Source organism: Paenibacillus sp. GCM10027629, assembly GCF_042676425.1.
In the GTDB taxonomy this organism is placed as follows: Bacteria; Bacillota; Bacilli; order Paenibacillales; family Paenibacillaceae; genus Paenibacillus_K; species Paenibacillus_K terrigena.
Window position 1 is genome coordinate 239,246 of record NZ_JBHTGZ010000012.1, and the last position, 57,671, is coordinate 296,916.

48 protein-coding genes, 1 pseudogene and 1 other annotated feature (2 of these 50 running past the window's edge) are annotated in these 57,671 nt (G+C 46.4%); of the genes and pseudogenes, 15 read left to right on the top strand and 34 right to left on the bottom strand.

Annotated elements, in window-relative coordinates:
* Window positions 1-994, top strand: partial view of an endo-beta-N-acetylglucosaminidase gene (locus ACFQZR_RS21755; RefSeq protein ID WP_379349826.1) — the end only. It extends 1,883 nt beyond the left edge of the window; 994 of the gene's 2,877 nt are visible here — the last part of the coding sequence; its start codon lies beyond the left edge, outside the window; the stop codon is at window positions 992-994.
* Window positions 995-1,073: 79 nt separating this feature from the next.
* Here ACFQZR_RS21755 and ACFQZR_RS21760 read toward each other — a convergent pair.
* Window positions 1,074-1,278: pseudogene (locus ACFQZR_RS21760) on the bottom strand (transposase); the annotation flags it as partial.
* Between the two features lie 492 nt (window positions 1,279-1,770).
* On the opposite strand from ACFQZR_RS21760, the gene ACFQZR_RS21765 reads away from it, so the two are divergent.
* Complete coding sequence (locus tag ACFQZR_RS21765; protein ID WP_379349828.1) at window positions 1,771-5,757, top strand: endo-beta-N-acetylglucosaminidase; 3,987 nt, start codon at window positions 1,771-1,773, stop codon at window positions 5,755-5,757.
* Window positions 5,758-5,884: 127 nt separating this feature from the next.
* On the opposite strand, the gene ACFQZR_RS21770 is transcribed toward ACFQZR_RS21765, so the two are convergent.
* The 8 genes from ACFQZR_RS21770 to ACFQZR_RS21805 form a co-directional block, all read right to left on the bottom strand.
* On the bottom strand, window positions 5,885-6,148 hold the full coding sequence (locus ACFQZR_RS21770; protein ID WP_379349830.1) for a YqkE family protein: 264 nt from the start codon (window positions 6,146-6,148) through the stop codon (window positions 5,885-5,887).
* A gap of 84 nt (window positions 6,149-6,232) precedes the next feature.
* Window positions 6,233-6,886 carry a helix-turn-helix transcriptional regulator gene (locus tag ACFQZR_RS21775; protein ID WP_379349832.1) on the bottom strand — a complete coding sequence of 218 codons (654 nt, stop codon included), beginning with the start codon at window positions 6,884-6,886 and terminating at the stop codon, window positions 6,233-6,235.
* Window positions 6,887-6,983: 97 nt separating this feature from the next.
* Window positions 6,984-7,418, bottom strand: a complete 435-nt coding sequence (locus ACFQZR_RS21780; RefSeq protein WP_018755862.1) for a DUF86 domain-containing protein — start codon at window positions 7,416-7,418, stop codon at window positions 6,984-6,986.
* Between the two features lie 159 nt (window positions 7,419-7,577).
* Window positions 7,578-7,865: a Dabb family protein gene (locus tag ACFQZR_RS21785; RefSeq protein WP_379349835.1), complete on the bottom strand. Its 288-nt coding sequence runs from the start codon at window positions 7,863-7,865 to the stop codon at window positions 7,578-7,580.
* A gap of 195 nt (window positions 7,866-8,060) precedes the next feature.
* The gene (locus ACFQZR_RS21790) at window positions 8,061-8,453 is read right to left on the bottom strand and encodes a phage holin family protein (protein WP_018755865.1); all 393 of its coding nucleotides are present in this window, start codon (window positions 8,451-8,453) and stop codon (window positions 8,061-8,063) included.
* Window positions 8,454-8,667: 214 nt separating this feature from the next.
* Window positions 8,668-9,993 (bottom strand): 6-phospho-beta-glucosidase, encoded by a 1,326-nt coding sequence (locus ACFQZR_RS21795; RefSeq protein ID WP_379349837.1) that lies wholly within the window; start codon window positions 9,991-9,993, stop codon window positions 8,668-8,670.
* Between the two features lie 36 nt (window positions 9,994-10,029).
* Window positions 10,030-11,001 (bottom strand): N-acetylglucosamine kinase, encoded by a 972-nt coding sequence (locus ACFQZR_RS21800; RefSeq protein WP_379349839.1) that lies wholly within the window; start codon window positions 10,999-11,001, stop codon window positions 10,030-10,032.
* Window positions 11,002-11,164: 163 nt separating this feature from the next.
* Window positions 11,165-12,022, bottom strand: a complete 858-nt coding sequence (locus ACFQZR_RS21805) for a helix-turn-helix domain-containing protein (protein ID WP_379349841.1) — start codon at window positions 12,020-12,022, stop codon at window positions 11,165-11,167.
* 217 nt (window positions 12,023-12,239) lie between these two features.
* Between ACFQZR_RS21805 and ACFQZR_RS21810 the strand changes: the two genes are divergently transcribed.
* Complete coding sequence (locus ACFQZR_RS21810) at window positions 12,240-12,848, top strand: acetate uptake transporter (RefSeq protein WP_379349843.1); 609 nt, start codon at window positions 12,240-12,242, stop codon at window positions 12,846-12,848.
* 82 nt (window positions 12,849-12,930) lie between these two features.
* Here the strand turns inward: ACFQZR_RS21810 and ACFQZR_RS21815 are convergent, their stop codons facing one another.
* The 6 genes from ACFQZR_RS21815 to ACFQZR_RS21840 form a co-directional block, all read right to left on the bottom strand.
* Window positions 12,931-13,323 (bottom strand): hypothetical protein, encoded by a 393-nt coding sequence (locus ACFQZR_RS21815; protein ID WP_018755870.1) that lies wholly within the window; start codon window positions 13,321-13,323, stop codon window positions 12,931-12,933.
* 41 nt (window positions 13,324-13,364) lie between these two features.
* A complete protein-coding gene (locus ACFQZR_RS21820) occupies window positions 13,365-13,808 on the bottom strand; it encodes a helix-turn-helix domain-containing protein (protein WP_379349845.1) in 444 nt (147 codons plus the stop codon).
* A 288-nt stretch (window positions 13,809-14,096) separates the two neighbouring features.
* Window positions 14,097-15,566 carry an ATP-binding protein gene (locus ACFQZR_RS21825; protein ID WP_379349848.1) on the bottom strand — a complete coding sequence of 490 codons (1,470 nt, stop codon included), beginning with the start codon at window positions 15,564-15,566 and terminating at the stop codon, window positions 14,097-14,099.
* A gap of 62 nt (window positions 15,567-15,628) precedes the next feature.
* Window positions 15,629-15,961, bottom strand: a complete 333-nt coding sequence (locus ACFQZR_RS21830; RefSeq protein WP_379349850.1) for a hypothetical protein — start codon at window positions 15,959-15,961, stop codon at window positions 15,629-15,631.
* Window positions 15,962-15,983: 22 nt separating this feature from the next.
* A complete protein-coding gene (locus ACFQZR_RS21835; protein ID WP_018755874.1) occupies window positions 15,984-16,133 on the bottom strand; it encodes a hypothetical protein in 150 nt (49 codons plus the stop codon).
* A 171-nt stretch (window positions 16,134-16,304) separates the two neighbouring features.
* Window positions 16,305-18,914, bottom strand: a complete 2,610-nt coding sequence (locus ACFQZR_RS21840) for a GH116 family glycosyl-hydrolase (protein ID WP_379349853.1) — start codon at window positions 18,912-18,914, stop codon at window positions 16,305-16,307.
* A gap of 227 nt (window positions 18,915-19,141) precedes the next feature.
* Here ACFQZR_RS21840 and ACFQZR_RS21845 point away from each other — a divergent pair, with 227 nt between their 5' ends.
* Entirely contained in the window at window positions 19,142-20,131 is a 990-nt protein-coding gene (locus ACFQZR_RS21845) for a LacI family DNA-binding transcriptional regulator (RefSeq protein ID WP_379349855.1), read from the top strand.
* 64 nt (window positions 20,132-20,195) lie between these two features.
* Here ACFQZR_RS21845 and ACFQZR_RS21850 read toward each other — a convergent pair whose 3' ends face one another.
* Window positions 20,196-20,684, bottom strand: a complete 489-nt coding sequence (locus tag ACFQZR_RS21850) for a DinB family protein (protein WP_379349857.1) — start codon at window positions 20,682-20,684, stop codon at window positions 20,196-20,198.
* Between the two features lie 143 nt (window positions 20,685-20,827).
* On the opposite strand from ACFQZR_RS21850, the gene ACFQZR_RS21855 reads away from it, so the two are divergent.
* Window positions 20,828-21,391: a CGNR zinc finger domain-containing protein gene (locus ACFQZR_RS21855; protein ID WP_379349859.1), complete on the top strand. Its 564-nt coding sequence runs from the start codon at window positions 20,828-20,830 to the stop codon at window positions 21,389-21,391.
* Window positions 21,392-21,449: 58 nt separating this feature from the next.
* Here the strand turns inward: ACFQZR_RS21855 and ACFQZR_RS21860 are convergent, their stop codons facing one another.
* From ACFQZR_RS21860 to ACFQZR_RS21885, 6 genes are all read right to left on the bottom strand, one after another.
* Entirely contained in the window at window positions 21,450-22,730 is a 1,281-nt protein-coding gene (locus ACFQZR_RS21860) for a Gfo/Idh/MocA family protein (RefSeq protein ID WP_379349861.1), read from the bottom strand.
* 108 nt (window positions 22,731-22,838) lie between these two features.
* Window positions 22,839-24,509, bottom strand: coding sequence for a response regulator (locus ACFQZR_RS21865; RefSeq protein WP_379349863.1), 1,671 nt, complete (start codon window positions 24,507-24,509; stop codon window positions 22,839-22,841).
* A 13-nt stretch (window positions 24,510-24,522) separates the two neighbouring features.
* Window positions 24,523-26,256 (bottom strand): sensor histidine kinase, encoded by a 1,734-nt coding sequence (locus ACFQZR_RS21870; protein WP_379350943.1) that lies wholly within the window; start codon window positions 26,254-26,256, stop codon window positions 24,523-24,525.
* Between the two features lie 48 nt (window positions 26,257-26,304).
* A complete protein-coding gene (locus tag ACFQZR_RS21875) occupies window positions 26,305-27,189 on the bottom strand; it encodes a carbohydrate ABC transporter permease (protein WP_379349865.1) in 885 nt (294 codons plus the stop codon).
* A gap of 37 nt (window positions 27,190-27,226) precedes the next feature.
* Window positions 27,227-28,132, bottom strand: coding sequence for an ABC transporter permease (locus ACFQZR_RS21880; protein WP_379349868.1), 906 nt, complete (start codon window positions 28,130-28,132; stop codon window positions 27,227-27,229).
* 63 nt (window positions 28,133-28,195) lie between these two features.
* Window positions 28,196-29,869: an extracellular solute-binding protein gene (locus ACFQZR_RS21885; protein WP_379349870.1), complete on the bottom strand. Its 1,674-nt coding sequence runs from the start codon at window positions 29,867-29,869 to the stop codon at window positions 28,196-28,198.
* A 526-nt stretch (window positions 29,870-30,395) separates the two neighbouring features.
* On the opposite strand from ACFQZR_RS21885, the gene ACFQZR_RS21890 reads away from it, so the two are divergent.
* Complete coding sequence (locus ACFQZR_RS21890) at window positions 30,396-31,241, top strand: chitosanase (protein ID WP_379349872.1); 846 nt, start codon at window positions 30,396-30,398, stop codon at window positions 31,239-31,241.
* Here ACFQZR_RS21890 and ACFQZR_RS21895 read toward each other — a convergent pair.
* Window positions 31,198-31,974, bottom strand: coding sequence for a glycosyltransferase family 2 protein (locus ACFQZR_RS21895; protein WP_379349874.1), 777 nt, complete (start codon window positions 31,972-31,974; stop codon window positions 31,198-31,200). The two genes, ACFQZR_RS21890 and ACFQZR_RS21895, sit on opposite strands and share 44 nt — an antisense overlap.
* Before the next feature lie 160 nt (window positions 31,975-32,134).
* Between ACFQZR_RS21895 and ACFQZR_RS21900 the strand changes: the two genes are divergently transcribed.
* Complete coding sequence (locus ACFQZR_RS21900) at window positions 32,135-32,818, top strand: polysaccharide deacetylase family protein (RefSeq protein WP_379349876.1); 684 nt, start codon at window positions 32,135-32,137, stop codon at window positions 32,816-32,818.
* 72 nt (window positions 32,819-32,890) lie between these two features.
* Here the strand turns inward: ACFQZR_RS21900 and ACFQZR_RS21905 are convergent, their stop codons facing one another.
* From ACFQZR_RS21905 to ACFQZR_RS21915, 3 genes are all read right to left on the bottom strand, one after another.
* Window positions 32,891-33,769 carry a pirin family protein gene (locus ACFQZR_RS21905; protein ID WP_379349878.1) on the bottom strand — a complete coding sequence of 293 codons (879 nt, stop codon included), beginning with the start codon at window positions 33,767-33,769 and terminating at the stop codon, window positions 32,891-32,893.
* An 85-nt stretch (window positions 33,770-33,854) separates the two neighbouring features.
* Window positions 33,855-34,304 (bottom strand): MarR family winged helix-turn-helix transcriptional regulator, encoded by a 450-nt coding sequence (locus ACFQZR_RS21910; RefSeq protein ID WP_379349880.1) that lies wholly within the window; start codon window positions 34,302-34,304, stop codon window positions 33,855-33,857.
* A 163-nt stretch (window positions 34,305-34,467) separates the two neighbouring features.
* Window positions 34,468-35,532 carry an LLM class flavin-dependent oxidoreductase gene (locus ACFQZR_RS21915; RefSeq protein WP_379349882.1) on the bottom strand — a complete coding sequence of 355 codons (1,065 nt, stop codon included), beginning with the start codon at window positions 35,530-35,532 and terminating at the stop codon, window positions 34,468-34,470.
* Window positions 35,533-36,089: 557 nt separating this feature from the next.
* Here ACFQZR_RS21915 and ACFQZR_RS21920 point away from each other — a divergent pair.
* Window positions 36,090-36,734, top strand: coding sequence for a transcriptional regulator (locus ACFQZR_RS21920; RefSeq protein ID WP_379349884.1), 645 nt, complete (start codon window positions 36,090-36,092; stop codon window positions 36,732-36,734).
* A gap of 491 nt (window positions 36,735-37,225) precedes the next feature.
* On the opposite strand, the gene ACFQZR_RS21925 is transcribed toward ACFQZR_RS21920, so the two are convergent.
* From ACFQZR_RS21925 to ACFQZR_RS21935, 3 genes are all read right to left on the bottom strand, one after another.
* The gene (locus tag ACFQZR_RS21925; RefSeq protein ID WP_379349886.1) at window positions 37,226-38,908 is read right to left on the bottom strand and encodes an ABC transporter substrate-binding protein; all 1,683 of its coding nucleotides are present in this window, start codon (window positions 38,906-38,908) and stop codon (window positions 37,226-37,228) included.
* 86 nt (window positions 38,909-38,994) lie between these two features.
* Window positions 38,995-40,623, bottom strand: a complete 1,629-nt coding sequence (locus tag ACFQZR_RS21930) for a response regulator transcription factor (RefSeq protein WP_379349888.1) — start codon at window positions 40,621-40,623, stop codon at window positions 38,995-38,997.
* Between the two features lies 1 nt (window position 40,624).
* Complete coding sequence (locus ACFQZR_RS21935; protein WP_379349890.1) at window positions 40,625-42,454, bottom strand: sensor histidine kinase; 1,830 nt, start codon at window positions 42,452-42,454, stop codon at window positions 40,625-40,627.
* Between the two features lie 161 nt (window positions 42,455-42,615).
* On the opposite strand from ACFQZR_RS21935, the gene ACFQZR_RS21940 reads away from it, so the two are divergent.
* The 3 genes from ACFQZR_RS21940 (at window position 42,616) to ACFQZR_RS21950 (ending at window position 45,163) form a co-directional block, all read left to right on the top strand.
* A complete protein-coding gene (locus tag ACFQZR_RS21940) occupies window positions 42,616-43,566 on the top strand; it encodes an ABC transporter permease (protein WP_379349892.1) in 951 nt (316 codons plus the stop codon).
* Window positions 43,567-43,581: 15 nt separating this feature from the next.
* Window positions 43,582-44,454 carry a carbohydrate ABC transporter permease gene (locus ACFQZR_RS21945; protein WP_379349894.1) on the top strand — a complete coding sequence of 291 codons (873 nt, stop codon included), beginning with the start codon at window positions 43,582-43,584 and terminating at the stop codon, window positions 44,452-44,454.
* A gap of 139 nt (window positions 44,455-44,593) precedes the next feature.
* Window positions 44,594-45,163 carry a superoxide dismutase family protein gene (locus ACFQZR_RS21950; RefSeq protein ID WP_018755897.1) on the top strand — a complete coding sequence of 190 codons (570 nt, stop codon included), beginning with the start codon at window positions 44,594-44,596 and terminating at the stop codon, window positions 45,161-45,163.
* 37 nt (window positions 45,164-45,200) lie between these two features.
* Here the strand turns inward: ACFQZR_RS21950 and ACFQZR_RS21955 are convergent, their stop codons facing one another.
* The 4 genes from ACFQZR_RS21955 to ACFQZR_RS21970 all read right to left on the bottom strand — a co-directional run bounded on the left by ACFQZR_RS21955 (window position 45,201) and on the right by ACFQZR_RS21970 (window position 52,708).
* The gene (locus tag ACFQZR_RS21955) at window positions 45,201-46,394 is read right to left on the bottom strand and encodes an MFS transporter (protein ID WP_379349897.1); all 1,194 of its coding nucleotides are present in this window, start codon (window positions 46,392-46,394) and stop codon (window positions 45,201-45,203) included.
* A gap of 36 nt (window positions 46,395-46,430) precedes the next feature.
* Window positions 46,431-48,458 (bottom strand): DUF5107 domain-containing protein, encoded by a 2,028-nt coding sequence (locus ACFQZR_RS21960; RefSeq protein ID WP_379349899.1) that lies wholly within the window; start codon window positions 48,456-48,458, stop codon window positions 46,431-46,433.
* A 33-nt stretch (window positions 48,459-48,491) separates the two neighbouring features.
* Entirely contained in the window at window positions 48,492-50,846 is a 2,355-nt protein-coding gene (locus ACFQZR_RS21965; protein ID WP_379349901.1) for a glycoside hydrolase family 95 protein, read from the bottom strand.
* Window positions 50,847-51,220: 374 nt separating this feature from the next.
* Window positions 51,221-52,708 carry a sulfatase family protein gene (locus tag ACFQZR_RS21970; RefSeq protein ID WP_379350945.1) on the bottom strand — a complete coding sequence of 496 codons (1,488 nt, stop codon included), beginning with the start codon at window positions 52,706-52,708 and terminating at the stop codon, window positions 51,221-51,223.
* A 135-nt stretch (window positions 52,709-52,843) separates the two neighbouring features.
* On the opposite strand from ACFQZR_RS21970, the gene ACFQZR_RS21975 reads away from it, so the two are divergent.
* Window positions 52,844-53,701, top strand: coding sequence for a helix-turn-helix domain-containing protein (locus ACFQZR_RS21975; protein WP_379349903.1), 858 nt, complete (start codon window positions 52,844-52,846; stop codon window positions 53,699-53,701).
* A gap of 64 nt (window positions 53,702-53,765) precedes the next feature.
* Here the strand turns inward: ACFQZR_RS21975 and ACFQZR_RS21980 are convergent, their stop codons facing one another.
* On the bottom strand, window positions 53,766-55,298 hold the full coding sequence (locus ACFQZR_RS21980; protein ID WP_379349905.1) for a 2-isopropylmalate synthase: 1,533 nt from the start codon (window positions 55,296-55,298) through the stop codon (window positions 53,766-53,768).
* Window positions 55,299-55,409: 111 nt separating this feature from the next.
* Window positions 55,410-55,643: a binding site (T-box leader), on the bottom strand.
* 203 nt (window positions 55,644-55,846) lie between these two features.
* On the opposite strand from ACFQZR_RS21980, the gene ACFQZR_RS21985 reads away from it, so the two are divergent.
* The 3 genes from ACFQZR_RS21985 to ACFQZR_RS21995 form a co-directional block, all read left to right on the top strand.
* Window positions 55,847-56,497, top strand: coding sequence for a cupin domain-containing protein (locus tag ACFQZR_RS21985; RefSeq protein WP_379349907.1), 651 nt, complete (start codon window positions 55,847-55,849; stop codon window positions 56,495-56,497).
* Between the two features lie 170 nt (window positions 56,498-56,667).
* Entirely contained in the window at window positions 56,668-57,036 is a 369-nt protein-coding gene (locus tag ACFQZR_RS21990) for a GntR family transcriptional regulator (RefSeq protein WP_379349909.1), read from the top strand.
* Window positions 57,033-57,671, top strand: the 5' portion of a protein-coding gene (locus tag ACFQZR_RS21995) for an ABC transporter ATP-binding protein (protein ID WP_379349911.1). The gene runs 63 nt beyond the window's last position; the window shows 639 of its 702 coding nt (coding positions 1-639); its start codon is at window positions 57,033-57,035; its stop codon lies off the right edge, out of view. Before ACFQZR_RS21990 ends, ACFQZR_RS21995 begins: the two co-directional genes overlap by 4 nt.

Below are 57,671 nucleotides of genomic sequence, written 5' to 3' on the forward strand. Positions count from 1 at the left end.
TAACAAAACGACAAAAGGATGGGATCAGAAAAATCTGGATCTATCCAACTATGCAGGTAAAACATTAGCCTCTTTCGGACTAGCTATCACTCCTGAGCAAGGAACGATTGAAAATTATCAATTCAATGTTGGTGAAATTAAGATTACGGATGGTACCATCGCTAAAGCTAGTGCGCCAACCGGATTAAAAATTGATAAGTCCTTTGACACGTCTGAAATGTATATTTCATGGAATTTAGATGATTACAGTAAAGTAGAGCGATACAATGTGTATGCAGAATATGAGAATGGCACAGAAATCTTCTTAGGCGGGACTTATGATGACAGATATTATATTAAGTCTTTGTATGACCCGCAAGGTACGGTGAACATCAAAGTTACAGCCGTTGGTGCGGATGGAAGAGAAAGCAAGGCAGCAATTGTTAAGAAAGATTTCTCCAAAACGGTGAAAAATATCAATACAACTGAAAATGTTGGATCGATCGCTGTCACTTGGGAAACGCCAGCAGTTCAATATGCTAACGTAAAACTAGATGTAACCTTGAACTATTCCAATAAAGAAGGATATTCAACGAAAGTAGCACAAGGAACAAATGACGCGAAGATTGAAATTCCAATTACAGATGGAAGCGCATATACCGTTAGAATTTCATTGTTGGATGCTAAGGGTAATGTGGTTAGTTATGCAGATCATACAGGTGTACTAAAAGATGATCATGCAGATGTATATGAAGGCGTTGCAACCTTGAAAGGAACGAAAGTGAAACTATCAGGTCCAACATCCGATGACTGGTGGCATTTATATGTCTCGCAAGATGGCAAGCAGATTCCATTCAAAGATGGAAGAGCGTATGCGATTCGAGGTATTGATGATTTAACATCCATTCCAGTGAAGGGAACTTCAGGTGTTATTGAGGTCGTATTAGAAGACTTTAACGGCAATAAGTCTGAGCCTGTACAAGTTCCATTTGGAACAGCTCTTACCAATGAATAATTAAAGGTTTTATTTAAAGTGATAAAAACTCGCTTCCTTTTTATGATTATATAAACTGGAAAGCGAGTTTTTATTATGGTAGAAATGGCTTTGCTTTCACTAAGCCTTGATCGATGCATTGGCGAACGACATGCATCAGAACGTCATCAAACTGGCTTGCACCTAATCGATGATTTCGAAACCGAGACAGCTGTGAAGCGTCAGGCACCGTGTCTTCGGGATTGATCCCAATATACCCACTTGTAGGCCAGGTTTACCTGCGTTTCTTGTACGATCCGTTCGTCATAACGCATGGATCTCTGCTTGCTTTACCTTCAGATTTACGCCGTTTAATGCCTTTACGCCGCTATTCTAGACCTTAATGGTACGGAGCTGCTCCGCCTTTAGAATCTCAGTAAGCGTCAAACCCAGCCTTTGACATGCCCATTTCTGAAAAACTCTTGAAAACGGAAGTTTGTACTTCGACCATTCCGAACTGCCGATATAGATCAAATCTTAGTGATCTTCTCCGGTATTATCGAATATTCTATAATAAAAGAATACCAACGATGACCCGCCAGTCAGTTACCTTGTTCAGAAGAACTCCTCCCAGAATAGAATCGATGATCGGCACTCAAACACCTCACTTGTGGTTGCAGACAGATCGCCCTAGAAGACGCAAAAATAATGCCGTATTCCCCTTCCCAATTTAAATTTTGTAAGCGTTTCATCGTATTCCTTGCTATAGAAGCGTCTATCGCTTTTATATAAAACAATCAAAAAAGGAGCAAGCGATTATGAATGGGAAACTGAAGAAACGTTTTGTGGTTTTTTTAGCATCCGTACTAACTATTGGTACGATGCTAAATGCTACGATCGTACAAGCCGGCGGCGATACGCTGCCACCGCGTCCTGGTGAACAAGGTTTCAAGGGGAAAAACCAACCTGTCTACCATGGACATCGCAAACAAAATATTGTGGATTGGACACCTGAAAACGATGAATATTATGACTTTATGCGAGCGAAAGTGCCACTTCAGAATCGTAATGAACCTTTTAAACCAACGCAGGCTAATCCTATGTTGGATCAGGAAGTTCAAAGTCTCCTCTTAACAGGTGATTATGGCAACGAATTTTTCAACCCAACGATCTATAATGATCAATTTGCGCTATATTTATTTAACTTCTGGCAGTACGTAGATTATACGGCATCCTGGCATGGTGTAGTGACAAACCCCACACCGGATTCATTATTTAATCCTGAAGCAGATTGGTGGCAGCGTGAATATGAGTTTGGTGTGTTGAATATTCCAAATCCAGCGTATACCAATGCGGCTCACAAAAACGGTGTTAAATCAATTGGATGTATTTTCTTCCCAAGAAACGAACATACCGATGACTTTATTTATAAAGATAAGAATGGAAGATTCCCTGTCGCGGACAAACTCGTTGAAATTGCGAAGTATTACGGATTTGACGGGTACTTCGTGAATGCGGAAGAAGCTCTGCCAGCCAGCTTTATGCCCGTGTATGAAGATTTTATCCGCTCCATGACATCCCAGGGGATTTATATTCAAGTCTACGCTTCCAACCGGTATGGGCAGAATAATCAAAGTTCATGGGGTAGTATTGACTATTACAATAAAGATGCATCCGTGTTCAGCAACTGGATCAAAGATCCAACAGATCAGACCGTTGCCGCTCACTCCTTGTATATGAATCCAGACCCAAGCAAGGCAAATGTAGACGGATCTGTGGCATCGATGAAAGCATTAGGCTTAGATCCAAGAAATACAGTATTTAATACGCTTGAAGCGGGTCAAACCGGATTTAGCGGAACTCGCGGAGCATTATACAACACGTATGATGAAAATTTAGTTCCAAGAACAGGCATCGCCTCGCTAGGGGCTTCAACGGTATTTGATCACCTGGATGAACAGCTCTTTGGCCATTCGGGACCGAATAAGTACACGGAAAATCGACGCGGAAACCCAGAATATTATAAATATATCGCGCAAAGAGAAAGAACATGGTTCTCAGGTGCTGCCAATGCTCCTACGTATAACGGGGGCAAAGGAACGCTTGCTTCAGCAGGGATGACACAAAATCAATTGGCACAAGCTGTATTAACTGCGACACCAGATCCTGTAAAAACAGCCAATGACCCTAATCGCGGAAAACCAAACCAAGGTCAACAATATAAGACATGGCCAGGTCTAGCCGCATATATTTCTGAAAGATCTGTCATCGATGGTTCCAACTTCTATACATACTTTAATACCGGACATGGAATGGAATACTATATTGATGGTAAAGTTTCGAATCCCAATGAATGGGCGAACATCAACATTCAAGATATTCTTCCAACATGGCAGTGGTGGATTGATACAGACGGCACTCGATTAAAAGTAGATTTCGACTATGGAAAGAAATATAGCTCAGGATATAATTATACGCAGCTTGGCGGATATCAAGGCGGCAGTTCTTTAGTGATTTACGGCGATCTGGATGCAACGAACTTTGTTCGTTTATACAAAACGAAATTAGATATTAAAGATTCTTCGAAGTTAAACATTACTTATAACAAGCCTTCTGCAACGGATGCGAGCAGTGTGAAAGTTGGTTTGATTTTTGAAGACGATCCATCCAAAGTAGAGTACATTGACATTCCTAGCGGTGCTAACAAAACAACTAAAGGATGGGATCAGAAAAATCTTGATCTATCTCCGTTTGCAGGTAGAACATTAGCCTCTTTCGGTCTAGCTTTCACGCCTGAGCAAGGAACGATTGAAAATTATCAATTTAACGTAGGCGAAATTAAAATTACAGATGGTACAGTTGCTAAGTCTGCTGCGCCAACAGGATTAAAGATTGATAAGTCCTTTGACACGTCTGAAATGTATATTTCATGGAATTTAGATGATTACAGCAAAGTAGAGCGATACAATGTGTATGCAGAATATGAGAATGGCACAGAAATCTTCTTAGGCGGAACTTATGATGACAGATTTTATATCAAGTCTTTGTATAACCCGCAAGGTCTTATTAAAATCAAAGTAACAGCCGTTGGTGTGGATGGAAGAGAAAGCAAAGCAGCCGTTGTCGAGAATGATTTCTCTAAAACAGTGAAAAATATCAATACAACTGAAAATGTTGGGTCAATTGATGTCACTTGGGAAACGCCAGCCATTCAGTATGCAAAGGTAAAAGTAGATGTAACTTTCAACTATTCCAATAAAGAAGGGTATTCTACGACACTAGAACAAGGAACTAATGAAGCGAAGATTCAAATTCCTGTTACAGACGGAAGTGCATATACTGTTAGAATTTCTTTATTGAACGCTGACGGTCTTGTGATTAGTTATGCAGATCATACGGGTGTGCTTAAAGATGATCATGCCGATGTGTATGAAGGCGTTGCAATATTGAAAGGAACGAGAGTAAAACTATCCGCTCCAACATCTTATGACTGGTGGCATTTATATGCTTGGCAAAACGGCAAACAGATTACATTCAAAGATGGAAGAGCCTATGCTATTCGTGGTGTTGACGATTTGACATCCATTCCAGTATCGGGAACTTCAGGATTTATTGAGGTCGTATTGGAGGACTTTAACGGTAATAAGTCTAAGCCTGTACAAGTTCCATACGGAGTTATTAAACTAGTTAAGATGACAGCTCCAGCAAACATCACAGGCGTAACGAACGGCACGGCCAAGACGGCCGTAGCCCTAGGGTTGCCATCGACAGTAGAACTCGTTACGGATGCAGGCCCTATGAATGCCCTTGTGGCCTGGAAAGTTGAGACTTCTAACTATAATCCAGGCCAAAAGGCAGAACAGACTTTCACGGTAGATGGAACCGTCACCTTGCCGGAAGGGGTCGGGAATCCGAACAATGTCGTCTTAACGACAAGCATAAGTGTCACAGTAAATGCAGCTACTGCGGCGGATTCAATGCAGGCAGTATTGCTTAGCAATGACACGGTTCGAGCCGGTGCTTCTTTTGATTTGACTTACGGATTGCAGCAGGTGAAAGGTGCTATTTACGCGCAAGACCTGACGATTACCTATGATCCGACGAAAGTAGAATTCGTATCTGCGGATTCCATGAAGGAAGGATTCACGATTGTGGATCAAGATCGTAAGTCAGGTCAAGTACATTTGGTTGCAGTAAGTTTAGGCGAAGGAAAAGGTGTGACATCGGATGATAAGCTGCTAAAGCTGAACTGGCAAGCGAAATCCTTGTCACAGAACGATTCAGCAACGATTACGTTCTCTAAAATGACTGTCGCTGACAATGAGGGAGCAGAAACCCAATTAGCTGATGCATCTCACAGAATCCAGATCATTGCCGCAGTGATGAAGGATGAGCTGAAGGCTTTGGTTGATGAAGCGCAACGTACGCATGACGGTGCAGTAGAAGGCACGAAGCCGGGGCAATATCCGATCGGCACGAGAGCGGTTCTGCAAGCTGCGATCGATAAGGCTAAAGCGGTTGTGGACAATGAGAATGCGACGCAGCAGCAGATTGATCAAGCGTTGATTGACTTAAGTACATCACTGCAAACATTCAAAGACTCGGTTGTGAAGCGGATGCTTGAAGATATCAATGGAGACGGGAAGATTTCTATAGGCGATTTAGCCATCGTGGCTCAATATTACGGCAGAACTTCGGCAGATCCAAATTGGAATCAAGTGAAGCATGCGGACATCAACGGGGATGGTAAGATTGATATCACCGATCTGTCTATGGTAGCTAGAAGAATTCTAGAATCTATTTAATACGGCGTAAAATTGGGAGGATGGCAGAATGCTGTCCTCCTTCTTAACAACGCTTAAAACGCGATCCCCCGGACCGAGGGAATTTCCCCCGTACTCCGAAGAATCGCGTTTTGTGCGAGTACCGAAATTATTTATACTGCTTCCAATCTTGCTTCGTATTATTCAATAAATATTCGAAGTCGTTCTCTTTGCGCTTCTGTTCTGCTTTCCGCGCTTCCTCTTCCTGTTTCCGTTTCGCAGCCTTCCGGTCCTCTTCTTCCTGCTTAAGATCATTGGCCTGCGCTTTCAGCTTCTCGAGTACCTTCGGATCGAGGAGATCCTTCAAGGTAGCTGGCTTATCTTGAGCTGCCGCTGCTTGAGCTGGCCGCGTCTGTCTCGATTTCTTCGCCATCCTTTATCACCTCATCTTGAACATTTCATCGTACTATTATAACAGATTCCATGAAAAAAGAGGCCTCGTGGAGACCTCCTTGCATTAATTAGAAGAATGAATTCGATAAGTGCATCGTAGTCCGCCTTTGGCGAGACATTCGGTTCGTTCTACTTCGGTGCCGAGCAGTTCCTTGAATAAGGCCAGCTCACATTGACAAGCTTGCTGATAGACTTGGGCGACTTGGGTGATCGGACAATTATGCTCATGCAGCAAATATTCACCTTGCTCGCCTTGCATGAGCTCTGCCATATATCCGTTCGTGCTCTGAATCTCGGTGAGCTCAGCCAACCGTTCGTTCAGATCCTTGCCCTCCATTCGCGGGGCATATTTGCGAAGCAGCTTCGCCTTACGCCCTTCGAACAATCGATTCACCATCGCTTGTCCAGCCTCCGGATCCTCGGCATGATTCTCTTCCAGCTCCTGCAGCAGCTCCAGCAATAAATTCTGATAGTTCTTCGGAAAATGATTGTCCGCCAGCTCCGTTAACTCATACACCAAGCTTGGACGACCTATCGATTGCCGAACAAGCGTGCTTCGTACAAGCCCGTCTCGTTCTAATGTATTTAAATGGCGTCTCACTGCCATCTCCGTGATCTGCAGCGACTTCGCTAGCTCACTAACGAGGAGTCCGCCCCTCGTCTTCAACAATGTAAGAACAACACGCCGTGTTGATGTCTCTTGCTCCGCTCTTAACATACGTACCACCTCAGGCGTATTGTAACGTATTTTAGTACATAAGTAAATTAGTAAACATTTATGTATCAAAAATACGAGTTCGCAGTATCCTGCACATTTACGATTGGAACGCCCCTAATTCCCGCTCGACATATTGCCGCACGGATGACGCGAAGGTCTCCAGTACATCAGGCAGTACCGCTAGAAAGGGATGTAGCTCCAAGCTAGGCCACGCATAATATTCTTGCACTAACGGTTTGCGCAGACGTACAAGCTCTATTAGCACGGGTGTCAACTCGCGTGGGAATACTTGTTCTTCTGCATTAATCTCAATAATATCCTCATAACTGCTCGCATCGCGCATAATAAATCCATCGATCAGATAGCTTCCAACATCTGTGACGGTCTCAATGGCGAGATGCAGTGCTCGTTCTTGCGCAAGGCCTTGAACCTTGCTGCCATCCCAGCTGACTCCAATCTCACGCATCGCTTCCGCGATCGAAGGAATACATTGCAGCCGTAATTCAAGTTGCTCACGATTCACATAGTACACGGCAAGTGCCTCCCATTCTCTGGCTTAGGATTGCTTCTTCCGCTTGCCTTTCCATTTCAACCAGAAGAAGATTACGAGGAAACCAACGACAATCTCAAGAACAACTGCAAAGGCTTCCATAACATCTTTCAAATCACTCATGCTGCTTTCCCTACTTTCCTATACTTCATAATCCAAGCTGATGGAGCTCTCGCGTGCTTCAGCCATATGCGCGATAACCTTCTGGTGTTCTGGATGAACGTTATATGCTGCAAGTGCTTCAAGGGAATCAAAAGTCGTCACCAGGGCGATATCGTAAGACCGATCGGAATGCATCACATCTTTCCCCACTTCAATGCTCTTGAGTTCTGGGATCTGACCTTCCATGGCTCTTAGTACACTCGCAGTACGCTCCACGCTCTCTTGTGAACGGTCTTTTAATTTAAACAATACAATATGTCGAATCATAACCAATCGCTCCTTTACCTGTTGCAAACTGTGGAATATTACCTATTATACACCAATCATTTTCCAGAAACACGCACAAAATGACCCCACAAAGTGGGGACTGACTTCGAGGTCGATTCAGGTACTTGGTGGGGGACCCCGGAAACAAAAGAATGACCGCTCGATCAAGGATCAAGCAGCCCTATTGCTTACGTGTCATTTGTCCTTCTGCTTCAAAATCTGAATCATGTCGCGAATCTTCTGAGGCAGCGGAAGCCCTAATCGTCCATAATTTTCTGTAATCGAGATCAACTCGTTCGCTAAGTAGAAATATATCGCACCCGACATAATGATATCGGTCTCTAGCAATAGATCCATCTGGTGCCCTAACATAATAATGAAGAGCATGAATACTTTGCGCGCGATCCCCCAGAACCCCGTATTACTGTTCAAACCTTGTCCCTCACGAAGCGATGCTGCAACGCCGGTGATGTAATCTACGGTAATGGCGACTAGAAAAAATGTGAGCAATTGACTCCACCCCCCAAAAGCAAAAGTCACGACGGAACCAACAATGCCGGTAATCGTATTCAGAGCGATTTGGTTCAATCGAATCGTCCCCTTTACTCTGGTGTGCTACGATATCATATGTTCATCTCTATCAAAATGAAACTGATAGTATCCAGTGTCTATCTGCACATTTCCTACTCACCCCACAAAGTGAGGCTATGGCTGCGGAGTAGATTCAGGTACTTTGCGGAGACCCCGAAAAAAATAAAGTCTCTGCACGAGGCAGAGACTTACTAGTAAAGATAGATGAAGTTTAGGCCTTCGCCTCTTCCTTGAAGAAATTCGGCAAATACTTGCGGTTCGCTTCGAGCATTTCGTTCAACATGTCATTCGCAACCGATACGGAAGGAACAAGCGGGTGGTGTACAAGAGCTTGAAGCGCCAGACCGCGGTCCCCTGTAATCGCTGCTTCAATGGTTACCTCCTCATACGTCTTCACCGCTTTGAGCAGTCCCTTGATATGACTTGGCACACGCTGCGGCGGTAGAGGAATCGGGCCGTGTCCCGTGATTACGCAGTTCACTTCAATACTCGCATCCGCTGGCAAGAAATCATAGATATTGCCATTCTGCACGTTCACCGTCTGAATATCCTGTACGTTATTATGCAAAGAATACATGAGGTTCACCGCTGCCTCCGAATAGTATGCGCCGCCGCGCTGTTCCAGCTGCTTCGGCTTTTCTTGCAAGTTCTCATCCTTGTACAGCTCAAACAATTCCGCTTCGACGCGGCTGACAACCTCTGCGCGCGTACCATTTTTCTCAAGCGATTCCTTCATATCTGCGAACATTTCGTTCATCATGTAGAAATAACGAAGATAGTAAGTCGGGATCGCGCGTAAGGAGCTCAGGAAATCATAATCCCAATCCATAGCGGTCACGTTCGAAGCTGTATATTCCTTGCCGCCGTCAATGAGCTCATCCAGCTTATCTTCACCGTTGACGTAAGCAGCTGTTACCCAGTGCAAATGGTTGATCCCTACGAACTCAGGCATCGTCTCATCTTGCTTCACACCGTATTGCTTCGCAAGGAACTTCTGGAAGTTAATCGGCGAGTTGCATAGTCCAATGGATTTGACCTTCGAATACTTCGCTACCGCTTCGGTTACAATCCCTGCCGGATTCGTGAAATTGAGCATCCATGCATTCGGTGCCAGCTCTTCGATATCACGGCAAATGTCTAGAATGACAGGTACGGTACGTAGCGCCTTCATCATGCCCCCGGGACCCGTTGTCTCTTGCCCAATCACGCCGTATTTGATCGGAATATGCTCATCGCGCTTCCGCGCTTCCAGCAGACCTACGCGAATTTGGGTCGTGACGAAATCGGCATCTTTGATCGCTTCACGCCGATCTAGCGTCAGATGCACTTCCGTTGGAATCCCTGCTTTTTTCACCATCCGCTTCGCTAGCTCACCTACGATTTCAAGCTTATGCTTGCCTTCCTCAATATCAACGAGCCATAGTTCCCGAATCGGCATCTCATTGTACTTCTGGATAAATCCCTCGACGATCTCCGGTGTATACGAAGAACCTCCACCAATGACTGCAACTTTTAAGCCTTCTTTTGGATTACTCATGAAAAACATCCTCCTTCGCGCATCCGCTTGATTCTATTATAGAAATTTAATTTGATGTAGTTGGTTATAGACAGCATCATTGATGTGATGACTCGCGCAATCCATTGCACTCATGACTGCACCTACGACGGGGTCCATCTCAACGCGAACGAAATTCGTATGTGGAGCAACCCGCTTCACTTCACGTTCAATCGCATCAATCATATGCCGACTTGTGCTCTTCGAGAATACGCTACCGCCGAGAACGACATCGAATACATCCTCTTGCATGTTCATTCTTCGAATGAGCGCATTCGCCGCATTACCGAACTCTGTGCCTTCTTGCTCTAGAATACGGATACTTAAGGCATCGCCCGCTGCCGCAGCTTCAAAGACAAGCTTCCCTAAGTCCAGCGGCAGTGACTTGCGTCCGTAGAGAATATCTTCGAATATCTCCTCAACGCTCATGCTGCTGGTATGTTTCAAGACCAGTTCTGTTAGCATGGTAGCAGGTCCGCGTTCATCCCAAGCCCGTACCACAGCGCGAAAAGCATGAATCGCTAGATCTGTGCCTGAGCCGTGACCATCGCCGAACATATATCCGAAGCCGCCATAATCGAGCTCAGCGCCATCTTTATTGCGAGCCGCACAATTGGAACCCGTTCCGCTAATGATGACGACGCCCGACGCATCTCTTGTACCAGCGCGCATAGCGATCATCGTATCACACACAATCTTATAGCGCTTAAACTTTAGGGCAGCAATCATTGGATTTAGAATTTCAAAGTCCGGTGCCCGATCCGCACCTGCAAGTCCGAAGAACGCAAAATCAATATCTTCTCTCTGAAGACATGCAGTGACTAATGCTTGTTCACAAGCGGAACGAATATTATCCTCCGCTTCTTGCTTGCCGGTCTGATGATTCCCATTCCCGAACACGATACCTTGCCCGAGCACTTGCCCTTGCCCATCGACGATGAGCGCATGGACCTTGGTCCCTCCCGCATCTACGCCTAGAAATCTTCTCACCCTAGCGCCCTCCTGACATTCATGACTGAACGATTGCTTATTTAATCTATATTGTAAAGGTACACGATCTCGCGTAAACCTGCTACTGCAAACCGATTATCGACTGATACTATCTTACTGTCATTACACCACACAAAGTGATGCTTCCGCACAAAAAACGGAGCTACTTACGCAGCTCCGAAGGTGATCTACCCATATAATGACGAAACAACCGATTGAAATTCGATAAGTTACGGAAGCCGCAGCGCGTACAAATATCAATGATTTTGTACTCGGATGTCTCCAAGAGATGTACGGCTGCCCCTAGGCGAAGCTGAATCAAGTAATCCATTGGCGAAGTGCCTACAATCTGACAGAACAAGTAGCTGAACCGAGATGGACTCAGATGAGCCAGCTCCGCCAGCTGCTGCAAGCTCCAAGGCTCAGCAATGTGATGTTCCATCTGTTCGACAACCTTCCGAATCGTCTCAATCCCTTGCAATTTGGCGGCATGCTTCGGTAGTTCCTGCAGCGCGAAGGACCGATGAATGGAAGCCAGAAATCGAATCAGATGTGCCCGTATGATCGATACATAGGAAGGTAATTGCTTGTAATACTCTTCCTCCATACCATTGAGAATACGCCGAAGCTCTTCAATCACCGGGTTGTCCGCATCGAGCAGATTCGAGAAACGCGTACCAATCTCGCGAAATGGTGCAAGAAGCTCGGGGTCATAACGCTGCTCGATGGCTAACCAGGAAGGATCGAACATGATGACCATCATCGTCAGATCTTCGGTCTCGAAGGCGCGATGCAGCTCATTGGAATTAATTAGAATGATATCGCCTTGCGTGAAGGTATATTTGTTCCCGTCGATAATGTAATATCCAGAACCGCGTACGATGAGATTGATCTCTAATTCGTTATGCAGGTGTAGTCGTTGAAACAATGGCGAAATGCCCTGACTTTGAGAAATGAGAATGGGAAATGACGGCGGTAGGTCAATCGTGTCGCTCTGAATCGATGAATGAAGTTTGTGCATAAGCCATCCTTCCTTTCTAACTACGTTACATTCGCCATACTACCTCTGAGTATATCATATTTCATGGACTTTCATTTCCAATATCTTCATCCATCAAATAGATACATTTTCAACTTCCCTTTACGATGAAATCATGTAGAATAGAAAGGTCGTCTTGACGAAGGTTCGTCAGACAACCGATACTATTACCTGAATAAAAGGAGCATTTCGATTCATCATGCAAACACAACAAGTCAAAATGACTACAGCGGATCCGAGCGCACTCGGACTGTTTGGCCTTGCGATGGTTACCCTGGTCGCATCCAGCCAAAAACTCGGATGGACCGACGGTCTATCCCTCATCATTCCATGGGCGATTTTCCTCGGAGCCTTCGCACAGCTCTTCGCCTGCATACATGATGCCAAGAAGAACAATACGTTCGGTGCTACCGCATTTGGCGGATTCGCTTTCTTCTGGTTCTCTGTTGCACTCTCTTGGCTGTTCAAAATGGGCGCATTCGGTGAGATCATCGCCTCGCAAGCGGACGGCAAACAGCTTGGATTTGCCTTTCTTGGCTACCTGATCTTCTCGCTCTACATGACGATCGGTGCGATGGAGACGCATAAAGTCCTCTTTACCATCTTCGTCCTGATTGATTTCTTATTCTTAGGACTTACATTCGATGCATTCGGCATTGCTTCGCATGTGATGCACAAGATCGCTGCCATCGCTGAGTTCTGCATTGCGATCTTCTCCTTCTACGGCTCTGCCGCAGCCGTGCTCAATGTCCACTTCGGACGTACATTCCTACCCGTTGGACAACCATTCAAAATCTTCAAAAAATAAGATCAGATCACGATCATGACAAAAAGCTATGAATCTCAACGAGGGTTGAAATTCATAGCTTTTCTTAATATTCAAGCATGATTTACAGAAGTAAATAGAGAAAATAGCCATAGACAGCTTCCAGCTCTTTGACCGAAATTCGCAAGGCTTCCGCTTGCTGTTCGAAGGACGATTCCGGTAACTGCTGAATTACCTTAAGCAGCTGCGCCATATATCCGAACGGTGTACACTGAAGATCCGCTTGGAGCACCCGAAATCCGGTCGGCTCAGCAGCTTCGAGGATCCCAAAGCTAATACACTTCTTAATTCGAGAAGAAATATCTGCTGGCGACAGTCGGAGCACCTTACTCAGTTCCGTCACCGTTACGTGGCTTACGTCAGATTCGTTCTTTTTCTCCAATATAATGTAAATTAATGTTCTGTACTGTTGGAGCAGATCACCCCAATTGAGCACGGAAGTTTGTCCTTGAATCATCGCTCTCATCTCTCTGTTTCTATGATATTGGTACGATCCTATTATTGCTCTGTATAATCTCGAAAGAAACGACTTACAGATTGATTGAAATACCCTGCGACCTTATCGGCGTTCTCACGTTTGGGTGTAATACCTTCGAACACCCACCGTTCAACGGTTCTCGTCTTCAAATTAAGCGCCTGTGCAAGTTCCGGTATAGAAATCTTCGACGCCTCAATGGCCTGATATAACCGTTCATTGCCAATTTGCCATCGTTTTAATTTACGAAGCGGATACTTCTTGAAACAGTGCTCACAGGTCTCCCGCCCTTGCAGGGGACGGCCACATTTGATACATTGCCCCATGCTAGCCCGCTGCTCTTCAATCCCTTGGCGATTCTTATTCCTTCGCTCTTCACAGCGCATGCATAAATACCGTTCACTTCGATGCTCGCCACATTGTGCGCATACACCCTGAATGCGACGCCATTGTCGTAACTTCCGCATTGATATCGCTTCATTTGTCATGCTCATCATTCCTTCAACAAAACTTCACTTGATGCGAGAAAAATAGAATGACAGCCGGTCAAGGCTCATTTTTCACCACTACCAGTATCGTATAAATAAGGACAAGTTACAACGATAAATTCTGCCAAGTCAGCAACGAATAAAACCCGTTATCAGCTGTGAAGGTATAGGTTGTATTGCAATAGGTAATGGCATGAAGAGGAGGTGTTCGATTTGGTTAGGCGGGTTCGTGAAAAAAACCAACCGCGATAGCCCTGCGATTGGTTCTTAATCTTCCATCATCAATGGGAGAACGATCTCAAAGGACGTCCCTTGATTCAGCTCGCTAGATGCAGTAATGCTCCCACCATGATTCCTAATAATATTATAGCTAATCATAAGTCCAAGACCGGTACCTGTTTCCTTCGTGGAATAGAAAGGCTGCCCGATCTGCTCCAGTTGCTCTGCTGTCATCCCGCATCCTTCATCTCGGATGATGATATGTACTTCTTGTCCATATACAACTGAAGATACATATACATTTCCCCCGTCCTGCATCGCATTTATCGCATTCTTCACTAGATTGATCAATACCTGCTTCAATTGATTCGAATCGCCAGATACCCAGATCGGCTTCTGGTCAAAATGTCCCTGAATCTCAACGTTCTTCAGAATAGCTTGTCCATTCATTAACGACATCACATGATCCAGGATCGCAACAATATTCAAATGGTGAAGATGTGCTTGATTGGGTCTAGCTAGGATAAGAAGTTCGTTGATGATACTCTCAATACGCTTCAATTCGGACTCCATAATCTCGAAATACCGCATTTCTGTCGTACGTCCTGTCTGGAACAACTTCATGAACCCATTGATCGAGGTTAATGGATTACGGATTTCATGTGCAATGCCCGCTGCGAGCTGTCCGACGACAGCAAGCTTCTCCGATTGAGCCAGGTATTCTTCTTCCCTCTTGCGTTCTGTAATATCGGCGAAAATCCCAAGTACGGCTCGTGAACCCCGATATTGGAAGGATACGGACACCCCTTCAACGTCTTTAAACTCACCGGTAAGACAGTGTATGCGGTAACGAGTTGCGCCGATGCGTTGATAATTTCGATAACGTTGCCTTCTCGCTTCAAGCTCACGGTGATAGGAGGCATCCACGAGCTGCGTTGTCGATATTCCCAATACTTCTCCTAGATGTGATGCTCCAATCAGCCTAAGGCCTGCTGGATTCGCATAGTGAACTGAACCGCTGCGAGTAATAAGAACTGCGAGCGGCAGAGCCTCAAGCAGCTCTTCCAATGCTTCTTCGTTGTCGTTCATACGTTGCGAGAGTATCTGTTCCTCCGTCCGGATCTGAAATTGGATCAAAAATGTTGAAATCTCGCCATGTTCCTCTCGAAGCCGAGTGACGTGCATGATCATATAGAGAATATGGCCCTTCCGATGTAAGAGGCGGGTAGGTAGCTCTTTCTTCTCAAACGATTGGTCCATCATGGCTTGAATCAACATTCTTACTTCGTCACGATCATCCGAGTATGTAATCTCTTGAGCTGTCAATCTTCTTAATTCATCGATATTGTAACCCAGCATGCTGCATAAAGAGTGATTCGCATGGAGAAAATCCCCTTTCTCAGATACATAAGCCATCCCAATGATCGCTTGCTCATATGCCACACCATGCGAATGAATCTGCTCAAGACACACTTGAAATCCCCTCTCGAATGATTGATAGTAAGTAACGTAATTCATCCGATTAATTCCAGACTAACCCAATTTTACATCCACTCCCTATTACATTCAATAGCAACCTTCTACGTGTCCCCGATATCCTGCAATTGGTCGAGTATTCGCATCTCTTGCATCGCTTGCTTCGTCTCATCCGTACCGCATTGATAAATTTGCTTATACACCTGGGTTAGATAATGGTCATATGCATCATTCTCTGGATCAACATGATAAGGATAACCCGGAATATGTGCGCGGAAATACGCCCGATCATCCCAGTTCATTTTCATCTCCAGCAGATGCTGTAATTGGTCCACTTCCTCCTGCGATGCATAGATCTCAAATTCATACGGCGTTGCACCCTGTTCTCTAACAATCGAGTTGGATTGTACAGACACATAATATTTATGCTTTTCCATCGCCAGCCTCCTATTTATCCTGTTATGACTTCATGGAATAATAAATACAAGCCACAATAAATACGGCTATAAGCACAAGATAAGGAATAATAATCCGATTGCGGAACACGGAGTTCTTCTTCATTTTTGCATAGTAGGGCTTCGTCATCATGTCTTTCTCTTCGTCTTTCACCTTGCACCCTTCCTTTCACCTTAGGCAGTATGTCTTCCCCGTTTTCGAACATCCTTATTCTACCCATTGGATGGCAGATCATCCGTAACGAACCATGGATCCCGTATAACACAAAAAAACTGCGAAAACTCGCAGTCCTCGCAGTCCTATTACCTCAATATTGCAAAAAATTTATACTGTTCTTAGTTCAATAGCCTTCCCGGAATCAATCGTCACTTGCTCTGGAAACGAAATAGCTCCAGCCTCGATATGATAACTTAATGCCTCGTCACCCAGCAGGATCGATTCGATCTGACCGCCTTCCAGGAAAGGCAAACGCAACGTGGATAGCGTCAGTTCCCCATACAAGACACATAAGGATGCGCCTGCTGCAGACTTACGGAATATGCCCCAACCTGAATCAAGTGACCAGAAACATTGGAATTCCGCCTCTTGCGAGACAGGATTGAACCCAATCATCCCCTGCACCATATTGTATTCGAATCCGCTTAATGTCGGGATTAACGCGTAGCTCGCCATAGACCGAGCATAGTTGCTTCCGCATTCGTATTCGTTCCATGGGTTGCGTTTGTATCCGTCAAATCGATCCCGAATGGCTTCAACAATCTCCAGCCCTTCATTCACGAGCCCTTCTTGAATCATATGAATCGCAACCTGATATTCAAACCCGTTCATCGTCTCTTGCGCATAGGTGAGCGGTACAGCAGGCTTCTGCGTCCCTTCCGGCCAGTCACAGATCATGACACCCGCTTCATCATTCAAACTATAGATTCGACAAGGATTAAATACGTTCTGCATGCTCTTCTTGAAATTATGCTTGTAAATGGCTTGAAGCGCAGATCTCGTCTGCTCCGGATCGAAAATTTCACCAAGACCGCTTAGATTGGCATGCCATTGTGCGACAACTTGATCCACGCCGCATCCATCAACGATTTGATACTTCATTTCCTGCTTCTCCGCATTCCAATAATGCTTCATCGCACTAGCATCATACGAAGCTAGGATCGATGGATCCGTGACATCCACAATTTGATGATAGTAAGAACCATTATATAAATGCTCATCCGTCCAAACTTTTCCTCGATTAAATAGCGCACGATATTCGCTAGCTGTATCTATCTCTCCCAGTGCTTCAGCCATTTCTACTCCGGCCTTCAGCGCACCGAGATAGAAGCCATTCAACCAGGCGTTTGGTCCGAACAACTCCATATCTAACGTATGATGCTGTCTTCCTTCGAGCACGCCGTCTTTATTCGCATCCCAGCGATCCTCATTCGTATCCGCCCAGGCATATTCGATCGACTTCTTCACGGCTTGCCAATTCCGCTTCAGCCATTCCGTATCACCGCAAATCTTCCAATCGCGATAGGTCTTCATGACGCCGCCGAATTGTCCATCTGCACATGCCCGGTAATTATTCGCCGCTCTCCCGATGGGCAGCTGCAAACGAAATGACATCCGTCCGTCTTCTCGCTGATTATAGCGGAAGTCTAAATCTCGCATCGACCGTTCCAACGCAGGGAACAAGAATGGCAGCGCATAGGCGTAATTCCAGACATGCGTACAAGAGCCTTCACATGATCCTTGATCCGGTAGACATCCTTCCCAGCCATAAAATGATCCATCGGTTAATCGCAGACAGGTCGGCGACTTCAGGATGGAAATATTCGCAGAGACAGCATCCAGTACCGCAGGCGGCAGCGTAGATGTGAATAGTGCTTCTTTGAACAGTAACGTCTCCTTGTACAATCGATCCCAGTGCTGCAAAGCGTACGTGGCACTCGCGCTGGAATTCGGGAATAGCGTCGCATAATAGTTCGTCCATGCATTATGGACCAATGGATCACAGTTCCCCGCTGCACATGGACATGGTTGTGGGTTCCAATCGTTCACAACATTCGGGAAGCTCCAGCTGAGCACGAACCGCACACTACGTTTCTCCCCCGGGGACAGCTGAATATGCGCTGCGAGTGTACTATGATCCGTTTGTTCTGGAACCGCTTTCGATTGTGCTGCGTCATAAGAGCGATTCTTGAATTTACCTACCGTCGTTAAGTCATTCCAATACATCTCCAAATTATCGAACCAATCGCCTCGATACCAGTATTCCTGGTAGCTGGCATCTTCGCAATCCGTCGCCATCGTCATATCGCCATATTTCGGATCATTCGCTGCGAGGCCCGTTGAAGTTAGCTTGATCATATGGAAATTCTGGATATGCGCATATCGGCTTACCCGCTGCTCATCTAGGAATGGATTCGAAACCGTGAAACAAATCGTATAATCTAGCACTCGTTCTGTGGTATTGGTGATCTCAATATCAAAGAACGCACTCGGAATACTCGAATCCTTATCATTGAGCGGAATGAAGGGATTGAATGCCGTCATGCTTACGCTGCCTGGGAACTTCGGATCAGCAAAAGCAAGCTTCGCAATCGGGAATTTCCCCTGAAAGGTCAGGGATTCAAAATGCGGAACGCCAGCAAGTGTTGAGCGATTGGGTCCGAACCCATATCCGCCATGGTGGCGATAACGAATATTGCCCATATGTCCTGGCGGCAGATCACCATGCAAGACACGAGCATCCAGCAGTTCACCGTCTGCCTCCGTTTTGATCGCAAAATGACTAAAATAGTTATCACTTTGCTTGTTCGGACGGTTATAAAGCTCCCAGTCAATCAATCGTCCACTTCCTGATAACCCTAAACTGCCTGATCCAATACCACCGAGTGGGAACGATATTTCCTTCGCTTGCTCGCCTTGATAGGTGAATCTGCTCATAGGTTTCGATCTCCTTTGTAGGTTGAATCCAAATCCAACAATTGAAATGATCTATTTTTCGTTCACGTGCACGGGTTAATTGTAGCAATACTTATTTCGGTTGTAAACCATACTTTTTGAATCCTGAAATCGTTCACATGGTATATACGTTCACGTGCACAAATTGACCAAACTCACGAATTGAGATACGATAAATCCATAATCTTGAGAGGACCGGAGAATAGCAAATGCAAAAGATAACCAGCAAACATATTGCCGAAATATGCGGCGTTACGCGAGGCACCGTAGATCGTGCCCTTAACAATCGCCCCGGCATCAAACCAGCGACACGGGAGAAAATTCTGAGGGCAGCTGAAGAGCTCGGATATCGTCCTGACTATCTCGGTCAAAGTCTGGTAAAAGGCGAAACCCGAACACTGGGTATCGTCATGTTCGATGTCCATAATCGGATTTTCGCCCAGCTGTTCCATGCCTTTGAAGAAGTTGCAAGACAGCACGGGTATTTCGTCTACCTTGTCTTATCCCATAAGGACAAGGACGTTGAGATTGAGTATATACATAATCTGATCGACCGAAGAGTGGACGGGATTGCCCTGAATCCCATCAATGCGGGAACAGCATTCGAATCCCTGCTGCACAAGACGCGTACGCCTATCCTCACCTTCGGGAATGAGCTGTCTGAACAATTTCCCCACGTATGGATCGACGATCAAGCGGCTATCCAAGAAGCAGTCCGCCATATTGCTGCGAAAGGCTATCAGCATATCATTTATGTGAGTCCTCCGCTGCGATTCAAAGGAGAAGAAAATATCCATGTACCCGAACAGCTCTATCTCGGGTTTCAGGCTGCTCTTCTACAATTACCTAGTGTCAGCTATACGGTCATCACTGAGAAAGACTATATGACGGCAATACATACGGAACTGCAGGAAACACGTAGTCGAACGGCTATTTTATGCACGAGCGACGTATTCGCACTGGAGGTATTAAAGTCGTTGAAGGATTCCAACGTAGGTGTTCCTGGCGAGGTGGGTGTCATGGGATTCGATAATATTGATATGCTAAATTACATCGATCCACCGCTCACGACCGTTGACTATCAGGTCGAGGAGATTGGAAGAAGTCTAGCGGAATCTCTCATTCGCCGTATTCAAGGGGAAGACATTCCATTGCGTACGCTGGTCGCTCATCAAATTATGGAACGCAGCTCACTGTAACAAGACGAAAGCTCAGATCCCTTCACACGGAAGGAATCTGAGCTTTATTGCATGCTTGTCGTACTTATTGGCGCCATACGCCTAGCTGTTTCCGAATCAATACGATTTGACCTGCATGATAAGCATCATGCATGATCCAGTTCAGTAATTCTTGACTTAATGTTAAGCTTGTTGAACCATAAGGTGCATCCAGTTGTTCTTCCGTTAATTGTCCAAGTGCTTCACGAATTCCCGCTGAGATGGTTCTGGCTTTCGTTACCACCGCCTGCCATCCTTCCTCATCCTCCGGATCGATATGGCCTCTAAATGTCTCCTCATTGGAAATGTTCTTCGGCCCTACTTCTTGCCCGGTAAGACGAAGCCATCTCCGCTCGTTGTGGTAATTCATATGATTCAGTGTCTCCCAAATGGAGTTCCCTCCACCTTGCGGAGTCCATGCTGCGGCAGCAGCGGGTATCCCTTCAAGCACTGTAGATACAGGAGCGATCCACTCTTCCTTCTCCCAGATATGATCCCATTGCCATACCAAGCTCTGAACACGATTCTGCTGCACGAAACATCATCCTCCCAGCATAAAGTGTAACTAGCAAAACTCAAATTAACACGTTACAATGCAATTAGAATATACCATAACCATTCGAAATTTGTAACTATCTAAATTCAATTTATTAGTTACATTGATTGCAGGAGGCACTTATGAATCATTCGTTATGGTCAGACTTTTTGAATAGCCAGTGGCATGATTGGCGCGGGAGCGGCCGCTCTGAAGACCGGCTTCTACTGCCCACCTGGCAGACACGTTATCTGGATACTTACGGCTTATCAGCCCCCATACCAGCCCATGAGGAGGATATCCTTATGCTGCAGCACTTTCGAACGCAATTGCATCACATCACGCTTCGTCTATCACAGGGCGGTTCCATGACAGAGGAGAATCTTGATCTTCTAAATAAGGTTCTAGCTCAAGGTGATAATACGCGCAGATTGCTACGTGATGCAGACGGCTTACGCCTTGCATCACTTCCCAACCGGTCCGATTGGCAGCAAGTCATGGCGGAGATTGCGACGGATTTCGCCCGCAACATCATCGAAGGTGCTAGCGATCGCATCCGAATCTGCGACAACCCGGATTGCCTATGGGTGTTCTATGATGATACGCGGAATCGTACCAAACGGTATTGCGATGACAAGATGTGTGGGAATCTGATGAAAGTGCGGCGATTTCGTGCAAAGAAGAAAGTGGAGCAAGCACGTGATTAAGGTTTGAGAAGCAACAAAGAGGGCTATTCCGCTTAGGAACAGCCCTCTTCTTGTTATTCTACACGCCACTCGTAACCTGTTGATTCGCTACCATATCAGCGAGCTTCATCGGTTGTCCGCCGTTCAATCTGGATTGCTCAGAGGCGAATGCTATCAGATGGCTCTGCAGCGAGGCTGTCGCGGAAGTCAATCCATACGATGGATTATGGTCGAAGCGTCTCACTTCACGCAGGAAGGAACTAACGAGGCGTTCGTCGCCGCCGCCGTGTCCGTCGCCGCTCGTGTTGCAGTTAATCTCCAGCTTCTCGCCCGTCAGGTAACGGTACAACGTATAGATACCTGAATCCATATCGCCGATAATCTCGCCGTGCGTCCCCATGATCTGTACCCTGCGGGAACCACCTTCGGTCAAGCCTGACATGATGAAGGACGCGTTGGCGCCATTCGTGAACTCCATGTTCACAATCTGGTGGTCCACCACATTGTTGTCACAGCGATACACGCAGCGTCCGAACGGACCTTCATGCAGCGCCCTTAGAATCCCTTCTTGCGATAGGTCACTCGTCATGTACCGCGCCCATGGATGATGCGGTGGATCAATATACATCTTAAGTGCCGAGAACGCGCACTCCTTCTCGACTTCACAGCCGCTAATGCAGCGATCCGTGGAGCCTACCGGCGCATTCTCCGGCCGGAAATGCAGAAGCGAGCCATAGGAGCTCACACTCGTACATTCCTGTCCCATTAACCAAGAAATAATATCCAGGTCATGGCATGATTTCGCGAGAATCATCGGACTCGTCTCTTCGGAATTCCGCCAGTTCCCGCGAACATAGCTATGCGTCATATGACGATATCCAACATTCTCCGTCAATTGAATGGTCGCGACGGTTCCGAGCTCACCCTGATCGATGCATTTCTTAATGCCTGTCCAGAACGGCGTATAACGAAGTACATGGCTTACGATCAGCAGACGTTGATGCTTAAGCGAAGCCTGCTCGAGCGCAATGCATTCATCCTGCGAAGGAGACATCGGCTTCTCCAATAGGACATGATAGCCAAGTTCCATCGCCTTCATCGCCGGTACGAAATGCATCCGATCGAGTGTACTAATGATCATTACGTCTGCAATTCGTCCTTTCTCAAAAGCTTTCTCCCACGAATCATATACTTGATCTGGTGCAATCTCATGAATTGCCGCGAAATTATTCCTGCGCTCATCATCAGGCTCTGCGACCGCGACGATTTTCAGTTCATTCGGAAATTTTTCTGCATAAGGTCCATAAATATAGCGCCCTCGACTTCCTGCGCCAAGTAGTACCGCTGTTAATGTTTTCAAGTCATTTCCCCCTCAAGTTCACCCTCTGACTTTCATATTAAGCGCAGACCCTTGGTTCAGGAAAGAGATCGTTACTGACATTTCATATACAATTATTGACCTGAAGGACTAGGTGCTCGAACGCACAATGCGGTATTCTTGCGGTGTCACCTCATTCTGCTTCTTGAAGAATCGGATAAAGGCCAACGCTGAGTTATAGCCTAGCGCGGTTGCAATTTCGCCCACCTTCATCGACGATTTCAGCAGCATTTCCTGGGCAATTAAGTTTCTATAATCGTTAATGTATTTAGAGAGACCGATTCCCGTTATCTGCTTATACAGCCTGGACAAATACGATGGATTTAGCCCGACATAATCGGCGAGCGCATTCAGAGAAATATCCGTCGAAATGTTCTCTTCGATATAGCGGTGGACCTTATTAACGACTTCCGTCGGCAATTGGGTGCCTCGCATCGTATTCCATTCGAACAAATAGTCTGCGAGCTGCCAGAAATATTGAATCATATCCGGCCAGGATGACGCATCTTTCGGCTGAAATAGACGATCCAAATCCAGCACTGTATTGACATAATCTCGGAACTCCCGATTCTTGTGGATGTAGAACAAGAACACGGCAGACAGGGAATGGTACAACTCCGACTTCCGCTCATGCGAGGTCTTTGGATCATTCCAGATCGAAGTCAGTTCAACATATAGCTTATTGAACGGTTCCCGATGATTGTTCTCTACACAGGTCATGAGCAATTGAATACGAGAATGATAGAAGCAATCATGGTATGCTCCTGCTTTATCGTTCTCTTCTTCTTCGGATTGCATGTCAATATCCGTCAGAATGACTTCACTAGACAATCCATGTCCGTGCGCCAGCCCAAATTTGATGGAATGGAATCGATCGGACACGTTCTCCCAGCGTGTGGGCTCACTTCCGAGCACGAATGACACCGGGAGACTAAGCAATCGCTTACAAGTTCCTTGTATCGTCTCCAGGATCCCGCTAGTATAGCGATATGCACGCCCCCAATCCAACGCCTGCAATTCGTTCACACTCGGCTCACTTCTCAGAGGCTGAATTAACCAGACGATTCTCGACAAATCATATACGAAGGAGAAGCTTCGTACTTGCGCTGATAAATATTCGTCGCAAATATTCTGAAATGCGTAAGTCAGAAGTGCTTTATCCGGTGTCGTGAACATTTCTCTCCACGCATCTACCCTGCCAATCAGGATGAACACAGGCAAGCTTGCATCCAGCGGAATATCAATTTCCTTGAATGCACGTTCTAGCTGACTAGACGTAACTTGCTTTCCTTGGAAAAGACTCCACAAATAATCTTTCTGAAGAGACGGTAAAGCTTGCCGCATCTTGGTCTGAGCCTTTGCAATAATTTGCTGCTGACTATATTCGGCCTCTAAGGTTGTAATCGCGCGCTCGACCGATTCGATAATCTTCTCATCGCTCTCAACCTTCAATATATACTCGAAGCCGCCGTAAGTAATCGCGCTTCTCGCATAATGAAAATCATTGTAGCCTGTTAGAAAAATAACCTTGCAGTCCGGCCACTCCGCCTTAATCTCTTGCAATAATTCAATCCCTTCCAGGCCAGGCATCTTAATATCCGAAATAACAATATCAACGCGTTGCTGCCGCATGACTTCCAGCGCCTCTTCACCGGAATAGGCTTTTAATAGCTCGAGTTTCAAATGCTCCGTATGTTCGAATAATTCGAGCAGTCCATCCACAATAATCGGAATATCATCCACGATTAGCAATCGGTACATGCGAGTTCCCCCTCTAGTCTACACTCAGATTGATTTTGACTTGCAGTCCGCCTAGCTCAGAACGCGACGTTGTAATGCCATACTCTGCTCCATAACGCAATTGTATTCTTCGATGGACATTTATGAGTCCTGTCGTCTCTTCCATCCGATTAGAAGATTGCCGAAGCCGAAGATTTAGCTGTTCAATCACTTCATCGGTAATTCCCTTGCCATTATCTTCGACGTATAACGTAAAATCATTACCGCTGCGTTCCATATGAACCCATAGTTCACCTTGCTGGACCATATTCCCAAGCGCATGCTTATAGGCATTTTCGATAATAGGCTGCAAAATTAGCCGCGGTACCAAAGTATTCGGTACCTCCCCTTCAAAGGTGACTTGAATGCGGTCCCCATAACAAATGGTCTGCATCTCCACATAGGTGCGAGAATGATTCACTTCAAGCTCCAGCGGGATGTCATCCTCGTCATTGCGCGTAATAAATTGAAAATACTGCCCGATATGCAAACAGAATTGATAAGCTTTCTCCTTCTGATGCTCGGACTTGATCAGACGGCATAAGACGAAGAAACAATTATATAAGAAATGAGGATTGATCTGCGATTGCAATCGTTTCAGCTCGGAGCGCTGATTGCGAATTTGCTGCTCATAGTTTTCCTCAATTAATGTCTTGAGTGATTGTACCGTATCATTAAACGCTTGGTACAAATAGCCGAACTCATCCTGCCCGCGATCAATCGGAATAGGCTCCAGCCTGTTCTGCTGCACGCGGCGGAAGGATTGGACCAACTTCATTAATGGCCGATAGATAAGTCTTAATAGAAAATAAGAAAAGAAGAACACAATACATACGGCGAGCGCACAAGCGCCCCAAAACAACAATCGGTACTTCTGCAATGGGCCTAGCACATTCTCTTCCGGAATGCTCGTAATGGAATACGAATGCCAGAGCTCTGAATATTTATAGACGGTTAAATAGCGTTCCCCATCGACATGCAAGGTCACATAACCTTCTTGTGCATTCGAACGCTCTAGTTCTTTGGCGTATGCCCTCATCTCGGCAAGCAGCTTCGGATCATGCGCCCCGGAAATTTCCCATCCGCGATCCAAATTCATCAGGACCGTCTGTCCGCCTCGCGAGCTCCCAATCTGCTCGAGCGTCTCGCGAATCTTATTCGTCGATAGCTCCACCCCAACGAGATAGATCGGATTCCTCGCGAAGCTACTTGGGTATTGCATCGTGATGAACAACCGTTCCTTCCAATAGATGAACGGCTCCTCATACTTCTTCTCGCTTTGCTGCATCGCCTTGTATTCCTGCTGATCCATGGCCGTCTCGAAGTTCAGACTCAATATCGTACGGTCGATTAAAGGGACATAGGCCCTTGCTTCTCGAATGAACGGACTCGAATTTTTCATCAGATCCAAGCGACGCTGAATATCAAGCACCATCTTAGCTCGTTCATAATAACTCATCGCTGTGCCTGTTGTCGCAATTTCCATTAAGTCTTTGTCCATGACATAATTCGGCAAATATCGACTAATGCGATCTGCTTCCTTATCGAGCGAATCCATATAGAACCGCGTCGTATTCAAAATCGAAGAAGAGATCTCGGCCCGGATATTATCCGAACCCCGCTCATTGATCATCCACGTAATGATCATAAGAGGCAACAAGGCCGCCAAAAAGGCAGCCAACATTTTCTTGAATATGGAGGAGTCCTGTAACATAAATTTGCTCTTCAACATCTGTTCTCTCCTCTAATAGTATCGTAGCGAAAACATTCTGCAATACTATTCTTTGACACTCCCCATCACAATTCCTTTAATGAAGAATCGCTGCATGAAAGGATATACGATGAGAATCGGGAATGCTGCGACGAAAATCTGTGCTGCCCGGCTCGTGCGATCTGACACTTTGAGCGCCAATTCGATATTTTCCGCCTTAATGAAACGGAAATCTAATTTAACAATGACCGTCTGCAAGAAGGTCTGCAACGGATAATTCTCCGTATGATTCATGTAGAGCATCCCGTCAAACCAGCTGTTCCAATGACCTACCATCGTGAACAAGCCTGTCGTTGCGAGTGCAGGTAATGACAACGGGACATAGATTTTCCATAACGTCTTGAAATGTCCTGCGCCGTCAATTCGCGAAGATTCCTCAAGTTCCTTCGGCAGACTGCGGTAGAAATTGAGGAGCAAAATGACGTTGAATACGGCAACAGCTCCTGGTAGAACCAGCGCCCAAATCGTATCGATCATGCCGAGAGACTTAATCGTCGTATACGTCGGAATGAGTCCTCCGCTGAATAGAATCGTAAATACGAATACCCATGCGTAAAATGTACGCAGCCGGAACTGCCTGGAATCTTTGGACAATGGATACGCTGTAATAATCGTGAGCGCCATACTGATCGATGTCCCTAGAAAGACCCGCTGGATTGAGATCCAAAATGCACGTAGATATTCCGGCTTTCCGAATACGTTCTGGTAGGCAGCGGTTGTAAATTCAACCGGCCAGAGTAGGACTTTACCGGCTGATGCCGCCTGTCCGGAGCTGAATGAGATCGCTAGAATATGAATAATTGGCATAAGACATAAAAAGGATACGAATGCCAAAAAGATAAAATTGCATACAAGAAATAGCTTTCTGGACCATGACTTGTTATGATGCATGATGTGTCTCTCCTTTCTGAATTACCGGACGAGTGTCTTAGAAGATGCGGTAATTCGCTATCCGATAGGCTAAGACATAAGAAACCGAAATGAAGATAAAGGATACGATGGATTTAAGCAGCCCCACCGCGGTTGCGAATCCAAATTGTGCTTGTTGGACCCCCATACGGTAGACGAACGTATCGATAATATCCGCACTTTCATAGACCGGCGGACTGTACAGGTTGAAGATTTGCTCAAAGCCAGCATTTAGTACATTACCGATATTGAGTGTGAGCATCAGGATAATGATGGGCATCATCCCTGGCAGTGTGACGTTCAATATCTGCTTGAATCGCCCCGCCCCATCGATCTCAGCTGCTTCATAGAGCGATGGATTAATGCCAGTTAGTGCAGCCAGGTAGACGATCGTCCCGAACCCGAACTCCTTCCATACATCCGATATAACCATCACATAAGGGAACCAGGCATTATCACCTAAGAAGAAGATCGGCTTGATCCCAAATATGCTAAGGAATTGATTCAGAATACCGGAGGATGGGGAAAGAATATCAACCAAAATACCGCTTAATAGAACCCAAGATAGAAAGTGTGGCAAGTATACGAGCGTCTGGAACGTCCGCTTGACCCATTCTTTCCGCAGCTCATTTAGCAGAATCGCTATCGTGATAGGCACAATCAATCCGGCAATAATTTTCATAACCGCAATATAAATCGTGTTCAGAAAGACCCGTCCGATGTCGGGGTATTCGATTAACAATTGAAAGTTCTTCATCCCAATAAAGGGTGATCCGAACAAACCTTTATTCGGGATATACTTTTGAAAAGCCATCATAATGCCAGCCATCGGGTAATAACAGAAGATTAATACCAAGATTAATCCTGGCAGCAGCATCATATGAAGAGGCCACTCCCGCTTCCACATTCGTGTCAATACATTCATGAATTTCACCTCGCTGTATTAAAAGAGGGGTTGTTATGATTCAACCCCTCAACCTTCATATGATTATTTGTGGCTTGCGTACCACTCGTTCACTTCTTTGGTAATGTCATCGCCGCCAAGCTTCTTCCATTCGCCGACGAACTTATCGAATTCATCAACGGACACTTGGTTCATAATGATTTTGAAGTAGATTTCATCACGTTTCTTCAGCAAAATTTCTTGGCGATCCGCCATCGTAGGCGTAGGTGCGCCGTAGAATTTGTTTTGCAGGTACTCTTTGTTTTGCAGGATTTTCGGGTTATGCGATACTGCGCCGTTCGGACCCGAAATCAGAGGTTCCCACCACATATTGATATCGCTGCCATCGATAAATTTCATCGCACGTTCATAACGACCCTTCTGATCTGCAGTTTGAAGAAGGCTAGGATCTTTCGTCCCAATCGCTTTCGGCAGAATCTCGCCGTTGTTATCCAGCTGTTTACCAACGCGTAGTGGGCTAAGCAGCCAGTAGTTGCTGCCTTTTTCTTTTTTGTCTTTACCAAACAAAATGGTTTTTTGGTCATCTGTCGGATTCATCGTATTATCCACTACGATCCATTCGTTCAGCAATCGAATTACGCCTTCTGGGTGCTTCGCTTGCTTGGAAATAACATAATACTGATCCACACCTAAGCCAATTTGATTCAGTGTCGGTTTACCATCCGCGGATGGGATTGGGTATGCGCCCCACTCTTGCACGACTTTACCATCTTTGACCGCGCCCTTCACCAGCTGTGCAGGCGTCCAGGATGCACCAAATACAAGACCTACATTGTTGTTGTAAAGAAGCTCTGCTTCTTTTTCGGTATCTTTAACGGCGAATTCAGGATCGATTAAACCTTTCTTGAACATATCTTGAAGCGCTTTGAGCGCATCCTTCACTTGCGGCTGGATGTCACTGTTCACGAGATTGCCGCTCGCATCTTCCATCCATAGATTTTCATAAGCGTGGTAACCGTTAAGGAATGCGCGAAGACCCGTTACACCTGTATCGATTTTGAATGGTTCCTTGCTGACGGCGATACCGTAAGGCTTGCCAGTGCCGCCTGGGTCTTTCGTCTTGAAGGCTTCAGCGATCGTAAGCACGTCTTGCATCGTCTTCGGCTCTGGCAGATTCAACTTCTTCAGCCAGTCTGTGCGTACGTACAAGTATTGGAAATTGTACGGATTGTAGGAGCTCGGAATTCCCATCAATTTTCCGTCGATCGTCGCGGTCTTCATCTGCATGCCGCCGTCCATCGTCAGGAACTTCTTCGTATCGTCCGTTGCATTCTTGTCGTATACATCTGTGATATCCATGATCATGTCTGCTTCTGTCAGCTCTTTGAGCTGTGTCGCTTCAACAAGCATAAGATCCGGAATATCGTTGGATGCGATCGTCATTTTCAATTTTTCTTTGAATTGCGTGACGTCTGCCACCCATTTATTCGTAATCTTCACACCAATATCTTTTTCGTACTGATCATAGACGGCGTTCTTGTCGAAGCTCTCGCCTTCGTCGAATTTCAAATACGGATCACTCTGCGCAACGGTAGATACTTCGATCACTTCATTTTCTTTTGGTGTTTCCGTTGTTTGCGTCTGCTCTTTCGCCGGTTCTGCCGGCTTCTGTGCTTCCTCTTTCGTGCCGCCGCATGCCGTTAATGCCATGCTGAGGACGAACAATACGATCAAGAGTGCTTTACTTTTTCTTTTCATATGAACCCTCCCTAGTGATCTCGAAAAGTGATGATTGGCTGAGGTGATCAGCTCAATGCTCTCTTCTTAGTTTTAGTATAGAAAGATACGTGCCTATCTTCTATATACTAGTCTTTACTTTCGTATACACCTTTTGACACACACCATATCATTCCATAGGAAAGCAAAAAAGCCAACCCCGTAACCTTGGATCCGGTTAATAGGGCAGGCTTCATGGCACATACACAACAATAGGGTGTTCTATGTGAACACCCTACACTCGTCTTATTGTTCACATCTTGCCTTCTAGCTCAAAGAAAAACCACTGCACTAGCACTAGGCCTTTCGATACCCCCAGCAGGCTGGTCTTATCATAACGATAATCCTTACCTGTCCAGAGCCTCCTGCTATAGTCTCAACGACCTATATAAGTGAATTTCCTCAAAACCTTTAATTTCTGCGCACACGCAGAGTTCCTTCATGATTTCTGGTGTTTATGGAATACTAACCCAAGCTCAAAATCACGATGTGACAAAGGAGAACACCTATGATTCGAATTCTTACAACAGTAATGATCGCCATGCTGATGACGGGATGCACGTCCTACTCACCCCCCAAGGAAGCACCCACCAAAGTAAAAATATACAGTGAGGCCGACACTTCCGCGACCTTAACGCCCACACAAAAGTTACTTGCCGAAAAATTGATCAGCTTATTCGAAAATGGGGTCACGACTATTCAATATGGCTATGCCGAGAATCTGCATGATGGCCGAGGCTTTACTTGTGGCCGCGCTGGATTCACGACAGGCACGGGAGATGCATACGAAGTCGTTAAACGGTACACGAATCGCGTCCCTTCGAATAAACTCGCCACTTACCTGCCCGAACTAAAACGGTTAAACAGCACTCGGAATCAAGCTGATGTATCACGATTGACTGGATTTGATAAAGCTTGGAAATCCCTTGGCAAAGACACCACATTCCGAGCCGTTCAAGATGAAGTGGTCGATGATTGGTATTATCGTCCTTCCGCTTCCTATGCGAGCACAGCAGGACTGCAGCTTCCGCTCTCCATGGCGGTGCTCTATGACACCATCATCCAGCATGGCGACGGGAACGATCCGGATAGCTTGTCCGCTTTAATCAAGCGAACCAATACGGCTGTAGGTGGATCACCTCAGCAAGGCATTGATGAGAAGAAGTGGCTCGCCAAATTTCTCGATGTACGTCGAGAAGACCTGAAGAACCCATCCAACCGCTCAACGCAGCAAGAATGGGCCCAATCAGTAGGACGCGTCGATGTCTTCAAATCCATCGCAGCAAGCAACAATTACGCCTTAAACGCACCTATCGTGATTGATACGAGCGAGTACCACGAGACGATAGTGTAGACTTAGGAATATACTTCGTTACGTATTTTTTATAGTTTCGTACACCTTGAATCACTTTGACATCCGCTGATAATAACTTTCGATCACTAATCACCCACGTATGCCCCATCGAATTTTTCTCTCGGATCGCTGCAAAGTTATATTTGCTCGCAGAGTAGACACGATAGCCCCGTGCTCTGCTGTCTCGACAGAATTTATCATCTTCCCCATTGCTGCGATCCGGGAACTGAACCTTCTTGAACACTTTCTTCTTGAAGACCAACGTCGCACCCGGGAGGATCGATACATACTTACGTTCATACTGAGGAAACCGAAGGATCAGCTTCTGATTCCCTTTGAGCCACGCATAACATGCGCGTTTGCCAACAATGTCGGCTCCGCTTTTTTTCATCGCCAGCATTGAGCCAGTTAAGTAGCTTGGCGCATAATAATCATCGTCATCGAACTTCGCAATCGTATTATACTTCGATTCTTGGACCGCATAGTTCAAACATGCCCCTAGCGAGGTGTCTTCAGGCAATTGATATACGGATACATTGTCATAATCCCGAGCCATTTCCCGATACTCTTCAATATCCAAGCTATCTTTATTCAGGATAATGATCAGTTCTTTCTTTACCCAATTCTGTCTATTGAAATTTTTGAATATGTTCTGAATATGATGAGGGCGTTTGGTACAGGTAATAATAGAAATGCCCTTCCCTTTATACTGATAACCACTTCGGGTTTTCACTTGGCGGTCCTCCCTCCAGGGTAATGGAAAAGCGTCTTTTTTTCTTTCAAGGAGTCACTATATTAGTATGAAATGTATATAAAATAAAGACGGCGAATCGACTAGTTGTTTCGCGGAAATGGCGTACGAGATCCCTCTTGGAGAGGAGAAGACCGTTCTTATGATCGTGAGAAGTAGGATTAAACCGAAGATCAAACCGTTAAAGCATCATAAAAAATCGAGAATACGTACCGACAGCGATCCCAAAATCGCCTACCTTACCTTTGATGATGGTCCCAACGAATACACCGAACAAATTCTAGATGTATTGAAGAAATATGATGCGAAGGCGACCTTTTTTATGCTGAAGCCGCATATTCTTGAGCATCCTTACACGGCTATGCGCATCGTTCGTGAGGGCCATGCCATTGGACTGCATGGCGTGACTCACCGCGCAGAGCTCTTCTATGCATCGAAGGAATCCGTCATCGAGGAGTTCAATGACACACGGAACACACTCCGTGCGGTAACGGGCAAAGACACGCGACTCGTCCGTACTCCTTATGGAAGCATTCCACATATGAGACCCTCATATTTTGATGCGGTGGAGCGCTGGGGCTACCTGCTCTGGGACTGGAATGTCGATAGTCGAGATTGGAAATATCGAGATTATCGGTCTGTTCGAGCCGTGAAAAAGCACGTTCGAAAACTGCGTCATCGCGGCAGGAGGCCTGTGATCTTGATGCATGATCGCCTAGAGACGGCTGAACTGCTCAGAGATATTATTAAATATCTTCAAGAACATGACTATCGTCTGGATAAGCTAGATGAGACATTGAAGCCGATACGATTGAAAACCCTATGAGATCAAAAAAGGCGATTGTTCCCGATTCCATATCAAATCGAGAAGACATCGCCTCTTTTGTATTTAATTTTATCAGAAGTTCGGGTTGCCGAAGTTACCGATTCGCAAATCGCGGAAGGCCTCAACAATCTCCCGCTCCGTATTCATAACGAACGGCCCGTGCTGAACAATCGGCTCATGAATCGGTTCTCCGCTTAGAACGATCACAAGCGCGTCGGTCATTCCTTCGATCAGTATTTCTCCTTGTCTGTTCTTAAAGAGGACAAGTTCAGAGGCCGAAGCAACGGACTCATCATTAATTTTTACTTGGCCTTGTAGAACCAACATCGCCGTATTGAAAGTTTGCGGAAGGGTAAATCTTGCCTGTCCTTGCTGTTTCAAGGTAATGTCGAATAGATTAACAGGTGTGAACGTCTCCGCTGGACCCTTCACGCCTTCGAACTCACCTGCAATAATACGAACCGTTCCCGCATCACCCGGCAGCCCCACATACGCCATTTGATCTTTCAACAATTCCTGATATTTCGGTGGACTCATTTTGCTCGCCTGCGGCAGATTTACCCACAGCTGAATCATATGCATGATGCCGCCGCGTTCTGCGAACGATTGCTCTTGGTACTCCTTATGCAATACACCCGAGCCTGCCGTCATCCATTGCACATCACCTGGCCCAATGACGCCATGATTCCCTGCATTATCATGATGCTCGACATACCCGTCATATGCGATCGTTACAGTCTCGAATCCACGATGCGGATGCGCTCCGACACCTCTGGCAGCACGAGCTGGCGGAAATTCATAGGGTGAATTATAGTCCAGCAGAATAAATGGACTTAACCGTTCAAGGAATGGGTTCCCGGATGGGAAATAATTCGATACACGAAACCCGTCTCCAACCATTTGAAAAGGTGCGCCTTTGAAAATTCCTTCAATCGAACGAAATGTTGACATACGATCACGACTCCCTTAATTGTTGTATGAATTTTATTTCAATTAAATATTCTTTAATTGAAGATTTTTATGCGAAGAAAACGGGCTACTTGCCATTAGCCCCTTTACCTAATAACTTCAGCATCTCAATCGCCTCTTCCTTCTGCGTTTGGGAGAGTCCACCCATTAACTCGTGGATTCGATCGGCATGCTGAGGAAAGATTTGTCCGAAGAATTCCTGGCCCTGCGCTGTGAGCTCTGCGAAGATGACCCGTCGATCCTCATGCGATGGAATACGTGCAATCCAGCCTTTTTTCACGAGCTTATCAATGTTATAGGTCATCGTACCACTTGTGATCAGAATTTTCTCACCAATCTGCTGAAGCGGGATTCTCCCCTTTGTAAAGAGTACCTCTAAGATGCCAAATTCGGAAGGCGACAGATCATAGGTCCGAATATCCTTCGATACACTATCCATAATTGTCTTATAAGCCTTTGAGAGGACGACGAGCAGTTTAAGTGATGTAAGCTGTTCTTCCTCGGTATGATTCGCCATCTTCATTTCCTCGATTCTACTGTTTCTTATGTTGCGCTCAAGTATCTTGAGTTAAAGATATATTGTTTCACCATATTTGTCAATATGCTAAAAACTGACATCCGCAGGAAGTGGATGCCAGTCTATATGATTTGTATTATGCTCTTATAGATCTATCTTGGGATTACTTACGAAGCTCACGATGCACGATTGGAGCAACCTCGGTTGCTAACAGTTCGATCGCAGCAGCGATTCGAGAGAATGGAACGCCGCCAATGTCCATCTGCAGCATATACCGTGTATGCCCGAACATCTTATGCTGCGTGAGAATCTTCTCGGCAATACGCTCTGGACTGCCTACGGCTAACGCCGTATCTGGACCCGCAAGCTGCTCAAATGCATCCCGCGTCAGGGTGCTCGACTCTAGTCGGTTTCCGTTGAAATGTGACGTGTAATTCGCATAATAAGGATAAAATTCGTTAAAAGCCTGCTCCGTCGTCTTGGCAATATAACCATGACTCGTGATTCCTACTTGTAAATGCTGAGGGTCATGTCCCGCATTCTTACCAGCTTGCCGATAGGTCTTGACGAGGTGCTGCAGCTTCGATGGGTCTCCTCCTAGAATGGCAAGGGCCATCCCCGTACCATAAGTCCCTGCAAGCGCAGCACTAGCAGGTGTTCCACCTACGCCAATCCAGATCGGAAGCTCGGACTGTATCGGTCTCGGCGCAATTTCAGCATCGTGAAGATCGCTGCGGAACGCACCTTTCCAGGTTAACTTGGAATGACGGTTGAGTTCTTGCAGTAATGTTAGATTTTCCTGGAACAGGGCATGGTAATCATCTAATGCGTAACCGAATAATGGGAAAGATTCCAAGAAGGCTCCCCGACCCGAGATAATCTCGGCACGCCCGTTCGAGAGCAAATCTAATGTTGCGAAATCTTCGAAGACACGGACAGGATCCGCAGTACTGAGTACGGTTGTGGCGCTCGTTAATCGAATACGTTTCGTGGCTTGCGCGATGGCAGCTAGGACAACGGGTGGGGATGATAATGCGAAATCCAGCCGATGATGCTCGCCGACGCCGAACACATCAATCCCTGCTTCATCTGCAAGCTTCGCGGCTTCCACAATTTCATGCAAACGCTGTGCTGGACTGATCTTATGCCCTGTCTGTATATCTATGGATAAATCGCCTAGTGTATAAAGTCCGAATTCAAACTTTGGTTGTACTCCTTCATTTTTCATATTTATGGTTCCCTCCCTAGATGACATGAATCCTATACGCCTGTAAGGATCCATGAACGCAGTTTAGCTCGTACACTCCGATATTTAAAGTATGCTCACAAGACCTCGTTTTTCCTGTACGCTTCGTCCTGAGCACTGCGCCATTTTTTACAAATTCAAATTTAAATATAGATTAAGATTACTTATAGTAAGTAAGTGTATTATAGTAATTTACTATTGTCAACGTTATTGTTAGAGGCACAAAGGCGAATTGAGGAGAACCGACCACAAAGGACATTAAAGAAGCTGACACCGGTAGAGTACCGACGCCAGCTTGCTGTCTAGGAGCTTTTTTCAATGTCTACTAAATGGGGGCTTGACCACGGTAATTTTAAGGTAATGATCCTTTAGAATGAAATCGGAAGGTTCAAATATTGTTTAATTTATCCATGATCGCTATACTAATCCTATAGGTCGTGAAGCACACGCCGCTTCGAGTAACTTTCCCAGACATTCGCTCTGGGTCAGTTCATTCGAGGCGGCTTTTTGTTGCATTTAAAATGGAGGGATGCATCGATATGGGACAGTTTAAAGAACGATATGAACAGTGGCTGCAACAGAATATGGATGAAGAAAAAAACCATAGAAGACGTGAGATTCTCCAAAAAGGCTTAGGTCATGGGACGGTGGAATTTCTACGGACGATATGGTTTCCCGTTGTCGGTCATTTCGATCACTTGTATCCAGAATGGGAAGTGCGAGATTTCAAAAACGGCTACCGTTATCTAGACCTGGCCTATATGCCCGGGGGTGCCAAAGGAGGTATTGAGATACAGGGATATGGACCGCATGCTCGTGATTTGGATGTGAGAAGATTCAAGGATTTATGCACACGGCATTGCCTTCTAGCCCTTGATGGGTGGATGTTCCTACCTGTGGCGTACCCTTCCATTACGGATGAGCCAAAAGAATGTCAGCAGCTCGTTCTTGCTTTTATCGGTAAATTTATCGCGACAGATGTAGCATCTTCCTTGACTTGGTTAGAAGCAGAGACCGTTCGTTTCGCTCGACGTGTGCTGCGGCCGCTCACACCGCTAGAGCTTGCTGCACATTTGAAAGTGAGTGACCGGCATGTCAGGCGTATTTTACACCGGTTAGTCGATCAGCAAATATTGCGTGTGGCAAGTGGCCAAGACCGATTTAGAACGTACATGCTTCGATAAGTACAAACTTGGATAATTGGTTCCGTTATTCGCTCGGTTTTTACCAATCATTCAACGATTGCGGACCGAGGTTCCGTTATTTACGATAAAACGAATCTTGTCGAAGGATTATACCGCATATAACGGATCTGTAGTCCACAAAACCTATGATTTAAGCGCATTTCTATCAAATAACGGAACCACGGTCCGCTCACTCGGCTTCAATGTTGACTGCCGCCGTCCGAGAGCAAGCGGCCAAGACCGATTTAGAACATACCTACTTCGATAAGTACAAGCTTGGATAATAGCGTATTACGTTCGTAGCTTAGAGCCGTCAACGGACTATGGTTCCGTTATTCGTTCGTTTTTTATCAATCATTCAACGATTGCGGACCGAGGCAGGAATCTTGTTGAAAAACGTTTTAGTAAACGTTTCACTTACTCGACAAAAAAAGCTGCCTTACGCAGATCGAGATGATCTGGGTAAGACAGCCTTCATATACGACAGTTTATTATTTTGCCGATACGGATTTAAACCAATCGTTAACTTCTTTCGTGATTTGATCGCCGCCATTTGCTTTCCAGCTTGTAACGAATTGATCGAATGCATCCACTGGCAATTTACCGTAGATGATCTTATTGAACGTCTCCATCTCAGATTGACGTAGCAAGTTCCATTTCGTGATCATCGTAGGTGTCGCTGCACCTGTGAAGTAATTTTGCTTGCGAATATCCGATTGCGACATAACAACTTTCGCTGCATACCAGTTCTCTGGCTTGCGGAATTCTGCCATTTGCTTCTCATATGGTGTCTCAGGCTTCGCGCCGTCTGCAAGCTTCACAAGCGTCTTCATGTACAGATCCGGAATACGAGCAGGACCTGTTAAGTAAGGGAAGTCGTTATGGAAGTCTTTGATCTTATCTTTATTGCTCGTCGGTTGTCCGTCTACGACATCCCAGTCGTATCCTTTGGCAAAACCGTACTCATAAGCACTGCCTGCCTTCGGATTTGCAAGATTCTCAAGCAAGTAGTTGTAGTAGAGAATGATCGCTTCCGGATGCTTCGCATCTTTATTGATCATGATACTGCTGTTAACACCGGAGTTCTGCCATTTCGTTCCCATTAATCCATCTGGACCTGCAGGAACAGGGTATGCTTTGTACTTCGAACCCTTCACATTCTTCAGCAAGTCTGGTGCTGGCCAATCTGGAACCCAGTTCGCACCCGGTAAGATGCCCGCTGCGCCTTTTGTCCAACTCTCAGCGGATTTGCCTTCATCCCATAATGCCGAATCGACGTGAATGTAACCTTTATCCATCCATTCTTTCAACTTTGCAAGTGCTTGCTTCGCACCTGGTTGAATCGAACCGTAGACCAAGTTGCCATCCGCATCTTTATTCCACTGCTCTTCGATCGTTCCATAAGCACCGAATAACCAATCGAGTGAACCCATCCATGTATTTGTATTACCTTTCAACGACACAGCTAATGGGAAGACATCCTTCGCCGGCAGACCGTCTGGATTCTGGTTCTTGAACTTATCCATAATATTCTCTAAATCCGCGATCGTTTTAGGCGCTTGAAGGTTCAGCTTCTCCATCCAATCTTCGCGAAGCCATAGGAGCGTATCATCATTATCGGTATATTCCATGATTGGCAGGTTGTACTTTTTGCCATCACGTGTGAACGGATACCATAACTCTGGATGCTGCTCTGTATGATCTTTCCAGATCTTATTCGCATACTTGTCGAACAATTCATCGATCGCAATGAACTGCCCAGAATCGATCAATTGGTTCGTCAGAACCGGATCCGTCGGAACAGGCACGAAATCAGGCAGCTTCTCGCCGGAAGTGATCGCAAGCTGCAGCTTCTGACGATACTGCGCGTCGCCAGCTGGATACCACGTATCCTTATGTTTAATCCCGAATGTCTCCAGCATCCAGCGGTCATGAACGTTGTTCTCTTTCGTGTCGCCTTTTGCATATTTCTTCGGCATGAGACTACTGCTAATCTCAATCGGTGGGTCATATTTCCCTTTTGCAAACGCTTCATCCGCCGCAGAGACCGTTTTTGTATCGGCCGGCTTCTCCGCTGCTGGTTCCGTGCTGTTGTCCGATTTCCCGCCGCAGGCTGAGATCACGAGCAGAGCTGAGACCGTAAGAAGCAGGAATGATTTTCTGAATTTACCCATTCTGTATTCCCCCTACTGTGTAAGATAGCTACATCTGTAACTTTACCAACGGACTAGGGAGGACATCTATATGACTTTGTTAGTTTTTATAGGACTCTATCATGCGTTTCATGACCATCTCGATATTCCTGTGGTGTCACCCCGAACTGACGTTTGAACACTTTGATGAAATACGCCGGGTCCAAATATCCGATTTCCTGACTGATTTCATAGACCTTCTTATCGGTCGTTTTCAGCTTGTGACAAGCCCGCTCCATCCGAAGTCTTGATACATAATCACTGATGCCTTCCCCTGTCTCGATCTTATATATTTTGGACAAATGCGTCGGATGCAAGTTCACATGATCCGCAAGTGCGCGCAAAGAGACGTCCAGATGCAAATTTTTCTCCGCAAAAGCTTGAAGCTTCGACACGTAAGTCGACCGGCTGTCTGAGGCTTGATCGGAATTCGCTTCCTGCAGCTTCGTAAGGACACGGAGCGACCAATTCCGCAGCTTGCTAATGGTGGAGAAAGCCTCGCCGTTCTGCATCATCTCCATGTCTGGTCCAATGAGACGCGTCAGACTCTGGCCGTTCCGATGCGCCAAATAAGTAAAGGAAGAACCAATGACGAATCCTGCCTCCATGCAATGCTCCAGCGATTCCGCCCAATCCCGGTCCAGCTCTACGCATACCGCACTGATCTTTTCTTTGACGGCTTCCCAGCGCCCTGCCTCAAGCAGATTCATGAAGGATGGAGGCAGATAGAGCGCATCCAGCGGCCGCTGAGATAGACTCGGATCCACATCCAAGGCACGCGTAACGAATTCACGCTCATCCCCAACAATTTGCCGGAAATAGGACGTCGCCTGCAAATACCGCTCAGGCAACTGCTGAGGAAAACGGAATCCATCGGTCATGACGATGGATATAGAAGCTCGCAAGAACTGCTTGACCTTGTATTGCAGCTGGATCGCCAATTTCTCTAGCTTCGCCCCTCGACCTGCTACCGTACTAATCCCTTTGAATTGGAGGACAAAGGCCAAATAGCCATGCTCCTCCTTCACGCCCCACACTTCGCAAGATTCTCCGAGAATTTCTTGCGCCATATTCATCATGGCATATTCTAACAGCTGAGGCCCCATCTTCTTCGTGTAGTCGGACGCCTCTTCAATCCGAACCAGAAGAAGCACCGCCTCTCCTTCATGGAAGGGTAGCAGGTAGTTCTCCAATTTGCGCTCCCATTCTTCATCTGCCATCGGTTGACCTCGAAATGCATCAAGAAGAAGCTGCCCCTGCAGCAGCGGCAAGTTCTCCCGAAGCGTATGAACCGTCCGTTCAACAGAGCTGATCTGCTCCCATTCCCGGTTCAACTGATCGATGGCGATCCGAACCGCGCCGAATAATTCCTCGTCGGTGGGTGGCTTGAGCAGATAATCTATCGCTTGGTTCTGGAGTGCCTTCTTCGTAAATTCAAAATCCGAATGGCCTGATAAAATAATACATTTAATGCGTCCATCCACGGCTCTAACCCGCTCGATCAACTCAAGACCCGTCATTTCAGGCATAATAATATCCGATATGACAATGTCAATGGGATTTGTCTCTATGATCTGCAGCGCTTCCTGTGCGGAATACGCTCGATGTACTTGTTCAATGCCTAGGGTATGCCAAGGCTTGAACATGGATAGATTATCTACCCAATGCGCTTCATCATCTACTATGATCATCTGCATGCTAGTTATCTCCTTTTTCGGCCTTCTTCAGACGATCTTGTTCATCTGGAGGAAGCTCCCATTGTATCACGGTTCGAAATCCTCCGAGTGGGGACTTCGTAAAATACAGGAATGACGATCCCCCGAATTGATGCATTATTCGCTGGTTGGTATTCCATAGTCCGCAGCCCATCTCCTCTTGAAGCGGTTCCAGCATTTTACGATTCAAGGCTTCTTCGTCCTCCGCTGTCATCCCCGGCCCGTCATCATCCACATAGATCGTGCAATAACGTTCAGAGAATTCTCCAACGATTTGAATAGCACCTGACGAATATGTTTTTCCTATTCCATGAATAACCGCGTTCTCAACAATCGGCTGCAGCAATAGTCGCGGAACATGCTGTGCAAGCATCGGTTCAGGCATGTCGATATGATAGTCTATTCGTCCATTCCGCAATTTCTGAATGTCCAGATAATTCACGAGCAGCTTCACTTCCTCGCTTAGTGTCGCCGTCTCCTTCTCCATGCGGGTCGTATATCGATAATAAGCACTTAAATTATGCGCCATCGATACGACGGCTTCCTCCTCTTTCATTTGAGCCATATTAATAATGTAGCCGAGGCAATTATAGAGAAAATGCGGATTTATCTGCGCTTGCAACTGTTTAAGTGTCGCTTCGCGAGCTCGCAGTTTCTCGTTCAGGACATTTTCGATGAGATCTTGAATTTGACGCGACATCTCATTAAATCGATGGAATAAGAATGAGAATTCACTGCTATCCTTTGAATAAATGCGAACCGTGAAATCCCCTCGCTTCACGCGCTGCAATCCACCGATCAGCTGCTTAATCGGACGCTGCACATTTCGATATAGCAGAATAGAAGCTGTGATACCCACGACAAATAACAAGACCATCGTGAAATAGAATAAATCACGACTATACGAAATGGGGCCGAGTACTTGCTCAAGCGCTACGACATCGACCAGATACCAATTGAGATTCGGCGACTTGATGGAGCTGAGTAGATAGGATTTGCCATCCAACTGGATCACTTGCTGATTCGTATCCCCAAGCGTCATCTCGTCCAAGGCCGGGATCAGCTCATGAATCAGCTTTTGATTCGCTGTTCGGTTCAAGATTGGTGCTTCACCCTTGTGATAGAACACCGTCTCACGCTGCCCGCCAGCTTTATAGGAATCTAGCATATTCTGAATGTTCTCGTTGCTGAAGCTCGCCTCAACGACAAGACTACTGCCGCGAATGACACCTTGTTGACCAAAATTGTCCGTATAGAGCCAATAGAATGCTTTCGGTTCTCCCGCCTCGGGTGACTGACCGTGCCGATATACCCAATTGCTGCTCACGTTCCCTGTGAGATACGTATCATCATACTTGCTATCATTGCTGAAGTTAGATATTAAATCTTTATTCTGCTGCGAATATACCGTATACCTAGCCGGCCATATATTGACAAGCCCCGATTGAAGCACCATTTTCTCCTGTACAGCATATCGCGTCTGCATGCGATCATATCGATCCCCCCAAATCTGTAATCCATTAAATGTCTTCACATTAGGATCCTTCGAGAAGGAGATCGTAAAGTCCATCATTTGCTTAATTCTAGATTCAATCTGTCCCGATAAGAATGCAAGCTGCCTTGTATTGGACATCTGGAGTTCTTTACTCACGACATTAAGCGCAACATCATTCGAATACGAATACATCAGAATGATCGGGATGAACAAAATCACAATCAACAAGTTCATTTTGGCGAACAGACTCTGCCTAGAACCGAATAACCTTCTCCTCATGTAATCGATCCCTCTATGCCATCCCATGCGCAGTCCCATGCCCGAATCCCCCTATTCATGATCCCTAACAAAACCCTATCGAGCCTAACATTGTCATATAGTCTCGCGACATCGCCGCTTGCTACTATTAATAGCAGAGATCCTCTTTTTACACAATTTTATTTTTCTTGAACACGAAATTACAGAAACGGGAGAGCGCCATGGATATGAATACGACGCAACAAACAGCCCTTAACACCGGCAGTCACAAGATGACAAAACGCAGCAACAAGCCCACTTGGATATTACATCTAATGGTCTTACCTGCGGCTATTCTAGTTTTTATATTCTCTTATCTTCCGATGTCGGGCATTGTTATGGCATTTCAGGATTATAAAGCCGCTCTAGGCATTACAGGCTCTCCATGGGTTGGCCTGAAGCATTTTCAGTACATGTTCCAGAACGAATACTTCTTGCAGATTACGTGGAATACATTATTCTTCGCCTGCTCCAAAATTGTCATGAACCTGCTCATCCCATTTATATTTGCCTTGCTGCTGAATGAAGTGCGGCATATGGGATTCAAGCGATCGATTCAGACCTTTGTCTACTTGCCTCACTTCTTGTCCTGGGTAACACTCGGCGGGATTCTGATCGACATGCTCGCACAGACCGGCATTATCAATCAGTTCCTGACCTCCTTGTTCGGGATTAAACCGATCTTCTTCCTTGGTGATGGCTTCTGGTTCCGTCTCACCATCATCTTCAGTGACGTCTGGAAAGAATTCGGATTCAACACAATCATCTTCCTAGCAGCACTGGCAGGTATTAACCCTGCGTTATACGAAGCAGCCGAAGTCGATGGCGCAGGCCGATTCAAGCAGACGCTATATATCACGATCCCTTCGCTAATTCCGATTACGATCGTTGTTGCGACACTCGCACTCGGTAACGTATTGAACGCGAATTTCGATCAGATCTTCAACCTTTACAACCCACTGATCTATCAACAAGGCGATATCATCGATACATTCGTCTATCGAGAGGGTCTACTTACAGGACAGTTCAGCTTCGCAACCGCGGTCAGTCTGTTCAAATCCGTCATCAGCTTGGTATTAATCGTAGTCTCTTATCGACTTGCTTATAAATTCGCAGGGTATCGGATTTTCTAGAAAGGGTGACATCCAATGTATCACAAAACGCTGCCTTATCGAATTTTCTCAATCATAAATTATGCCTTCTTGGCCATTGTTGCCGTACTTTGCTTGTTGCCGATGCTGCACCTATTCATGGTATCCATCAGCTCGCAAGCACCAGCCAATGCGGGTCTGGTGAAATTCTGGCCTATCGGATTTACGTTAGAAGCTTATACCAAGACCTTCGGTAACGCCAATTTCCTCTCATCATTATGGGTATCAGTCGAGCGTACAGTAATCGGGACGGCACTTGCAATGGTCGTCAATACCGCTGCTGCCTATGCGTTATCCAAAGAAGCACATACGTTCCGCGCGCGGAATATTTACCTCTGGTATTTCGTTATTACGATGTTGTTCACCGGCGGACTTATTCCGAGCTATATTTTAATCTTGAAGCTAGGACTTATGAATACATTAGCAGCGCTCATTCTCCCAGGCTTGGTTGGAGTATACAACGTCATCCTGCTGCTTAATTTTTTCCGTGCAGTTCCCAAAGATCTTGAAGAAGCTGCTTTTATGGACGGCGCTGGGTATTTGCGAACATTTATTTCGATCTATCTTCCGATATCGCTGCCCGCGATCGCAACCGTCTCGTTATTCATTATGGTAGGTCATTGGAATGCCTATTTTGACGGATTGATCTACATCAAAGAATCGGAGAATTTGCCGCTCGCGAGCTTCATGCAGACGATTATCGTTCAAGCGGATATGACGAAGTTCGATGCTACCTTCGTCGCTAATCTATCGCAGCGCACCATTCGCGCTTCCCAGATCTTTATCGGCGCGCTGCCTATCTTGTTGGTCTATCCGTTCCTACAGCGTTTCTTCGTCAAAGGAATTGTCATTGGGGCCGTCAAAGAGTAGGAGATCCATCGAAGCGTCTTTCGATTCATCGTTCTTGTGATGATGCATACATCCATTCTTTCCAGAAGAGGTTTGCTTCTGCCATTTTTGGGAAAAATAGATGAATGTTTGATGCATAAGAGCGATCAATTGGAGGCGTATGAAATTGAAAAAAACATCTTGGGCATGGCTTGCAGGCGGCATAATTCTTGCATTAACAGGCTGTGATGCACAGCAATCCGCTATGCACGTATCTGCAGCCCATGAACCCTCAGCCAATGTACAACCGGTAACATCCGATATTATCAATGGCAAAGGCAAAAAAATCGGAACAGCGACATTCACGCAACTCGCAAAAGGTGTCCAAATTGATGTATCCGCATCTGGACTTAAAAAAGGATTGCATGGTATCCATATCCATGAGATGGGCAAATGTGAAGCGCCAGACTTCAAGTCGGCTGGCGGACATTTCAACCCAACCAGCAAAGAGCATGGATTTAACAATCCGAATGGGGAGCATGCAGGAGATCTTGCGAACCTCGTCGTCGGCTCAAACGGCAAAGGTGAAGTGCAATTCGTCAATACTGCAGTGACGCTGCGGAAGGGCGAACCGAACTCCCTATTCAAGGAAGGCGGGACTTCACTCGTCATACACGCAGATCCGGATGATATGCACACGAATCCTGCTGGCAACTCCGGGGATCGAATCGGCTGCGCCGTTATTCGCTAACAACAACTAACCATTCAAGCATAGCCCCCTCAGGCACCTAACCATGGTGCTTAAGGGGGCTATTGTTCGGTATACGCTTCTCACGAAGCAAGATAAACGTCATCAATGCCAGTGATGTCATTACCAGAGCTGCTGGTATCACGAAAATGGTCGGTTGATAACCCGGCACAAGGAATGGTAGCACATAGCCGACCAAGGAAGCGGTCTGCGATAAGAAGACATACAGACTTGATCCAAAACCGACTCGCGTATGGAACATCCGCTGTACGTACCCCATGGCTACGCCATACAAAACAGACACGAAGAAGGAATACAATGGTTGAACCATAAAGAAAATAATGAGCGGCGGTGACAGTGCGTACGTTATGTAGACGACGAGCGCACATAAACTGGCGATGTATATCACCTTTTTACTACCATATTTTGCAGCCCAATAGCCCGCTAAAGTCATAAATAACAGCTCGAACACTGCTTGAGCACTCCACAAATAAGACATCAACTGCGGCTCCTTAAATTTCTGAACAACAACAAGCGGCAAATAAAGCCCGCGCAGCGCATCACCGCAGGAGAGCAATAGGAGCGCAATCAGCATGACGATCGAGAGTGGCTCCCCCATACTCTTCTGGGATAGCGAACCGACTTCTTCTTCTCGGAATACGAGCAGCAAAGCTAATAACATGACATAACCGAGGAGATTTCCCCATAAAATCCCTTTAAAATCAGCGAACAAATAGACATTCGCGCCGACTAAGAGCCCCGTGAAGAACCCTACACTATACGTGGTACGAAGCCAAATTTGAGCCATTTCAAAAAACGCAGACGCATGCCGCATGAAGTGATTGCGAGCCATGGCGAACAACTGCCCCATGATGAGCCCCGAAGGTGCAACGATGAAGATCATGCCAATCAAAGCTATGCCGTATGTAGAGGCTTGCATATAGATCGTAAGACCGATAATACATAACACACTCGCAATAACAGGGAGCGTCTTCTTACGCTTCATTCGATCACTGATCAATCCAACCGCAATCGTCGTGATCATATTCAACAAAAGCGCAATCGAGAAAATTGAGGTAATCTCCCATTTGCTAAGTCCTATACCATCCCTCATATACACCGCATTCATCGGCGCGAGAATGCCCATACCAATACCATAGGCGAACATCCCGATAATTAACGGTTTTGCTCCATGGATGCGGAAAAATGCTGTCATATCGGCCAACCACTTCATCTTTCAGCCACGCTCCTTCTACTCATCGACTTCTATTTAAGGCGTGATTAGTCGAAAATCGATATTCATAGGCGGTGGGAAGCTTGCCATCGCTTCTTCCAGAATCTGCGGAGTGACTTCCGTGTGTCTTGCATTCGCAAGCTGCTTCGCATGATATTGATACCATAGGTCAACGATCCGTACTTCCCCTTCGCGAATGACAGCAAATTCCGTGTTGAATAGCTTCTCGATGAAATCATGCTTATCCAGTTCCAGTGCTGCCGCGCCCATGATGATCTGAATGCGATCGCTTGCAGCGAAACCCGCAGGCAGCGCTTCATAGACATCCCAGGCTTGCTGATAGGCTTGACTTGAAATGAATAGATTCAAATATTCTTCTACAAATGCTCGATCCGGGAATCCATTCGCTAACGCATAAGCTTGTTCGTAGAAGTTGAGCGCTGCAGTTGCATCGCCTTTCTGCGTCTTAACAATGGCTAAATTACGATAGGCCCAAGCGGATGGTGCAATGCGCAACGACTTCTCCCATGCCTCAACCGCTTCTTTCTCAAGACCATACTCGTATAACATCACACCATAATGCAGGAGTGAAACCCATGATGGCTGGTCCGTTCGAGCCATACTATCCTGCAGCAGCTTGAACCAGTCCTCTTGAATCATCCATGAAGATGGAATGCTGTGAACATCCTGATCAGGCAGCTGTCCATCCTTTAGTAGTGCAAGCCACGGATACTGAGGCTCATCGAGTGTGATTTCTTCGAAATGGAATCCAAACGGAATACCACGTTCGCCCAGCTCCTCACGACGAACCCGTTCCAGAGCGCCCCAGCCAGATCCTTTGGACAGAAGTCGATCCGGATGCTTCTCTGCCAATGCTTGCAGCTTCAGATGCATGCGGTTCACTTCATCGTCGCTTAAGACGGAATCCACATGAGCTTGGATGTACTGATTCGCTTCCACCCAAGGCGTCTCTAAGGATTGAGCTGCATCAACATGTGTAACCCCGAACATTTGCGTAAAATCCCATACCGTATTGGCGGGCATTTCGATGCCATGACGCTGTGTGGGAGCAAGCCCACCCTGCACTTCGATGTAATTGCCTTCGCCAGGCTTCGCAAGGAAGTCGCACCAGCGTCTTCCTCCTTGATGATTCCCCCAACAGAACATTTTACGATAGCGAAGCAATGAGGTTGAGCGTTCATAGAATAAACGGCCATCTTCATACGCAACCGCCTCCCACGGTGATGGATGAGCTGCATCAGTCTGGAAGAAGTATTCATTCGAGAAAGGAATTCGCATCGGATACGAGGCGTCAACCTGTGGCGCGGATGGCAAATGAGGCAGATCAGCCAGCCCGAAGCCTTTGACCTCCATATCCATATAGATAACCTTGCTCGTCGACGAGAATACGCGCGCATCATGCGTCTCTTCCACGGCAATGTTGGTCCACCAATACATTGGAACCGGCTGGTCACGATCATTCACCATCCGCACATACACAGCGAGCTGTTCTGCGCCTGGTGGAAGATGACAATCGATGTGCCAGAAAATATTTTTACAACGTTCATATTCATAGAGTCGCAGAAATTCGTTGCCGTCCTCATCCTTAACCGCTGCAGCATGAAGGGGGGAGCATGTCGTAAATGTATGGCCTATCTGCCCGATATTCCACTCAATCCCGCCCGAGAACCACGCATTGAGAATCGATAGATTGGCAGGCTGAAGGACTGGATTTCGATACAAAATTTCGCGATTTGTTCGCTTATCCTTCAGCGAATAGAGACGTCCACCGTATTCTGGCAAGAACGTCGCCTTCAGGATATCATTTTCGAGAATAGTCGCCTTAAGCCCGATATTCTTGCGGTCCCGTGTATAGCGATCCTGCATCCGATAGGGCAAATAACGTTCCCCCGTCTCGTATCCCAAATATTCGCGTTGTTCTGCTGTAAACGTTCCGTTCTCCGCCACGTCACTATGATGATTACGGCTCCTGAACATCGGAAGCGGATTCTCACCTTCTACAGGCGTCCCTTCCAAATACAATGTTGACAAAGTGACTTTCATCGCACTCACCTCACCCATTGATTATTTGCAACTTCATTCCTGTTCCGCCCATGTCAGTTGAACAGCAATACCAGCCTTACAGACGAATTCCTTCGCTTTTCCTTGATAACGAACCTTGCATGTGCCGTCTCGATCGGCAACAATGACCGCTTGTGTCAGCTGCCCGGCAGACCATTCCATGCTTACCGTATAGCCTCCCCTTGCGCGAAGCCCATGGATATAACCCTGCTCCCACGCGGTAGGTAGGGCTGGAAGGAGATGAATATCCAGCAGATGACTCTGCAGGAGCATCTCGGATATTCCCGCAGCTGCGCCGAAGTTCCCATCGATCTGGAACGGTGGATGTGCACAGAACAAGTTCGTATAAATGCCGCCTTTTCGATAGTTGAATGCTTGGTCCGTACCAACCTGCATGAAGTTATCTAATAGTCGCAGAGCACGATCCCCATCGAGAAGCCTCGCCCATACCGCAACCTTCCAGCCCATACTCCAGCCCGTACCTTCATCTCCCCGCCGCGCCATCGTATTCCGCATTGCTTCACAGTAAGCAGGTGCATGTTCTATTGTGAATTGTCTTCCAGGGAAGATCCCGAACAAATGCGAGAAGTGGCGATGCTGCGGATCGACTTCTTCGTAGTCCTCATCCCATTCCATCAAATACCCTTTGCTGCTGATTTGAAGCGGCTTCAGCCGTGCTAACGCATCTTGACATCGGTTCGTAAACGCTTCATCGACACCCAGCAGTCGACTTGCCTGATCTGCAATCGATAACATTTCCCATGCAATCGATAAATCCATCCCCGATGCTTGGGTCACCGATCGCGGCTGTCTAGTCACTGGATCATAGAAGTGATTCTCGGGTGAAGTCGAAGGGCTCGTTACCAGCTGGCCCTCCTCGTTCTCTATCAGCCAACCTAGCATGAATTCCGCCGCACCTTGAATCAATGGCCACGCCCGATCTTTCAGGAAGCATAAATCCTGACCGAACAAATAATGCTCCCATAAATGCTGGCAGAGCCATGCGCCACCCATTGGCCAGTAGGCCCAGGTCGCCTCCCCGGTCGGTCCAACATTGTTCGTCCGCCAAATATCAGACATCGTATGCGCGGTCCATCCGTCACAGCCATATTGAATCCGTGCGGTTTTCGCTCCAGTCACGGCCTGTTCTTCAATCAATTGGAAGAGCGGTTCATGGCATTCTGCCAAATGACAGCTCTCCGCTAACCAATAATTCATCTGTAAATTGATGTTCAGGTGAAAATCTGCATTCCATGGCGGCTGCACCATATCATTCCAAATGCCTTGCAGATTAGCAGGCTGCGTTCCAGGCCGAGAGCTCGATATTAAGAGATATCGTCCATATTGAAAGAGAAGGCACGACATATCTAAATCTTTCTTGCCTTGCGCCATCCGCTGCAGTCGTTCGTCCGTTGGCAATTGCACTGCATGACCATTTTCGGCATCGTACAATTCAAAGTCGACCCGATGAAATAACGATTGGTAATCGGCAATATGAGCAGCTTCTAACTCTAGATAGCTCTTCCCCCGTGCCTTCTGCAGCGTATCTTGACATGACGCCACTGGATTAATGGACGTCAGACCGGGGATCTCATCAAAGCGCGAGTAGCTTGTTGCACTCGTATATAACAATGTAGCATGGGTCGCTCCCGTAATATGAACTCGGTCTGGTTCAATCCGTACCTGTCCATCTGTCTCTGCCACGGTGATCATCGCTGCGAACCGTGTAGATAGACCCTCATCATCATACACAACGGCAGGTTCAATCCCGTTATTATGGTTCTGAACCTTTGTCGGTGCGATTCCCGCCAGCAACAAGCCCTGATCATCGGATGACACCTGATAACGAAGCAAGGAATCCATCGACACCGCTACATCAAATGAATGTTCCGGCGAACGATCAAGTCGTACGACCATCACTTGATCGACGGCAGAAATGAACATTCGGCGCGTATGCTGCCGATCGCCAGAGCCCACCATTGTTGACGCGATCGCGGTATTCAAATCCAGTTCCCTCGTATACACTTCTTCATCCGATAATCCTTTGAAGTCGAGATAGACATTACCTAGCGGCTGATAAGGCTGTACCCCATGCCCGTCCGTTCCGAGCATATGCTGCTCAACTAGCGATTGTGCTTCCGCGAACTGTTTAGCCGTAATATATTCTCTTGCTGCCGATAGATAGTGCAAGGCATCCGGGTTATGCTCCTCGCAAGGATAGCCCGCCCATAGCGTATCTTCATTCATTTGCAGCCGATCACGGTCCTGCCCCCCAAAGACCATAGCGCCAATCCTACCATTCCCTAATGGGAGCGCTTCCGTCCACTGCAATGCCGGTTGTCTGTACCACAATTTCGCAGCTTTTTGCATGACCTTACTCACCTCATTTTATGGTTGTAATGTACGATCAAAGTCGAAAATATTAGCTAAAAAATACAACTATATTCATGAATTCATTGAAATTATATATCACTAAACATAGGAAATAAATAACAATTCTCAACGTCAATCGAGAAACCGGAGTGAAAGATTACAGTCTCCACGTCGTGATGCATGGCAAAGGGTGGATTGCGCTCGATGATGCTACTATAAATCACTTACATCTTACCGCTTATGCAGCAGGAGGCTCATCTGCCTTCATACACGCTAGTCTTTCTTAACAGAAAAACCAGACAGGCTTCCCCCGACTGGTTCTGTTGTGAATTCTGTTGTGTTGATTTTATATCTACGAATAGCCCTACGAACTAAGCATGCCAGATGCGAGGCATGGGCATCGGTTCTTTCCCGAGCTCCGCCCATATGTATTTCAGCAGCAGTTCTGATTTTAAAGACTGGTACGCAGGATCATCCCACAAATTATGGCGTTCTTGCGGGTCCTGTTCGAGATCGAAGATCTCACCATAGGTCTGATTATAATAGACCGTTATCTTGTAACGCTCATCAACGTAAGTCTTCTGATGAATCGTTGTCGGCTCATGATGGAATTCACAGATCGCATGATCTCTCACGCACACATTGGACCCACGCCAGACCTCACTTTGATCAACCCCCGTCATGATCGGCGGGATATCGATACCACAGAAGCTGAGGAATGTCGGCGCCAAATCTACGAGCGATTGGATCGCAGAAGACTGAACTCCGCTTGGCACATGATCTGGATAGCGCACAATGAACGGCAGCTTCATCAAATCTTCGTAATGGAATCCGCCTTTGTACTGGAGCCCATGCTGCCCAAAGAAATGCCCATGATCGGTCGTGAACACGACGATCGTATTCTCCGTGAGATCGAGCTCATCCAGCTTATCCAGAATACGTCCAATATATTTGTCCATCAGACTGATCATCCCGTAATAGGTTGCAACGAGCTGCTTTCGCTCAGCTTCAGGCGTCAAGTGCGAATGATAACCATGAATCCCGTTGCCTGTCTCTCGCAAGTGACTGAAATCCGGCCGTTCCTCCTGCGTCTTGGCAAAATGCGGCGGATTCCGATCATGCTCCCCTGGCGATATACTCGGAATCGTTAGCTTATCGGGATCATACATCGCATCCCATGGCGCAGGTACCAGATAATCAGGATGCGGGTCGAAGAAGCTGGACCACAAGAAGAAAGGCTTATCTTCCGCCTTCGATTCCTCGAGCACCGCATTCGTTCGCTCCGCAATCCACGTATTATAATGAAATTCCTCTGGAATCGGCCACGTGTGCTTGATTGCACGATCCATCGTCCCCGTAGGCGCCACGAAGTAATCTCGCCAGTTCGTACAACCTTTCTCCTCCAGCCATAAAGCATAATGCTGACCCACATGCGCTTCATTCGTATGATTCCGAGCCAATTCCACATGATCGAACCCATAGAAAGGCCCCTTATACGAACGCCAGAATTCCAAGTCCTGCAATTTCGGATAAGCTTCGAGCGAGGGATACGCCTCCGTACCATGAAGCGGCTGAAAGTGAGCTTTCCCGATCAACGCCGTCGTATACCCTGCGGCGCTGAAGTCTTCCCCGACGGTATGGCGGTCCTCGAGCAGCTTCGTCCCTAATGTCCATGCGCCATGTTGACTCGGATACATCCCTGTAATTATCGAAGCGCGTGTCGGCGTGCATGTCGGATTCGGACAATAAGCACGTGTGAAGGTCGTCCCCTCCCGTACTAGTCGGTCCAGATTCGGTGTATGGATCTCACGGTTAAATGCTCCGATCGTATCCCAGTGCTGCTGATCACTCGTTATCATCAAAATGTTCGGTCTGCTCACACAACCCTCTCCTTAAGCATCATAATCTTCATGATTACTTAGAAGATTATCTTGTCTCATCTCATTTGAAAATGACATAATGTGTTTAGCAAAATGTTAGGTTGGAGGTGGCTCATGAAAGAACTTGCCGTCGAATTCGCGGATCTCTGGCACCACATGCCCTCCAAGGTTGAACGTACCGGAGGCTTCTGGCTTGTCCGCGCGGGTCGCAATCTCGCCAAACCCAATTATCATGTGGGTCCGAAACAAATTGATTGTTATGGATTGCATTTCATCGTCAGCGGAGACCTCCAGCTTGTTCATGAGGATGAAGTGATTCAATTGCAAGCAGGCGACCTGTTCTGTCTATTCCCTCACATCACCTATGAATATCGAATCGCCTCGCGTGAAGAGCTAAGGATGGTCTGGCTCACATTGGAAGGTCCGCAAATGCGTGAACTGATGCGAGTCATGGGGCTTTCCGTTCATCATCCTTACCGTTCTTCGGTTGTTGATGAAGCGGTGATACACTTACTGCAGGAGGTGGAGCAGATCATCTGGGATGAGGAGCCAAAATGGCGACGACATCTCCCCCTCCTCGCTGCACTGCTTCGTCTGTTCGAACAGTTAGAGATTCATCCAGAAGAGCACGATATAATCAAAGAACCGCCCAACGTGGATTGGATTCATGAGGTGCATCAATTCCTTCAGCTGCATTACGCGGAACCATTGCGAATTGAAGCGATTGCGCACCTCTTTGGCTTTCATCGTTCTTATTTCACACAGCAATTCACACAAAAGACTGGGCTATCTCCTCAGCAATACTTGCAGCAGCTTCGGCTGGAGCGCGCGAAAGAACTTTTATGCAACTTCAGCTTACCAATCGGCGAAATCGCCTTATCCGTCGGATATCCTGACTTGTACATGTTCTCCCGCGCTTTTAAGCGCCAAGTTGGGTGTTCTCCATCTGCTTATCGCGATGGGACCTGCTAAGTCCGTGTTATACGGCAAAGAGAAGAGCCCTCGGTTTCCCCGAGGGCTCTAAGCTGCTTCTGATTTAACTTACCGTCGCATCCAACAGAATCGCATTGATTCCATTCAAGAAGGCAATAGCACTTGCCTTAATGATGTCTGTATCCATCGCACGTCCTGTATAGACCTTATCTTGATAGACAATCCGAATATTGACCCGTCCGACTGCATCTTTGCCGCGAGAAAGACTGTTAATCTTATAATCCTTCAACTCCACATCGAGTCCGACCAACGTCCGAATGACACTATACAACGCATCTATAGGTCCATCTCCTACACTGCTGTCGGTCAGGATTTCATCCCCTTTTCGCAATCGAACCGTTGCCGTCGGATGCAGCTCGTTGCTTACCACTTGGAACGATTCCAGTTCATAGAGCTGATGCTCGCCTTGTGCTAGTGTCCGGTGATTCGTCACCAGGTAGAACACATCATGGTCATAGACTTCTTTTTTCGCATCCGCAAGGGTTAGAAATTTGTTGAACAACTGCTCGAAGTCCGCAGCATCGCTTGTATCGAAACCCATCTTCTCGACGGCGTTCTTAAACGCATGACGACCCGAACGAGCAGTCAAGATCAATTCCATACTCTCGGCTCCTACTTCCTCCGGTGTCATGATCTCATAGACCTGCTTATCTTTAAGCAATCCATCTTGATGAATGCCTGAAGAGTGCGCAAATGCATTTTCACCCGTGATTGCCTTGTTCACTTGGACATCCAGACCTGTCAAATGACTGACCAAGCGAGACGTTCGTACAAGCTCCTTCGTATTGATGTTCGTCGTGCAGCCATAGAAATTCTCTCTGACTTTTAACCCCATGATGACCTCTTCAAGCGAAGCATTCCCTGCACGTTCCCCAAGGCCGTTAATCGTACACTCGATTTTCTGCGCTCCGTTCTTAATCGCACTCAGCGTGTTCGCTGTTGCCATGCCTAGATCATTATGACAATGGACACTTAGAATGACATCGGGATTTAAGTTCATCAGCCGATCATTGATACGGTAAATCAAATGACCGAATTCCTCTGGAACCGCGTAACCTACCGTATCCGGTACGTTAATCATCGTCGCTCCTGCCTTCACCACAGCCTCAATCGTTCCCCACAAATATTCGAAATCCGATCTTGATGCATCTTCCGTGGAATATTGTACATTCGGCAGTAACGTCTTCGCGTACTTCACCGCATCAACACCCATTTGCAGCACCGCGTCCTTCGAACGGTTAAATTTCTTCTCTACGTGAATGTTCGACGTACCCAGTACAATATGAATCAATGGATTCTGTGCAAGTTTAATGCTCTCATAGACCGCATCAATATCGCCCTTCACGGCACGCGCCAGCGCTGTAATCGATACCGTATCCCCTACACTGCGGGCAATTTCTTGCACCGCTTGGAAATCTCCAAGGGAAGAGGCAGGAAATCCTGCTTCGATAATATCGACTTGAAGACGTTTTAACTGTTGAGCAATCTCTATTTTTTGATGTAAATTCAATTTCGCGCCTGGAACCTGTTCTCCATCTCGTAGTGTCGTATCGAACACGATAATATTGCGACTCATTTGAATTCCTCCTCTAATTTTCGTTCGTTTACCATGTCATGGATGTTCTATATGCGTTAGGTTTGTTAGTTAAACCCGGAATTTAACCAACAAAAAAACCCCGTCTCTATGTATAGAGACGAGGTTGAACTCGCGGTACCACTCTAATTCATTTCTACTTCAGAAATGATCTCCTTCGATGGCCATCACCATCTATCCTTGTAACGGTGGAATTCCGGCTTACCCTACATGATTCAGGCAGCTGTTCATAGACGAGTTCGAAATGAACGACATTACCGCTTCGCACCTACCAGCGGCTCTCTGAAAAGTCAATACACTTCTACTATTTCTAATCGGTACATTTAAGATTCATTCAATTATTTGTTATTATATGGATCGCCAATTGATTTGTCAACCGTATTTTTGACATCTAGTTCAACACACATACACCTGCTTGTACTTGACGGCTAATGATGCTATCCCAATTGATAGGCGCATTTTGGCTCATTGTGACATAACCTATTCCATCGGGCTTATGCCTACTATATTCGCGAAGGGCAGGGAACACATTGGCAGTCTCTTATATGGACTTCACGTCTCCAACCGTTCAGTTTACTTACGATCTGAAGAATAACCCCTTTTACAAAAAGGATGCAAACAACTACATTCTCGCATTATCCGTCAATCAACTTAATACGTTGGGGAATGCCTCACTGCTCGACATCTTCCTCAGCAAAGATAATATTGTGGAGCCTCATTACCATCAGAATGCGACGGAGTTGGTATATGTTATCTCAGGCTCTGCTGTCGTCTCGATCCTCAATCCGTTCACCAACGAATTGCTCAATTATCCGATTCAACCTGGCCAAGTGGCCAATGTCCCGCAAGGATGGTGGCACTACGAGGTCGCGACATCAGATAATACACATCTGCTCGCAATCTTCGACGCCCCAGTCCCAGAATTCATTGCAGGTTCGGATATTCTCCGATTGACGCCAGCACAAATATGGGCGGACACGTATTGTCTGGACGAAGCCAAAGTGAAAGAAACGTTCGCACCAATTACAAAGACGGTCGTCATCGGACCACCAAGTGATTGTAAAACAACGTCAACAACGCAGACGCAAGCAGCCAATATCGTCAACCAGCCTGCGAGTTCCAACACGCCACCTCCAACAAGGCAGCGGCAAGTTATCGGCAACGGACTTAATTTCCAATAAGACAGGACCTACTTCAATTGCTTATTCTATTATAGTGAAGAACACCAGTGGAAGCTTCCACTGGTGTTCTTTGTATATATCCACTCATTTCCCATTGACTTCCAATTTTTATTGTATTACTGTATTGATTAATTAACACAGTGGTATTCATTGCCGGCTTGGAGGCGATCATGGAGTTCAATAAAATCGAACCCATTTATGCACAAATCATTCAAGACATTAGGCTCAAATTGTTCAACGGAACGTATACCCTTGGTCAAGAAATTCCCTCACGCCGCGAGCTCGCCAAGACGCTGGGTGTCAATCCCAATACGATCCAGAGAGCGTACAAAGAAATGGAAGATATGAACCTCATCGTAACGCATCGCGGTCAAGGGAGCTTCATTACAAGTGATGCTGCTGTACTCGCTGTACTCCGGGAAGAAGCATTGCACGAGACCATTGACCAGAGCATGGAGCTGTTGCGATCTTTCGGGAAATCCGATTCAGAGATTCTTACGCTCATTCAATCCTATCTTGAGAGGGGGACGTCTTCATGATCCAAGTATCTAACGCATTCAAGCGATTTGGTAACAAATTAGCGTTAAATGATGTATCGATAACCGTCCAAGAAGGTCAAATCATCGGGCTGCTCGGGACCAATGGCGCAGGAAAATCAACGTTACTCAAAGCGATGGCGGGCTTGCTGAAGCTCGATCAAGGCTCTATCACCTTCGATGGTGTCTCGCCAAGCATTGCCACGCGAGCTTCGACAGCATATTTACCGGAAATGGATATCTTGTATCCATGGATGACATTATCCGATGCCATGAAATACATGCGGGATTTCTACTGGGATTGGGATCCAGATAAGGCACATCGATTATTAGATTACTTCGAGTTAACAGCTTCTTCCCCCATCCGACAGGCTTCCAAAGGCACGCGCGCCAAGATGAAATTACTACTCACTCTAAGCAGGCAAGCGAGGTACATCCTGATGGATGAACCCTTCTCTGGCATAGACCCCTTCGCTAGACAGCAAATTGCACAAGCCATCATCGATGATTTCATCGAGGAAGGACAGACCATTCTTATTACAACCCAAGAAATAACGGAAACAGAGCATTTGCTTGATGAAATTCTATTCCTTTACGAAGGGCGATTGCTGCTCACGGGCCAGGTCGAGAATCTCAAA

Excerpts from the sequence above, each read along its gene's own strand:
- ACFQZR_RS21765 (WP_379349828.1), top strand. The coding sequence starts at position 1,771 with ATGAATGGGAAACTGAAGAAACGTTTTGTGGTTTTTTTAGCATCCGTA.
- ACFQZR_RS21770 (WP_379349830.1), bottom strand. The coding sequence starts at position 6,148 with ATGGCGAAGAAATCGAGACAGACGCGGCCAGCTCAAGCAGCGGCAGCT.
- ACFQZR_RS21775 (WP_379349832.1), bottom strand. The coding sequence starts at position 6,886 with ATGTTAAGAGCGGAGCAAGAGACATCAACACGGCGTGTTGTTCTTACA.
- ACFQZR_RS21785 (WP_379349835.1), bottom strand. The coding sequence starts at position 7,865 with ATGATTCGACATATTGTATTGTTTAAATTAAAAGACCGTTCACAAGAG.
- ACFQZR_RS21795 (WP_379349837.1), bottom strand. The coding sequence starts at position 9,993 with ATGAGTAATCCAAAAGAAGGCTTAAAAGTTGCAGTCATTGGTGGAGGT.
- ACFQZR_RS21805 (WP_379349841.1), bottom strand. The coding sequence starts at position 12,022 with ATGCACAAACTTCATTCATCGATTCAGAGCGACACGATTGACCTACCG.
- ACFQZR_RS21810 (WP_379349843.1), top strand. The coding sequence starts at position 12,240 with ATGCAAACACAACAAGTCAAAATGACTACAGCGGATCCGAGCGCACTC.
- ACFQZR_RS21815 (WP_018755870.1), bottom strand. The coding sequence starts at position 13,323 with ATGATTCAAGGACAAACTTCCGTGCTCAATTGGGGTGATCTGCTCCAA.
- ACFQZR_RS21820 (WP_379349845.1), bottom strand. The coding sequence starts at position 13,808 with ATGCGGAAGTTACGACAATGGCGTCGCATTCAGGGTGTATGCGCACAA.
- ACFQZR_RS21825 (WP_379349848.1), bottom strand. The coding sequence starts at position 15,566 with ATGAATTACGTTACTTACTATCAATCATTCGAGAGGGGATTTCAAGTG.
- ACFQZR_RS21830 (WP_379349850.1), bottom strand. The coding sequence starts at position 15,961 with ATGGAAAAGCATAAATATTATGTGTCTGTACAATCCAACTCGATTGTT.
- ACFQZR_RS21840 (WP_379349853.1), bottom strand. The coding sequence starts at position 18,914 with ATGAGCAGATTCACCTATCAAGGCGAGCAAGCGAAGGAAATATCGTTC.
- ACFQZR_RS21845 (WP_379349855.1), top strand. The coding sequence starts at position 19,142 with ATGCAAAAGATAACCAGCAAACATATTGCCGAAATATGCGGCGTTACG.
- ACFQZR_RS21855 (WP_379349859.1), top strand. The coding sequence starts at position 20,828 with ATGAATCATTCGTTATGGTCAGACTTTTTGAATAGCCAGTGGCATGAT.
- ACFQZR_RS21865 (WP_379349863.1), bottom strand. The coding sequence starts at position 24,509 with ATGTACCGATTGCTAATCGTGGATGATATTCCGATTATTGTGGATGGA.
- ACFQZR_RS21875 (WP_379349865.1), bottom strand. The coding sequence starts at position 27,189 with ATGCATCATAACAAGTCATGGTCCAGAAAGCTATTTCTTGTATGCAAT.
- ACFQZR_RS21880 (WP_379349868.1), bottom strand. The coding sequence starts at position 28,132 with ATGAATGTATTGACACGAATGTGGAAGCGGGAGTGGCCTCTTCATATG.
- ACFQZR_RS21885 (WP_379349870.1), bottom strand. The coding sequence starts at position 29,869 with ATGAAAAGAAAAAGTAAAGCACTCTTGATCGTATTGTTCGTCCTCAGC.
- ACFQZR_RS21890 (WP_379349872.1), top strand. The coding sequence starts at position 30,396 with ATGATTCGAATTCTTACAACAGTAATGATCGCCATGCTGATGACGGGA.
- ACFQZR_RS21900 (WP_379349876.1), top strand. The coding sequence starts at position 32,135 with ATGATCGTGAGAAGTAGGATTAAACCGAAGATCAAACCGTTAAAGCAT.
- ACFQZR_RS21905 (WP_379349878.1), bottom strand. The coding sequence starts at position 33,769 with ATGTCAACATTTCGTTCGATTGAAGGAATTTTCAAAGGCGCACCTTTT.
- ACFQZR_RS21910 (WP_379349880.1), bottom strand. The coding sequence starts at position 34,304 with ATGGCGAATCATACCGAGGAAGAACAGCTTACATCACTTAAACTGCTC.
- ACFQZR_RS21915 (WP_379349882.1), bottom strand. The coding sequence starts at position 35,532 with ATGAAAAATGAAGGAGTACAACCAAAGTTTGAATTCGGACTTTATACA.
- ACFQZR_RS21920 (WP_379349884.1), top strand. The coding sequence starts at position 36,090 with ATGGGACAGTTTAAAGAACGATATGAACAGTGGCTGCAACAGAATATG.
- ACFQZR_RS21925 (WP_379349886.1), bottom strand. The coding sequence starts at position 38,908 with ATGGGTAAATTCAGAAAATCATTCCTGCTTCTTACGGTCTCAGCTCTG.
- ACFQZR_RS21930 (WP_379349888.1), bottom strand. The coding sequence starts at position 40,623 with ATGCAGATGATCATAGTAGATGATGAAGCGCATTGGGTAGATAATCTA.
- ACFQZR_RS21935 (WP_379349890.1), bottom strand. The coding sequence starts at position 42,454 with ATGGGACTGCGCATGGGATGGCATAGAGGGATCGATTACATGAGGAGA.
- ACFQZR_RS21940 (WP_379349892.1), top strand. The coding sequence starts at position 42,616 with ATGGATATGAATACGACGCAACAAACAGCCCTTAACACCGGCAGTCAC.
- ACFQZR_RS21945 (WP_379349894.1), top strand. The coding sequence starts at position 43,582 with ATGTATCACAAAACGCTGCCTTATCGAATTTTCTCAATCATAAATTAT.
- ACFQZR_RS21950 (WP_018755897.1), top strand. The coding sequence starts at position 44,594 with ATGAAATTGAAAAAAACATCTTGGGCATGGCTTGCAGGCGGCATAATT.
- ACFQZR_RS21955 (WP_379349897.1), bottom strand. The coding sequence starts at position 46,394 with ATGAAGTGGTTGGCCGATATGACAGCATTTTTCCGCATCCATGGAGCA.
- ACFQZR_RS21960 (WP_379349899.1), bottom strand. The coding sequence starts at position 48,458 with ATGAAAGTCACTTTGTCAACATTGTATTTGGAAGGGACGCCTGTAGAA.
- ACFQZR_RS21965 (WP_379349901.1), bottom strand. The coding sequence starts at position 50,846 with ATGCAAAAAGCTGCGAAATTGTGGTACAGACAACCGGCATTGCAGTGG.
- ACFQZR_RS21970 (WP_379350945.1), bottom strand. The coding sequence starts at position 52,708 with ATGATAACGAGTGATCAGCAGCACTGGGATACGATCGGAGCATTTAAC.
- ACFQZR_RS21975 (WP_379349903.1), top strand. The coding sequence starts at position 52,844 with ATGAAAGAACTTGCCGTCGAATTCGCGGATCTCTGGCACCACATGCCC.
- ACFQZR_RS21980 (WP_379349905.1), bottom strand. The coding sequence starts at position 55,298 with ATGAGTCGCAATATTATCGTGTTCGATACGACACTACGAGATGGAGAA.
- ACFQZR_RS21990 (WP_379349909.1), top strand. The coding sequence starts at position 56,668 with ATGGAGTTCAATAAAATCGAACCCATTTATGCACAAATCATTCAAGAC.